The organism is Streptomyces bicolor, assembly GCF_000719285.1.
GTDB classification, from domain to species: domain Bacteria; phylum Actinomycetota; class Actinomycetes; order Streptomycetales; family Streptomycetaceae; genus Streptomyces; species Streptomyces bicolor.
The window spans coordinates 115,343-171,696 of sequence record NZ_JOFS01000019.1 but is presented as its reverse complement, the minus strand read 5'-3'; the positions used below and the strand labels follow the sequence as shown (position 1 = coordinate 171,696).

The window sequence follows — 56,354 nt, the reverse complement described above, 5'->3', positions numbered from 1 at the left end:
GACATCGACCAGGCCACCGTCTCCAAGAACGCGCAGATCGGCTGAACCTCACCATGGCTGACCAGTCCATCCCGGAGGCCCGTACTCCCAAGCCGCCGCTTGATGCGGCACGCAATGGCGAGACGGCACTTAATGGCGGCGTTTCCGAAAGCGCCGCCAAGGGCGCCCTCAAGGAGGGCGTTTCGCGGCGCCGGCTGCTAGGGACCGCCGGTGCCACGGGGCTGGTGCTCGGTGCGGCCGGCGGGGCCGTGGGATACGCCGCCCGGCCCGCCGAGGCGACACCGCTCAGCTCGCTGGGCGCCGACCAGGTGATGTTTCACGGGAAACATCAGCCCGGCATCCTCCAGGGGCTCCAGGCGCGCGGCCACGTCGTCGCCTTCGACCTGGCGGCGGGCGCCGGCCGCAAGGAGGCGGCTGCGTTGCTGCGCCGCTGGTCGGAGACGGCTCGGCGGCTGATGGCGGGCGAGGCGGCCAAGCAGGATGACACGGATGTCGCCCGCGACGCCGGTCCCTCCTCGCTGACGCTCACCTTCGGCTTCGGGCACAGCTTCTTCGCGCGGACCGGCCTGGAGAAGCAGCGCCCGGTCGCCCTGGACCCGCTGCCCGACTTCTCCTCCGACCAGCTCGACAAGGCACGCAGCAACGGCGACCTGTGGGTGCAGATCGGCGCCAACGACGCCCTGGTCGCCTTCCACGCCCTGCGCGCGATCCAGAAGGACGCGGGCAGCGCCGCCAGGGTGCGCTGGCAGATGAACGGCTTCAACCGGTCGCCGGGCGCCACCTCGCACCCCATGACTGCGCGCAACCTGATGGGCCAGATGGACGGCACGCGCAATCCGAAGCCGACGGACGGCGACTTCGACCAGCGGATCTTCGTGCCGGAGTCCGGCTCGAAGGACCCGGCCTGGATGGCGAACGGCTCCTACGCCGTCGTACGCCGCATCCGCATGCTCCTCGACGACTGGGAGCAGCTCTCGGTCAAGGAGCAGGAGGACGTCATCGGGCGCCGCAAGTCCGACGGGGCGCCGCTGTCCGGGGGCACCGAGACGACCGAGATGGACCTGGAGAAGACCGACAAGGCAGGAAACCTGGTCGTCCCCATCAACGCCCACGCCCGTATCACCCGGCCCGACCAGAACGGCGGGGCGGCGATGCTGCGGCGCCCCTTCTCCTACCACGACGGCATCGACGCCAACGGGGTGCCCGACGCGGGCCTCCTCTTCATCTGCTGGCAGGCCGACCCACTGCGCGGCTTCGTCACCGTCCAGCGCAAGCTCGACCGGGGCGACGCGCTGTCGAAGTACATCCGCCACGAGGCGAGCGGGCTCTTCGCCGTGCCGGGCGGGGCGGCGGAGGGGGAGTATGTGGGGCAGGGGTTGCTGGAGGGGTGACGCTGGGGGCCGCGACGAGCTGGGCGGGGCCGGGAGTGCTGGGCTGGGGGATCGGCTGAGCTGGGGTGTATGCCTGAGCCAAGGGATCGGCCGAGCTGGGCCTATGCGTGACCCACGGGATCGGCCGAGCTGGAGCGTATGCGCGAGCCTGGGCCGGAGAGCGGGGGCTGGGCCGGCGCGCCTGCCCGAGCCCGGACCGGAGTGCCCCTTGGGGCAGCCGGGTGAGATGTGCACACCGTGTTTCGCAAGGCCCATTAGGGTGAGGTCATGCCAGCGAGCTATGCCTATCTCGGCCCCGAGGGCACCTTCACCGAAGTCGCCCTGCGCACCCTTCCCGAGGCCGCGACCCGGGAACTGATCCCCTACGTGTCCGTGCAGTCCGCGCTCGACGCGGTGCGTGTCGGCGAGGCCGAGGCCGCGTTCGTGCCGATCGAGAACTCCGTCGAGGGCGGCATCACGACGACGCTCGACGAACTGGTCGCGGGCGCGCCGCTGATGATCTACCGCGAGGTGCTGCTGTCGATCACCTTCGCGCTGCTGGTCAGGCCGGGCACCAAACTGTCGGACATCAAGACGGTCTCCGCCCACCCGGCCGCCCAGCCGCAGGTGCGCAACTGGCTGAAGAAGAACCTCCCGGACGCCCACTGGGAGTCGGCCGCCTCGAACGCGGACGCCGCGCGCCTGGTCCAGGAAGGCCAGTACGACGCCGCCTTCGCCGGCGAGTTCGCGGCCGCCCGGTACGGCCTCGAGGCCCTGGAGACCGGCATCCACGACGCGGAGAACGCCCAGACCCGGTTCGTGCTGGTGGGCCGGCCCGCCCGGCCCGCGGCGCCGACCGGCGCGGACAAGACGTCCGTCGTGCTGTGGCAGCGCGACGACCATCCCGGCGGGCTGCGCGACCTCCTGGGCGAGTTCGCCACGCGCGGCATCAACCTGATGCTGCTGCAGTCCCGGCCGACCGGCGCGGGCATCGGCAACTACTGCTTCTGCATCGACGCCGAGGGCCACATCTCCGACCGCCGGGTGGCCGAGGCGCTGACGGGGCTGAAGCGGATCTGCCTGGAGGTGCGCTTCCTGGGCTCGTATCCGCGCGCGGACATGAAGCCCGGGGATGTGCAGCCGCCGCGCCTCGGGACGTCGGACGACGAGTTCGTGTCGGCGGCTGACTGGGTGGCCCGGTGCCAGGACGGGCGGTTCTGAGTGCGGTTCTGAGCCGCCTCGGTCGTCGTCCCGGACGCTGGATTTCCGCCAGTCCTATCAGCCGATTGTCGTTATCCACAGGAGTTATCCACAGGTCCTCATCTCGACCTGGGGACAAGTCGACAAGCAAGCATGACACTGTCGACAAATCACTCCTCAGGGCCCGTCGGCGTCCACCATTGCGCAAGTCACCCTTCGTCCACTCTTTTCCTTTGGATAATCCTTTGGGGCGACCCCTTTCCACTCGAACGTGGGGATGCGCAAGGTTTGTCCTGGGAATCCTCGACTCGCGCGACGCGTTACGGAGTGATCAATTCCGGCGTCCACAACCCATCCACACAGCCTGTGGATAACTCTTGACGGGCTGGGGGCAGCTGTGGACAACGGAGACCCAAGTCCCGTTCCCCACAAGGAAATCGAGTCAACCGGCCGCCACAGCCCTGCCCCGTTCCAGGGAGTGAGACACTTTTTATTGACACGTTTCGCAATTCCCCCATAACGGAACGTAAGCCGCAGTTCGGAATAGCGAGTCGTGGGCTGTCACCCCGCCCCGGTAGCCTTGAGCGCGTGATTGACCTTCGCCTGCTCCGTGAGGACCCCGACCGAGTGCGCGCCTCGCAGCGCGCCCGTGGAGAGGACGTCGCGCTCGTCGACTCCCTCCTGTCTGCCGACGAGCGGCGCAGGTCGTCCGGCGTCCGCTTCGACGAGCTGCGTGCCGAGCAGAAGCAGCTCGGCAAGCTCATCCCCAAGGCCTCCGGAGACGAGAAGGCCGAGCTTCTGAAGAAGGCGAGCCAGCTGGCCGCCGACGTCAAGGCGGCCGACGCCGAGCGCGACGCGGCCGACGCCGAGACCCAGGAGCTCCTCCTCCAGCTCGGCAACCTCGTCCACCCCGACGTCCCCGTGGGCGGCGAGGAGGACTTCGTCACGCTGGAGACGCACGGCGAGATCCGCGACTTCACGGCCGAGGGCTTCGAGCCGAAGGACCACCTGGAGCTCGGCACCATCCTCGGCGCCATCGACGTCGAGCGCGGCGCCAAGGTCTCCGGCTCCCGCTTCTACTTCCTCACCGGCGTCGGCGCCTTGCTGGAGCTGGCCCTGGTCAACGCCGCGATGGCCCAGGCGACGGCGGCCGGCTTCACGCCGATGCTGACCCCGGCGCTGGTCCGCCCCCAGTCGATGGCCGGCACCGGCTTCCTCGGCCAGGCCGCGCAGGACGTCTACCACCTCGACAAGGACGACCTCTACCTGGTCGGCACCTCCGAGGTCCCGCTCGCGGCGTACCACATGGACGAGATCCTCGACGCCGACAAGCTCCCGCTGCGCTACGCCGGCTTCTCCCCCTGCTTCCGCCGCGAGGCCGGCTCGCACGGCAAGGACACGCGGGGCATCTTCCGCGTGCACCAGTTCGACAAGGTCGAGATGTTCTCGTACGTCGCTCCCGAGGATTCGCAGGCCGAGCACCAGCGCCTGCTGGAGTGGGAGAAGCAGTGGCTGACGTCGCTGGAGCTGCCGTTCCGCGTCATCGACGTGGCCTCGGCCGACCTCGGCTCCTCGGCGGCCCGCAAGTTCGACTGCGAGGCGTGGATCCCGACGCAGGGCAAGTATCGCGAGCTGACCTCGACCTCGGACTGCACCGAGTTCCAGTCCCGGCGCCTGTCGATCCGCGTCCGTGACGGCAAGCAGGTCAAGCCGCTGGCCACGCTCAACGGCACGCTGTGCGCCGTACCGCGCACCATCGTGGCGATCCTGGAGAACCACCAGCAGGCCGACGGCTCCGTCCGCGTCCCCGAGGTGCTGCGCCCGTACCTGGGCGGCCGGGAGGTCCTGGAGCCGGTCACCAAGTGAGCGCCGGCCTCCCGTACAAGCTGATCGCGACCGACCTCGACGGAACGCTCCTGCGCTCCGACGAGTCGGTGTCTCAGCGCACCCGTGACGCCCTCACCGCGGCCACCGAAGCGGGCGCCGCGCACATCGTCGTCACGGGCCGGGCGGTCCCGTGGACCCGGCACATCCTCGACGACCTCGGCTACCGGGGCCTCGCGGTGTGCGGCCAGGGCGCGCAGGTGTACGACGCCGGCGAGCACCGCCTGCTGACCTCGGTCACCCTGGACCGCCAACTGGCGGGCGTGGCACTGGCCAAGATCGAGGCGGAGGTCGGCCCTCTGTTCCTGGCGGCGAGCCGCGACGGCCTGGACGGCGACGTCCTCGTGGGCCCCGGTTACGCGGTCACGGGCTCCCTCCCGTCGACCCCGTTCACGGACGCGTCGGATCTGTGGACGGCCCCGCTGAACAAGATCTACATACAGCACCCGAACCTGTCGGACGACGAACTGGCAGAGACTGCCCGCCAGGCAGCGGGCGGCTTCGTCACGGTCGCGATGGCGGGCGAGGGCATCGTGGAACTCCTCCCCCTGGGCCTGTCCAAGGCGACCGGCCTGTCACTGGCGGCCCGACGCCTGGGCATCAAGGCAACGGACACGATCGCCTTCGGCGACATGCCCAACGACATCCCGATGTTCGCCTGGGCAGCGAGGGGCGTGGCAATGTCCAACGCCCACGAGGAACTCAAGGCGGTCGCGGACGAGGTGACGGCCTCCAATGAGGAGGACGGCATCGCGGTAGTGCTGGAGCGACTGCTCGGCTGACGCCGGCTGCGCACCTGGAGCAACTGCTCGCCTGACGCCCGCTGTTCGCCTGACCACTGTTCGGCTGGCGGCGGCTGGCGGCTGGCAGCGGCGATCTGCCCCAGCCGCGGGCAGTCGTGCCGCTGGGGCGGCACGGGTGGGCGCGGGCGGCAACCCGCAAGCGCCGGGCTGCGCACCCAACCTCTGAGCCACAGCACCGGCCTCCGCGGCCAACCTCTCAGCCACAGCACCGGGCCCTTATCAACGCCCCCCAACCCCTGCACATCGGCCAAGCCAAAGTGGCAACGTCTCGCGGAGGATGCACGAATCGAACGTGCGCGGGCTTTTCAGGCCCGACCACGGCTTAGCAAGCCGGTGCCTTACCACTCGGCCAATCCTCCGGGTGGGCGGCCCACGCGAGAGCGACATCGCGTGCTCGAAGCGGCCGCCCCGGGCAGCTCCCCGTGCGGTACGGACTCGACGGAGGGGTAGCGATTACTCCGGAGCCCGCCGCCGGCTGCCCTGACGGGAGCTGGACGTGCTGCCGTGCATGGACATCGTCCGGCTCCTCTCCCAGAACGTGGCGCCGAACTCACCGTCCGGCGATGTGGACACAACCACTGTGCCTGTACGTCGAGTTGGGCGCCACTGATTAAAAAGCCCGGGAATGACCGCGAACGCCCGCTACCGGCGCCGCCACCTGCGGCGGCGCCCCTTGCTGAAGAACCACCCGGCGGGCGGTTCGTCCGAGCGCCACGGCTGCGGCTCGGGCTCCTCACGGCGCCAGCGGGCGGCAAGCATCCGGGCCCGGGCGGAGGGTTCCGAGGTCTCGGCCCCACGTATGAAGTCGTCGTCCAGGACCAGGCTGTCCCAGGTGTCGTCCCCGGACCGTTCGCGATCCTCGTGCTGCGACGTGCCGCCTGCCATCCCCGTCCTCCAGTTCGTGCAGTGCCCCCGGTCGTCCAGTGTGCCCGGACAAGGGTGAAGCCTCCGTCAAGAGCGGGCCCGGTCAGGGGCCCGCTCTTTACTCCGCGCCTGCCTACTCCTCACCCGCCAGCGTCAGCGACCGCAGCTTCTGCCCCGCGTACCAGGTGGCGAGGACAGTGACCACCGCCAACAGCACTGTCGCCGTGGGCAGAGCGACATCCGACGTCACCATGTCTCCGCCGGCGACCTTCTGCGCCACCGCCAGCGACCACTGCTGGACGCTCAGCGTGCGCGCACCCTCGACCAGGGAGCCGAACAGGGCCTCCCAGACGAGCGCGTAGACGAGCCCGAAGACCACGGCGTGCCGGGACACCGTGCCGAGCAGCAGGAAGATCGCCGCGTACGCGATGGAGGCGACCAGCGCGGCGACCGTGTAGGCGACGGCGATCTGCTGGCCGTTGCCGTTGAGGATGAAGCCGGCGATGAAGGTGGGCAGTGCCGAGAACACCATGGTCACGGCGATCGCCACGATCAGCTTGGTGAAGATGATCGTCGGCCGTTTCACGGGCTTGGACAGCAGATACACCACCGAGCCGTCGTCGATCTCCGGCCCGATCGCGCCCGTGCCGGCGATGACGCCGATGATCGGCACCATGGTGGCGAGCGCGAGCCCGCCGAGCAGGTCCGACGCGGTCTGGTCGTCGGCGCCGGCGAGAAAGCGCACCAGCACGGAGATGATGATGAGCAGCAGCGGCAGCGCGCCCAGGATGAGGGCCCGGCGGCGGCCGAGCAGGGCCCGGTAGGTGAGTCGGGCGACTGTGGGGTCGTACATCTTCGGCCTCCTACGCCGCGACCAGATACGAGAAGACGGACTCGAGGGACTCGTCGGACGGCGAGACCGTGAGCAGGCGGATGCCGTGGTCGCGCGCCACCCTCGGCAGCAGGGCGGTGAAGCGGCCGAAGTCGACGGCCTGGATGTGCAGCGCGCCCTCGGCCAGGTCGACCTCGATGCCGGACGTCGACGGGTCGGCGATCAGCGCGGCCGCGAGGGCGCGGTCGTCGCTGGAGCGCACGAGGTAGCGGTGCGGGCGGTCGGTCATCAGGCGGCGGATCTTGCGGAAGTCACCGCTGGCCGCGTGCCGTCCGGCGACCACGACCTCGATGTGCCAGGCGAGTTGCTCGACCTCTTCGAGGATGTGGGACGAGAACAGCACCGTGCGGCCCTCGTCGCCCATCTTCCGCAGCAGGTCCATCAACTGCATGCGCTGACGCGGGTCCATGCCGTTGAAGGGCTCGTCGAGCAGGAGCAGCGAGGGGTTGTGGACCAGGGCGCTCGCCATCTTCACGCGCTGGCGCATGCCCTTGGAGTAGGTGGAGATCTTGCGGTCCTGCGCGTACTCCATCTCGACCGTGGCCAGGGCCTTCTGGGCGGCCTTGGCGCCCAGGCCGTGCAACTCGGCGTTGGCGACGACGAATTCACGGCCGGTGAGGAAGTCGTACATCGCCTCGCGCTCGGGGACGATGCCGATGTGCTTGTAGATCGCCTCGTTGCGCCACACCTGCCGGCCGTCGAGGGTGACGGTGCCGGTGGAGGGAGCGAGGAAGCCGGCCATCATGTTGATGAGGGTGGACTTTCCGGCGCCGTTCGGGCCGAGCAGGCCGGTGACGCCGGGGCCGATCGTCATGGTGATGTCGTTGACGGCGACCACGTTGCCGAACCAGCGGGAGACGTGGTCGATCTGGAGCGTGGTCACAGTCCCACCTTCTTGTAGCGGCGCATCAGGAGGCCGTAGCTGGCGGCGATCAGACCCAGGGTGACAAGGACGTAGACGACGCCTTCGCCGTTGCTCGGGCCCACCCCGCCGGGGAACGCCGAGCTAGCGCCCAGGAAGGCGGACTGCACGCCGTCGATGAGGGTGACGGGCGAGAAGAGGCCGATCCAGGCGATGGCGTCGGCGCTGCCGCCGCCGTTGATGGACTGCGCGTCGGCGATGGCCTGGAGCGTGGAGACCGCGCCGTAGGAGATGGTCATGACGGCGATCACGGCCGCGATGCCGAAGCCGCGGCGCGGCGTGAACGACGCGATGACCAGGCCGATGCCGGCGAAGAGCAGCGAGAGCAGTGCCACGGAGACGAGTCCCTGCGCGAATCCCTTGGTCTGGTCGGCGAAGTCCAGCTTGGCCAGCAGGGCGCCCACATAGAGCACGATCAGCGGGGCCGCTGTGAGGATGAACAGTGCGGAGGCGAGCGCCGCGAACTTCGCGCGGACGTAGTCGGCGGTCTCGATGGGCCGCGAGAAGTACAGCGGTACGGTCTTGAAACGCAGGTCGCGGGAGACCGACTGGGGTGCCTGCGAGGCGACGTAGAGACTGATCACGGCCTGCATGACGATCGCGTAGCGCGTGTAGTCGACGGGAAGGTCGTTGGCCTTGGTGGCGACCGCGACGGCGACCATGATGGCCGCGGGCACGCACATCACCACGAACAGCAGCATCGGCAGCACCTTGGACTTCACCGAGCGGCCGAGGCCGTAGGCGCCGCGCAGGGACTGCGAGTAGAGCGAGCGGGTGGCGTAGGAGCGGCCGAGGCGGGGGCCGTCGTAGGTGCGGTAGCCGATGTTGTGGATGCGGGTCTGGTCACCCGCCTGGGTTGCTACGGGGTGCTCAACCGCCATGGCCGACCGCCTCCTTCCGCTGTGTGTCGGTGCTGTGCTCGCTGCCCTGCTCGCTGTCCGTGAAGACCTCCGAGATGTGGTGCCGGCGCTGTTCCATGCGCACGAGGCCGAGGCCGAGGTCGGCGACCACGTCCCGTACGAGGTCGTAGGTCTCGTCACCCTGCGCGGTGAGCAGCAGGATGTGACCGGCGCCGGGCAGGCCGCCGCTGCCGTCGAGTACGTCCACCCCGCGCGCGTGGAGCGCGTCGCGCACCGCGCGGGTGCCGTCCGGGTGGTCGTCGGTGTCGGTGACCTCGATGGCGAGGGTCGTGGTGGTCTGGGTGAAGTCGGTGGTGGAGCTGGAGCGCAGGAGCTTGCCGCCGTCGATGACGACGACGTGGTCGCAGGTGCGCTCCAGTTCGCCCAGCAGGTGCGAGGTGACCAGGACCGAGATGCCGAAGTCCGTGTGGATGCGGCGGATGAGTCCGAGCATGTCGTCGCGACCGACCGGGTCGAGGCCGTTGGTCGGCTCGTCCAGGAAGACCAGCTGCGGGTCGTGCACCAGGGCCTGCGCCAGTTTCACGCGCTGCTTCATGCCGGTCGAGTAGCCGCCGATGGGGCGGTAGCGCTCCTCGTACAGACCGACGTGACGCAGGGTGTCCGCGGTGCGCTCGCGCGCGGCGGTGGGCGGCAGGCCCGACATGCGGGCCATGTGCACGACGAACTCGGTGGCCGAGACGTCGGGCGGCAGGCAGTCGTGCTCCGGCATGTACCCGACCCGCTCACGGATGGCGGCGCCCTTGGTGGCGACGTCGAGTCCGAGCACCTCGGCTCGGCCCTCGGTGGCGGGGGACAGACCCAGCAGGATCTTGATCAGTGTGGACTTGCCGGCTCCATTGGCTCCGACGAGTCCGGTCACACCGGGCCCGACGTCCACGGAGAGCCGGTCAAGCGCGGTCACCCTGGGGAACCGCTTGCTCAGGCTTTCGGTCGCGATCACAGTCACGCTTCGAAGGTAGTGACGCCGACCACGCTGGTCGTCACCCCGCAGAGCTGTCTTGAGGTCAGACTCCAGGAGTACGGGTCCCTAGGGGTCACCCTGAAGTCGAACAACGCGACCTAGGTTTTCCACATGCGCGAGGTTTTCCACAGCTCTCGGCACCCCTATTGACGCAGCCTCTAACAACTGTCACATTCGCCAGTGTCAAGTTACGGGCACGTACCGCAGTCAGCGTGGACAAAGTGGGGCGGTGGCATGACTACGGCGGTGGCAGGCGAACTCCGTGCGGATTCCGCGGAACTGCGTGGGTTCAGACGGGTCCAGCGGCTGGCGTACGAGTGCGCGGAGGCCGTCGCGGCGCAGCTGGAGCCGGGTATCACCGAGCGCGAGGCGGCGCGCATGCAGCGCGAGTGGCTGCGCGAGCGCGGGGTGCGGGACTGGTTCCATCTGCCCTTCGCCTGGTTCGGGGACCGCACGGCGTTCGTCGACTTCCGCATCCCCCTGCAGTTCTTCCCGACCAACCGCCGCCTCGAGCCCGGGATGCCGTTCATCCTGGACATGGCCCCTGTGTACGAGGGTTACACGGCTGACATCGGCTACTCCGGCTCGCTCGGCATCAACCCCGTGCAGGACAAGCTGATGGCCGACCTGGAGGCGCATCGCGAGCTGATCCTGCGCGAGGTGCGCGAGCGGCGGCCGCTGCGGGAGATCTACGAGGACGTGGACCGCCTCATGGTCCGCCAGGGCTATGCCAACCGGCACCGCGCCTATCCCTTCGGTGTGATCGCGCACAAGGTCGACAAGGTGAAGCAACGCCGCTGGTCAGCTCATGTCTTCGGGTTCGGCACCCAGTCCCTGAAGGGCCTGGCGAGCGACGCGCTGCACGGTCATCGCGAGGGCTGGTCCCCGCTGTGGTCGCCGTACCGCTTCTCCGACCATCCGCCGCAGCCGGGCCTGTGGGCGGTCGAACCGCATCTCGGCTTCCGGGGTACCGGCGCCAAGTTCGAGGAGATCCTGGTCGTCACCGACTCCGCGGACCCCGAGGAGAGCGCCTTCTGGCTGGACGACGATCTGCCGCATGTGCGGCGCTGGGCGGAGGAGAAGTGACGGTGCCGGTGACTCTTCAGGGTGCGCGCGAGCGCCGGGTACGGACCGGCGGTGTCGAGCTGTGCGTCGCCGAGCTGGGCGATGCCGGGCAGCCGACGGTGGTCCTCGTGCACGGCTATCCGGACAGCAAGGAGGTGTGGTCCGAGATCGCGCCGCGGCTGGCCGACCGCTTCCACGTCGTGCTGTACGACGTCCGGGGCCATGGCCGGTCGACGGCGCCCAAGCCGCTGCGGGGCGGCTTCACGCTGGAGAAGCTGACCGACGACTTCCTGGCCGTCGCGGACGCGGTCAGCCCGGACCGGCCCGTGCATCTGGTGGGGCACGACTGGGGCTCGGTGCAGGCCTGGGAGTTCACCACGGTCAAGCGCACGGAGGGCCGGATCGCCTCCTTCACCTCGATGTCCGGACCGTCCCTCGACCACTTCGGGCACTGGATCAACAGGCGCCTGAAGCGCCCCACCCCACGCCGGGTCGCCCAACTCCTGGGACAGGGCGCCAAGTCCTGGTACGTCTACGCGTTGCACACGCCCGTACTGCCCGAACTGGCCTGGCGCGGTCCCCTGGGCAAGCGCTGGCCGAGGCTGCTGGAGCGCTTCGAGAAGGTGCCCGGCAACGGCTACCCGACCTCGTCCCTGCCGACGGACGCGGCACACGGGGCATGGCTGTACCGCGACAACGTACGGTCCCGGCTGACCCGTCCACGCCCCGACGCGTACGCACACGCGCCCGTGCAGCTCATCACGCCCCTCGGGGACGCCTTTCTGTCCGAGCGGCTCTACGACGATCTGGAGCTGTGGGTACCGCAGTTGACCCGGCGCACGCTTCCCGCGAAGCACTGGATCCCGCGCAGCCGCCCGGACCAACTGGTGTCGTGGATCACGGAGTTCGTGACATCCGTTGAGGGCGGGCGGCCGGAAGGGGTGACGGCGACCGGGAAGTACGCCGATCGCTTCGGCGGTCAGTTCGTCCTGGTCACCGGCGCCGGCAGCGGCATCGGACGGGCGACGGCGTATGCGTTCGCCGAGGCCGGCGCGCGCGTGGTGGCCGTCGACCGGGATGCCGAGGCCGCGGTCCGCACCGCCGAGATGTCCCGTCTGATCGGCGCGCCCGAGGCCTGGGCGGAGACCGTCGACGTCTCCGACGAGCAGGCCATGGAGAAGCTCGCCGAGAAGGTCGCCGGCGAGTACGGCGTGGTGGACGTCCTGGTGAACAACGCCGGGATCGGGCTGTCGGGTTCCTTCTTCGACACCACTCCGGAGGACTGGAAGAAGGTCCTCGACGTCAACCTGTGGGGGGTCATCCACGGCTGCCGGCTCTTCGGCAGGCAGATGGCCGAGCGCGGGCAGGGCGGCCACATCGTCAACACCGCATCGGCGGCGGCGTATCAGCCCTCCAAGGCGCTGCCCGCCTACAGCACCTCCAAGGCGGCCGTCCTGATGCTCAGCGAGTGCCTGCGCGCCGAACTGGCGGGCCAGGGCATCGGTGTGACCGCGATATGCCCCGGCTTCGTCAACACCAACATCACCTCGACCGCGCACTTCGCCGGGGTCGACGCCGAGGAGGAGAAGCGGCGCCAGAAGAAGTCCGCGCAACTGTACGGGCTGCGGAACTACCCGCCGGAGAAGGTCGCCGACGCGATCCTGCGGGCGGTGGTGCGCGGGGAGGCCGTCGTTCCGGTGACACCGGAAGCGCGCGGGGCGTATCTCATGTCGCGGTTCACGCCGAAGACGCTGCGCCGGATCGCACGGCTGGAGCCACCGCTGTGATCAAGGACGACGCAGGTCACGAGGGGCACGCGGCGGTCGCACAGACGACACCGCGGGCGGCCTGGAACTAACGGCACGGCAGGCGGAGGGCACGACAGCGGACGGAGTGAGCGAGCGTGGACCAGGCGTACCGGATCGAGGACCTCGCGCACCTCAGCGGTGCCACCGTCCGCACCATCCGCGCCTACCAGGACCGCGGCCTGCTCCCCCGCCCCGAGCGCCGTGGCCGCGCCAACGTCTACTCGGACGCCCACCTCGTCCGCCTGCGCCAGATCGCCGACCTCCTCGACCGCGGCTACACCCTGGCCTCCATCAAGGAACTCCTGGAGGCCTGGGACGCCGGTCGCGGCCTGGGCGGAGTGCTCGGTCTGGCCGCCGAGGTGGACGGGCCGTGGACCGACGAGGAGGCGGTACGGATCTCGCGCGCCGAGCTGGACGAGCGCTTCGGCGGCACCCCGGACGACGCGGCGGTGGCTGAGGCCGTGGAACTCGGCGTACTGGAGCCGGTCCCGGGCGACCCGGACTCCTTCCTCGTGCCGAGCCCGCAAGAGCTCGCCGTGGCCGTCGAGTTGCACGCGGCGGGTGTTCCCCTGTCGGCGATCTCGGGTCACCTAAGGGAGTTGAGAGGTCAGGTCGAGCACATCGCCGCCCGTTTCCTGGAGTTCACCACCGAGCATGTCTTCGCCCGCTATCTCGACGGACCACACCGCCCGACGGATGCCGAAGCGGCCGAAGCGGCCTCACTCGTACGCCGGCTGCGCCCGCTCGCCCAGCAGACGGTGGACGCGGAACTCGCCCGCGCTATGCGCCTGTTGGCGGTGCGGCACCTGCGTCAGCACCTGGGAGCGGACGAGGAGCCGGATCCTCGCAAAAGCACTCGAAACGTGCCGATCCCGTTGGGGACAATGCAGGCTGTGGAAGGACTGGTTGGCCAGAAGCAGGCTGCGGAGTTCGTCGGTTTGGCCGTCGAACGGGAGTTGCGGGCACGAGCTTTGGACCGGCTCGCCACAAATCACAGTTCATCGGCTGATCTTGATGAAACCCCTTGAGGCGTCGGCTCGTTGTCCACAGAATCGCCAATTCCCCTGTGGATAACCTTACTTGGTTGTGGATCAAACATGGGGAGCGAAATCATTCGCGTGATTCATGCCGCTCGCGGCAGGCTGGAGACATGGACGAAAGACGCACCGTGAAGGTGTCGAAGTACCTCTCGAAGCACCTGCGCCACCAGCCCGAGCGCATCGGGCTGATCCTCGACGAGGGCGGCTGGGTCGAGATCGACACACTGATCGCCGCGGCGGCCGCGCACGGATTCCGCTTCAGCCGGGAAGAGCTGGACCACGTGGTCGCCGCCAACGACAAGAAGCGCTTCGCGATCGAGGGCAACCGGATCCGGGCCAGCCAGGGCCACAGCATCGACGTCGACCTCGGGCTGTCCCCGGCGACGCCCCCGCCGTACCTCTACCACGGCACCGTGGCTCCCCACCTGGACGCGATCCGCAGCGAGGGCCTCAGGCCCATGAACAGGCATGACGTGCACCTCTCGGCCGACCGCGAGACCGCGACCCGGGTCGGCGCCCGACGCGGCCGCCCCGTGGTGCTCCGCGTGGACGCCGGCGCCATGCACCGCGACGGCCATGTCTTCCATGTCAGCGCGAACGGGGTGTGGCTGACGAAGGCCGTGCCGCCGGAGTACCTGCGCTTTCCCGAGTCGCACTGAACCGCATTCCGGCGCGCCCTCGCCGCCGAGTACGGGCGCGAGATCGAGGTGAGCCATGACATCGGCGCTGACCAGACCTCCCGCCGCAGCTCCGCGGGCGTCGGCGTGATCACCGACCCGGACGGCTCACCGCCCCACGAGGCACGGGGCACTCGACGCCCTCGACGGTGATCAGCGCGTCGTTCTCCGGGTAGAGCCACACGTCCACCCGGGGCAGGCTGCCCAGCTCGACGTAGCCCACGTCAAGGCCCGCCGCTTCCCGCCGGGCTACTTCCTGATCGTGCCGCTTCCCGGCGACCGTACGCACCGGGAGTTCATGCCGATGATCAACCTCACTCCGTGGCTGAGCAGCCGCGTGCGGTGACCGTTTCACGTGAAACCCATCCGGCCGCTTAGGCTCGAAACATGAGTCTGCGCCTGAGCACCGTGATCCTCCCGTATCGTCGCTGGTCGGAGGGGGGACGCGAGGCATGGCAGCGCGCGGAGCAACTCGGCTTCCACAGCGCGTACACCTACGACCACCTCTCCTGGCGCAGCTTCCGGGACGGCCCGTGGTTCGGTGCCGTGCCGACGCTGACCGCCGCCGCGGCCGTCACTGACCGAATGCGGCTGGGCACGCTGGTGACCTCGCCGAACTTCCGGCACCCGGTGACCCTGGCCAAGGAGCTGATCTCCCTCGACGACATCTCGGGCGGGCGGATCACGCTCGGCATCGGCGCGGGCGGCACCGGCTTCGACGCCACCGCACTCGGGCAGGAACCCTGGTCACCGCGCGAGCGTGCCGACCGGTTCGCCGAATTCGTCGAGCTGCTGGACCGGCTGCTGACCGAGGACTCGGTGTCGTACGAGGGCGACTCCTACTCGGCGCACGAGGCTCGCAACATTCCTGGCTGTGTGCAGCGCCCCCGGCTGCCCTTCGCGGTCGCGGCGACCGGGCCACGCGGGCTGCGTCTCGCGGCGCGGTACGGGCAGGCCTGGGTGACCACCGGCGACCCCAAGCTGTACGAGAACGGCACTCCTGAACAGTCGGTTCAAGCCATTCGCGGACAGGCCGAGAAGCTGGCCGACGCGTGTGCCGAGATCGGCCGTGACGTGGCCGGGCTCGACAAGATCCTGCTCACCGGCTTCACGCCGGACCGCGGCCGCCCGCTGGAGTCCCTCGACGCGTTCGTGGACTTCGCGGGGCGCCACCAGGAGCTGGGAATCACCGAGATCGTGATCCACTGGCCGATCCCGGACTCGGACTTCGCGGCCGACGTGAAGGTCTTCGAGCAGATCGCCATGGACGCGGCCGCGCAGCTGCGGTGAGGCGGGCAGGCGCAACGGTGCTGGTGAAGGGGTTGTCGGCGGCGTCCTCAACGGCGGTTTCTCCTCAGACGCCGCCTCAGATGTGCGGACTGCCGCACGGCCGTGCAGGCATATGCGGGAGAATGACCCGGTGACCTCAGCGACTCGACGGCCCCAGACCCCGGCCTCCCCCGAGCCCTCCACTGCGCTCGAACAGGGCAAGACCCCCACGGTCCGCCCGCGGCTCATCGCCACCGACCTGGACGGCACCCTGCTGCGCGACGACAAGTCGGTCTCCCCCCGCACCGTCGCCGCCCTGGCCGCGGCCGAGGAGGTGGGCGTCGAGGTGTTCTTCGTCACCGGCCGCCCGGCCCGCTGGATGGATGTCGTCAGCGACCACGTCCACGGTCACGGTCTGGCGATCTGCGGCAACGGCGCCGCGGTGGTCGACCTGCACGGCGGCCCCGGCGCCCACCGCTTCGTGAAGGTGAGGGAGCTGGCGCGGGAGAACGCGCTGGACGCCGTACGGCTGCTGCGGGACGCGGCACCGGGCACGGTGTACGCCGTTGAGCAGACGTACGGCTTCTACCAGGAGCCGGACTACCCCAAGCTGCACATGGAGATACCGGACGAGCTCGCTCCGGCCGAGGACCTCCTGGCACCGGACGGCCCCGGTGCCGGCGAACCGGTGCTCAAGATCCTCGCCTACCACCCCACGCTCGACCCCGACGCGTTCCTGTCGCTCGCCCGTCTCGCCATCGGCGACCGCGCCAACGTCACCCGCTCCAGCCCCAGCGCCCTGCTGGAGATCAGCGGCCCCGGCGTCTCCAAGGCCAGCACGCTCGCGCTGTGCTGCGCCGAGCGGGGTATCTCGCACGAGGAGGTCGTCGCCTTCGGCGATATGCCGAACGACGTGGAGATGCTGACGTGGGCGGGCCAGTCGTACGCGATGGGCAACGCACACCCGGATGTCATCGCCGCCGCGTCGGGGCGAACGGTCGCCAACAACGACGATGGCGTGGCGGTCGTGATCGAAGAGCTGCTGGCGGAGCGGAACCAGACCTAGACCCAGACCTACCCGAGCCGCACTCCCCGCGCCGTCAGCCACGACACCGGATCCACCGCCGAGCCCATCTCCGCGGTGACCCGCACCTCGAAGTGCAGGTGCGGGCCGGTCGAGTTGCCGCTCGTGCCCGACTGGCCGATCCACTGCCCGGTGTCGACCCGTTCGCCCTGGTCGACGGCGACGGCGGCGAGGTGGGCGTACTGCGTGTAGTAACCGTCCGCGTGCCGCAGCACGACCTCCATCCCGAACGGGCCTCCACAGGACACCCTGGCCACGCTTCCGTCCCCGACCGCCCGCACCGGCGTGCCGATCGGCACCGCGAAGTCCTGCCCGGTGTGCAGGTTCGCCCACCGCTCCCCACCGCTGCCGAACGCCGCGGACAGCTCGTACGACTCCAGAGGCTCGACCCACTCGCTACTGAAGTCCGTCCGCGGCTGGTCCAGCCGGGCGGCGCCACGGCAGGAGCCCGCGGCCACGGAGGCGTCGGCCTGCCCCTGCAGCTGCCACCGAGCCTCTTCGAGCTTCTGCTCGATGTCCTTCTTCAGTTCGGCGAGTTCGGCGTTGCGCTTCTCCAGGTTCTTCCAGGCCGCCGCCGCCCTGGCCTCGTCCTTGGCGAGCCTTGCCTCGGCGCGGCGGCTCTTCTCGATGGCGGTGCCGACGGCCATGTTCGCCCGCGAGAAGACGCGTTGACCGCGCATCAGCTCGTCCGGGTTCTTCGCGAGGATGATCTGTGCGGTGATTGGCATGCCGCCGCCGCTGCGGTACTGGGCGCTCGCGATCCGGCCGAGGTCCTTGCGCAGGACGCCGATCTCCCGCCGCTCACGTTCGAGCAGCACCTCGATCCGCTGGGCCTTGGCCCGCTGCACCTCGACCTTCCGCCGGCCCGCCTCGTACCGCTGGGTCGCCCGGGCCGCGTCCGCGTACAGCCGCACCACCTGCGCGCTGAGAACGGAGTCGCCACCGGTTCCGGTGCCGTTGTGGCCCGGGGCGCTCTTACCGTCGCCGACGGCGCCGGCGGGCAGGGCCGCGAGGACGGCGAGCGCGCACAGCAGCGCCGGTACGAGCAGGAGACGACGACGGCGATGTGAGCGCATGTCAGCGATCGTGGCCCGCAAGGCGGGTCACGGTCCTGTTCAGGTCGTACGCCTGGGGGATGCGTTGCTGCGGACGGGTCAGTACTGGTGTTGACGCGAGCGGCCACTGGGCTGCGCCGGCGCCGCTCGTCCGCGCCCGGTCGTTCCCTTCCGACGAGGAGACCGGTCGCTACGGCGTCCCCACCAGCTGATCCGCCTGCTCCTCCCGCGCGAGCATCCCTCGCAAGGGCCCGTCCGCAGCGGCCAGCTCCGCGAACGCCCCCCGCTGCACCACACGCCCCTCGTCCAGGACGACCACCTCGTCCACGGCCTCCAGCCCGGCCAGTCGGTGGGTGATGAGCAGGGTCGTACGGCCCTCGGTGGCGGCCAGCAGGTCGGCGGTGAGGGCGTCCGCGGTGGGCAGGTCGAGGTGCTCGGCGGGTTCGTCGAGGACGAGGACGGGGAAGTCGGCGAGCAGTGCCCGGGCCAGCGCGAGCCGCTGCCGCTGCCCACCCGACAGCCGTGCCCCGTGCTCGCCCACGAGTGTGTCCAGCCCGTCGGGCAGACCGTCGGCCCAGTCCAGCAGCCGGGCTCGCTTGAGAGCGTCGCGCAGCTCGTCCTCGGTGGCGTCCTTCTTGGCGAGGAGCAGGTTCTCGCGTACGGAGCTGTCGAAGAGGTGCGCGTCCTGGGCGCACAGTCCGACGAGCCGCCTTACGTCGTCGCCGTCCAGCGCGTACGCGTCCACGCCACCCAGCGTGTACGAGCCCGACTCCGCGTCGAGGAACCGCAGCAGCGCCTGCGCCAGTGTCGTCTTGCCGGACCCGGACGGCCCGACGACGGCGATCCTGCGGCCCTTCTCCAGGGTCAGGTCGAGGCCGGCGAGCGCGTCGCGGTCCTGCCCCGCGTGGCGGGCGGTCAGGCCCCTGACGGCCACCGGGAAGGGCGACACAGGTGCCTGTCGCGGCCGCTCCGGTTCTCGTACGGGTTCGGGGGCGTCCAGCACCTCGTAGACGCGCTCGGCGCTCTTGCGCACCCGCTGCCGGTACTGCACGGCCAGCGGTAGGCCCAGGACGGCCTCGAAGGCGGCTAGCGGGGTGAGGACGACGACGGCCATCGTCACGCCGCCCAGCCGTCCGGCGCCTACCGCCTGGGCGCCCACGAGGGCGGTGACGGCGACGGTGAGCCCGGAGATCAGCGCGGTGAGTCCGTCGCCGAGCGCGGTTGCCGTGGCGGCCCGTGAGGCGATCCGGGTGAGCGTTCCGTCGGCCCGCCGCGCTTCGGCCGTACGGCCGCGCAGTGCACCGGCCACGGTCAGCTCCGCGGTGCCGGTGAGCAGATCCGTCACGCGCGTCGCGAGCACTCCCCTGGCGGGGGCCAACCTGCGCTCGGCGCGGCGGGCGACGGCGCCCGTGACGAGCGGGACTCCGGCGCCGGCCGCCAGTAGGCCGGCGGCGAGCACGGCTCCGGCCTCGGGCAGCAGCCAGGCGGTGAAGCCCACGGCTCCGGCGGACAGGACGGTCGCGGCGGCGGCGGGCAACAGCCACCGCAGCCAGTAGTCCTGCAGCGCGTCCACATCCGCGACGAGCCGCAACAGCAGGTCGCCCCGCCGGGTGCGGCGCAGCCCGGCGGGCGCCAGCCGCTCCAGCCGCCGGTACACGGCGACCCGGGTATCGGCCAGCATCCGCAGCACGGCGTCGTGGGACACCAGCCGCTCGGCGTACCGGAACACAGCCCGCCCGATACCGAAGGCCCGAGTAGCCGTGACGGCGACCATCAGATACAGCACCGGCGGCTGCTGCGAGGCCCGCGAGATGAGCCACCCTGAAGTGGCCATGAGTCCGACAGCGCTGCCGAGCGCGAGACTCCCGAGCAGCAGTGCGAGCGCGAGGCGGCCGCGCCGGGCACCGGACATGGCGCGGACGCGGGCGAGGACACCCTGTGCGTCTGTCGTGCGCGACTCGGCCTGGGCGTCATCCGAGGTGGAGCCGTCGTGTGCGTCCTGCTCGATCGGACGGTCAACGGACACCTTGGGCAAGCCTTCTGCCGGCGCAGCTGCCTCGGCCACCGGTGCTTCGGCTTCCACGAGCCGCACGACCCGGTCCGCCAGTCCCAGCAATGCCGGCCGGTGCACCACCAGCAGCACCGTGCGGCCCACCGCCAGCCTCCGCACGGCCTCCACGACCTCGGCCTCGGTGGCCCCGTCGAGCGCGGCCGTCGGCTCGTCGAGCAGTAGGACAGGCCGGTCCGCGAGGAACGCCCGGGCCAGCGCGAGCCGCTGCCGCTGCCCCGCCGACAGCCCGGTCCCGTCCTCACCCAGCATGGTCTGCACGCCCTGGGGGAGCGCGTCGACGAACTCCAGTGCCCCGGCGTCGTCCAGCGCCCGGCGTACGGCAGCCTCGTCCGCGTCCGGGCGCGCCAGGCGTACGTTCTCCGCGATCGTCCCGGCGTACAGGTGCGGCCTCTGCGGCACCCAGGCGATGCGCGAGCGCCACTCCTCCAGATCGAGCTCGGCGAGATCGGCTCCCCCGACCAGCACCCGTCCCTCGGTCGGCCGCACGAACCCCAACAGCATGTTCAGCAGCGTCGACTTGCCCGCGCCGCTCGGACCGACGAGCGCGACCGTCTCCCCGGGCTCGATGGCGAAGGACACGGCCGACACGGCGTCGGCGGACCGTCCGGGGTAGCGGACCGAGACGCCCTCGAACGCGAACGACGCCGTGCCCGTCGGTACCGCCGCGCTGCCCGACGTCGGCACCGGAGTCTCCAGCACCTCGAAGATCTCCTCGGCGGCCGACAGCCCCTCGGCCGCCGCGTGGTACTGCGCGCCCACCTGACGCAGTGGCAGATAGGCCTCCGGGGCCAGCACGAGGATGACCAGGCCGTCATACAGATGCATCTCGCCGTGGACCAGCCGCATGCCGATCGTCACGGCGACCAGCGCCACCGAGAGCGTCGAGAGCAGTTCCAGCGCGAAGGACGAGATGAAGGCGATCCGCAGCGTCCGCATGGTCGCCCTGCGGTACTCGCCGGTGATCTGCCGGATCGACTCGGCCTGCGCCTTGGCCCGCCCGAACACCTTCAACGTGGGCAGCCCGGCGACCACGTCCAGGAAGTGTCCGGACAGCCGGGACAGCAGCCGCCACTGACGGTCCATCCGGGACTGCGTGGCCCAGCCGATCAGCATCATGAAGATCGGGATGAGCGGCAGGGTGCCGACGATGATGGCTGCGGAGACCCAGTCCTCGGTCACGATCCGTGCCAGCACCGCCACCGGCACGACCACCGCGAGGCCCAGCTGCGGCAGATAGCGTGAGAAGTAGTCGTCGAGTGCGTCGACCCCTCGCGTGGCTAGGGCGACCAGCGATCCCGTCCGTTGGCCGGTCAGCCAGCCGGGCCCCAGCTCGGCCGCACGCTCCAGCAGACGCCCCCGAAGCTCCGACTTGACGGCAGCACCGGCGCGGTGGGCGGCGAGCTCGGTGAGCCACGCGACTATTGCGCGGCCTACCGCGACAGCCGCCAACAGCAGCAGGGGAGTGCTGAGTTCGGCTGCGGACATCCCATGTTGGAACGCCCCCACCACCGTCTCGGCGATGAGCATCGCCTGGGCGATGACCAGTCCCGCGCCGACGGCACCCAGGCCGACGACCGCGATCAGGAAGAGGCGCGTGGCGCGGGCGTATCGGAGAAGACGCGGATCGATCGGTTTCACGTGAAACATGCCCTTCGGTCCAGGGCGGGGTGTTTCACGTGAGACATCGTGAACCACCCCGCTTCAGCGGACTCAGTGCGCGGATCCCGCGGCGGCGCCCGCGGCAATGTGCTGCGTACCGATCCGCTTGCGGAACACCCAGTAGGTCCAACCCTGGTAGAGCATCACGATCGGGGTGGCGATGACCGCGCACCAGGTCATGATCTTCAGGGTGTACGGGCTCGACGAGGCGTTGGTGACCGTGAGACTCCACTCGTCATTGAGCGAGGACGGCATGACGTTCGGGAAGAGCGTCAGGAAGAGCATCGCCACGGCGGCCACGATGGTGACGCCGGAGAAGGCGAACGACCACCCCTCGCGCCCGGCCTGGTTAGCCACCAGCGCCGCCACCAGTGCGGCTACGGCCACCACAAGCGCGACCAGGCTCTGGCCATCGCCGTTCTCCATCTGCGTCCAGACCAGGAAGATCAGCGCCAGCCCGGCGGTGGCGAGGCCGACCGACAGGGCCAGCTTCCGCGCCCGCTCCCGGATCTCCCCGACGGTCTTGAGAGCGGTGAACACCGCCCCGTGGAAGGTGAACAGCGTCAGCGTCACCAGACCACCGAGGAGCGCGTACGGGTTGAGGAGGTCCAGGACGGTGCCGACGTACTCATGGCTCTGGTCGATCTTCACGCCCCGCACGATGTTGGCGAAGGCCACGCCCCACAGGAACGCCGGGATCAGCGAGCACCAGAAGATCGCGTGCTCCCAGTTGCGCTGCCAGTTCTCCTCGGGTCGCTTGGCCCGGTACTCGAAGGCGACACCCCGGACGATCAGGCAGACCAGGATGAGCAACAGTGGCAGATAGAAGCCGGAGAAGAGCGTGGCGTACCACTCGGGGAACGCGGCGAAGGTGGCGCCACCCGCCGAGAGCAGCCACACCTCGTTACCGTCCCAGACGGGACCGATGGTATTGATCAGTACCCGCCGCTCGGGCCGGTCACGGGCGAGCAGCTTGGTGAGGACGCCGACCCCGAAGTCGAAGCCCTCCAGGAAGAAGTAGCCGATCCACAGGACGGCGATCAGGACGAACCAGACGTCGTGAAGTTCCATGACTGTGCAGCTCCCTCGGCCTAGTACGAGAAGGCCATCGGCTTGTCGGCGTCACGGGAGTCGCCGCCGATCTTCGTGGGCGGGTTCAGGTCGGCCTCGGTGAGCTCGGGCGGGCCGGCCTTGACGTACTTGACCAGCAGCTTGACCTCCACGACCGCGAGGATCGCGTACAGCGTCGTGAAGACGATCATCGAGGTGAGGACCTCGGCCTGGGAGACACCGGGGGAGACCGCGTCGCGGGTCTGCAGGACGCCGTAGACAACCCACGGCTGACGGCCCATCTCGGTGAAGATCCAGCCCCAGGAGTTGGCGATCAACGGGAAGCCCAAGGTCAGGACGGCGATGCGCCAGTACCACGTGGTGAGCTTCGGACCGAGAGCCTTCTTGGCCTTCGGCAGCAGCACGAGATGCGGCACCTCGTCATCACCGACCCGCAGATGCTGCGGCAGCATGAACTTCTTGCGGGTCAGCCAGAGTCCGATCAGGCCGATGGTGAACGACGCCATGCCGAAGCCGATCATCCAGCGGAAGCCCCAGTAGGCGACGGGAATGTTGGGCCGGTAGTCGCCGGGACCGTACTTCTCCTGCTCGGCCTTGTTGACGTCGTTGATGCCGGGGACGTACGAGCTGAAGTCGTCCTTGGCCAGGAAGGACAGCAGGCCCGGGATCTCTATCGCGACCTTGTTGTGGCCCTTGTCGACATCGCCGACGGCGAAGACCGAGAAGGGCGCCGGCTCCTCGCCGTCCCACAGCGCTTCGGCTGCGGCCATCTTCATCGGCTGCTGCTCGTACATGATCTTGCCGAGGACGTCACCGCTGATCGCGGTGAGCATGCCGCCGATGACCACGGTGACCAGGCCGAGCCGCAGCGAGGTCTTCATGTCGCGGATGTGCCTCTTGCGGAGCAGGTGGAAGGCGGAGATGCCGACCATGAACGCCCCACCGGTGAGGAAGGCCGCCGAGAGGGTGTGGAAGGCCTGCGCGAGCGCGGTGTTCTGGGTCAGCACGAGCCAGATATCGGTCAGCTCGGCCCGTCCCTTCGCCTCGTTGATCCGGTAGCCGACGGGGTGCTGCATCCACGAGTTGGCCGCGAGGATGAAGTACGCCGACAGGATCGTGCCGATGGAGACCATCCATATACAGGCAAGGTGGATCTTCTTCGGCAGCTTGTCCCAGCCGAAGATCCACAGACCGATGAAGGTGGACTCGAAGAAGAAGGCGATCAGGGCCTCGAAGGCGAGCGGGGCACCGAAGACGTCACCGACGAAGCGGGAGTAGTCCGACCAGTTCATGCCGAACTGGAACTCCTGCACGATGCCGGTGACCACACCCATCGCGATGTTGATCAGGAAGAGCTTGCCCCAGAACTTCGTCGCTCTGAGGTACTTCTCCTTCTCCGTGCGTACCCAGGCGGTCTGCAGTCCGGCCGTGAGGGCGGCCAGGGAGATCGTCAGGGGGACGAACAGAAAGTGGTAGACGGTGGTGATACCGAACTGCCAGCGCGCCAGAGTCTCCGGCGCAAAAGCCAGGTCCACGTCGCCGCTCCTTACCTACGCTTGTGAAAGCGTTCACATTCACAAGCAATTATGCAGCACGGCCCTTTCGAGCCTCGGCGGGGGGTCCCTTGTTCAAGCCCAATCCCTTGGCGCGAGCTTCAACATATTGTTGAATCTGCTGTATGCAGACACAGTCGCCGCTACAAATGCGGATCTCCTGGCCCGCAGGGCACGTCACCGCGACCCTCGACGACACGCCCACCACGCAGGCTCTCGCCAAGGCCCTGCCCCTCGTCTCCACCGCCCGCACCTGGGGCGAGGAGGTGTACTTCGACACAGGAGTGTCCGTTTCACGTGAAACGGACGCCCGGCAGGTCGTCGACCCGGGCACGGTCGCCTTCTGGACGGACGGAGACGCCCTCGCCCTCCCCTACGGCCCCACGCCGATCTCGCGAGGCGACGAATGCCGCCTCGCGAGCCCGTGCAACGTCCTGGGCCGCCTTGACGGTGACCCCCGCCTGCTCGCGACGGTGCGCGACGGCGACCCTGTACGCGTGGAACTCGTAGACGCCTGAACTCATAGGCGCCTGAACTCGTCCGCAGCCTGACCGACCTCGTGGAGCCCTACAGCTCCCTCCGAAACCCTTCCGCCACCTTCAGGAAGATGTCGTTCGCCTCGGCCTCCCCGACCGTCACCCGCACACCCTCGCCCGGGAACGGTCGGACCACCACGCCGTGCTCCTCGCACGCCGCCGCGAAGTCGACCGTGCGCTCTCCCATTCGCAGCCACACGAAGTTGGCCTGCGTCTCGGGCACCGTCCAACCCTGAGCGCGCAGCCCGTCGACCACGCGGTTGCGCTCGCACACCAATGAGCCGACACGGCCGAGCAGTTCGTCCTCGGCGCGCAGCGAGGCGATGGCCGCGTCCTGAGCGAGCTGGCTCACCCCGAAGGGCACGGCCGTCTTGCGCAGCGCCGCCGCGACCGGCTCCTGGGCGATCGCGAAACCGACACGGAGACCGGCGAGGCCGTAGGCCTTGGAGAACGTCCGCAGAACACAGACGTTCGGCCGCTCGCGGTAGATCTCCACACCGTCCGGCACCTCGGGGTCCCGGATGAACTCGCGGTAGGCCTCGTCGAGCACGACCAGCACATCGCCGGGCACCCGGTCGAGGAACCGCTCCAGCTCGGCCCGCTTCACGACCGTGCCCGTCGGGTTGTTGGGATTGCAGACGAAAATCAGCCTGGTGCGGTCGGTGATGGCGGCGGCCATGGAGTCCAGGTCATGCACATCGCCCGGCGTCAGCGGTACCTGCACCGAGGTCGCGCCGCTGATCTGCGTGATGATCGGGTACGCCTCGAAGGACCGCCAGGCGTAGATGACCTCGTCGCCGGGCCCGGAGGTGGCCTGCAGCAGCTGCTGGGCGACGCCGACCGAGCCGGTGCCGGTGGCCAGGTGGGAGGCGGGGACGCCGAAGCGCTCGGACAGCTCGTTCATCAGCCCTGTGCACATCATGTCCGGGTAGCGGTTGAAGGACGAGGCGGCTGCCGTCACGGACTCCATCACGCCGGGCAACGGCGGATAGGGATTCTCGTTGGAGGACAGCTTGTAGGCCACCGGACCACCGGCCGCGGCAGGCTTGCCCGGCTTGTAGGTGGGGATACCCTCCAGCTCGGCGCGCAGCTTGGGGCTCGTCTCGCTCACCGCAGTCCTCCTCGCGACCACCGGCGGCCCGTCATCACCGCCGGCTCCAATACTGCTCACCTTAAGAGGATTCGGCGCCGATGCGTACAGGTGAGACGTCCCCGAGTGCGGACCCCTTCTGTCACACCTGCATCAGGGGCATCGGCGTACGAAGCTGTACGAATTGGGGGGCGCATCACACATATATCTACGCGCCGGTGGCTCACGCCGTGGCGCGCATCCCTCGTGAAGGTGAGTTGAGACCTCTTCGAAACATCGGGCACTTGGCAGGCTCATACGTGCCGACAAGTCACGTCCTACTATTGGATCGTTCAACTCCCTTGCTTTCCAAGGAGTTTGGCGTCCAATGACCATGCAGAAACGTGCCTGTCAACGAGTGCATATGCGTCCGCACTACCCCACCGCATGAGCCCTACTATCGGCTCGCCATGACAGCAGCAGGGAAGCACCAGGTGAGCCGCGCGGAAACCTCACGCCGAGGCAGTCGGCCCGGCCGGGCCGGGATCAGAGACGTGGCCGCCGCTGCCGGGGTCTCCATCACGACCGTTTCCGACGCCCTCAACGGTAAGGGTCGGCTCCCCGACGCCACCCGACGCCATGTCCGCGAGGTCGCCGACCGACTGGGCTACCGGCCCTCGGCCGCCGCTCGCACGCTCCGTACCGGCAAGTCGGGTCTGATCGGCCTGACCGTGACGACATACGGGGATGAACCTTTCACCTTCACGGAGTTCGCGTACTTCGCCGAGATGGCCCGCGCGGCCACCTCGGCCGCGCTCGCCCGCGGCTACGCCCTCGTGATCCTCCCCGCGACCTCGCGCCACGACGTCTGGTCGAACGTCGCCCTCGACGGCACGGTCGTCATCGACCCGTCCGACCAGGACCCGGTCGTCAGCGAACTGGTCAGACAGGGCCTGCCGGTCGTCTCCGACGGCCGCCCGGCCGGCTCGCTCCCGGTCACCGCCTGGGTCGACAACGACCACGAGGCCGCCGTTCTCGGCATCCTCGACCACCTGGCCGACGCGGGCGCCCGCCGGATCGGACTGCTGACGGGCACCACGACGGACACGTACACCCATCTGTCGACCACCGCGTACCTGCGCTGGTGCGAGCGGGTCGGCCAGGATCCGGTCTACGAGGCCTACCCCGCGCACGACCCGTGCGCCGGCGCCGTCGCCGCCGACCGGCTGCTCGCCCGCCCCGACCGCCCCGACGCCGTCTACGGCCTGTTCGACCCGAACGGCACCGACCTGCTCGCCGCCGCCCGCCGCTACGGTCTGCGCGTGCCGGACGACCTGCTGCTGGTGTGCTGCAGCGAGTCGACCGTCTACGCCAACACCGAGCCGCCCATCACCACGCTCTCCCTCAAACCGCGCCGCATCGGCACGGCCGTGGTCCAGCTCCTCATCGACGCCATCGAGGGCGTGGACTCGGACCAGCCGGTCGAGCAGGTGATACCGACCGAGCTGATCGTGCGTACCTCGTCCCAGCGACGGCCGCCGCGTACGACGGTCAGCCCGCCTCGGTCGCCCGAGGAGCGCTAGGAACTGCTCGGGGGAAGCGGCGGACGCTGTTCGGCGGTGGGTGAAGCGCAGGTCCCGGAGCGACGGAAACAGGTCAAGGAGCGACGGGGAGCGCGGCCGACAGACGGCCGAAGCCCTGCCCAATCGGGGCGAAAGCCGCGGTGAACAGGAGTCCTGCTCCGATTCACCACCCCTGGGTCATCACATGGCGCGATCGGCATTCCTATGATGGGCCCACGACACCGCGGGCCGCTGCGACCAGGCAGTCCGATGCGGTGCAGCTGCGGCGCGATGGTGGAGGGGTCTGATGACTCAGGGGGCCGGTCAGGGACCCGAGGTGGAGCGGACGGCGACGTTGCGCGACTTCCGCGTGCCCGCTTACGTCCACGAGACCGGTCCGTACGGCCACAGCACGCACCCCGGCGACGTCGTCCCGCTCCTCGACGAGGCGTATCCGGAGGGGTACACGCCGACGGAACGCGACCTGCCTGTCATCAACCGGGGTGACACGGTTCAGGTGCAGGTCGACCCCGCGTCCCTGCCGGCCCCGCAGTCGGCGAGCGGTCCCGGCCCGCTGTTCGTCGTAGGCGACGTGCACGGCTATCTCGACGAGTTGGTGGCCGCTCTGCAGGAGAAGGGCCTCGTCGACTCGGCGGGGAACTGGTGCGCTGGCACCGCCCGGCTGTGGTTCCTCGGCGACTTCACCGACCGCGGCCCGGACGGCATCGGCGTCATCGACCTCGTGATGCGGCTGTCCGCGGAGGCGGCCGCGGCCGGCGGCTACTGCAAGGCCCTCATGGGCAACCACGAGCTGCTGCTGATCGGCGCCAAGCGGTTCGGCGACACCCCCGTCAACTCCGGCGCGGGCACCGCCACCTTCCAGGCGGCCTGGCTGCTCAACGGCGGCCAGAAGACCGACATGGACCGCCTCCAGGACCACCATCTGCAGTGGATGGCGCGACTGGACGCCATGGAAGAGGTCGACGGCCATCTGCTCGTGCACTCGGACACCACCGCCTATCTCGACTACGGCGACTCGATCGAGGCGGTCAACGACACCGTCCGCGAGACCCTCACACGCAACGACGCCGACGAAGTCTGGGATCTCTTCCGCAAGTTCACCAAGCGCTTCTCCTTCCGCGACGAGGGCGGCGCCGACCATGTGCGCTCCCTGCTCGATACGTACGGCGGCACCCGCATCGTTCACGGCCACAGCCCCATTCCGTACCTGTTGGGCGAGGTCGGCTCCGAGGAGAGCGACGACGACAGCGGGCCCCTGGTCGAGGGACCGCACGTCTACGCCGACGGCCTCGCCATCGCGATGGACGGCGGCGTGACCATGGCCGGAAAGCTGCTGGTCCAGCAACTGCCCCTGGATATCTGAACGTTCACCGGGCAGGCGTCCCCCCGTCCCGCAGCGCCGGAGGACGGTGCAGGCCAGGGCCCAATTTTGGCAAACCCCCTGTCACCGTGTGCCGTCACCGCTCTACCATCGGCTTATCCGTAGCAGGCTCCCCTCCGTTTCTGCCCGACGGCTCGTTGCCATGCGAGCCCCAAGCCCTACGGAGCATCGGGGGATGCACATGAACAGCGTTCCGCAGCACCTGCACAGCGAGGACCGCCAGGACTACGAGCGGATCCTCGACGAGGCGCTGCGCTCCGCACCACACCGCCCGGAACTGACCGCTGTCGGACAGCGGCTCAACCCCGAACAGCTGCGCACCATGGCGCTCAACGCCTCCGCACTCATCACGGCGGCCGCGGCGACCGAGTACCAGCACTACGTGAAGGTCCGCGAGGAACTGCGCCAGCCGGCGCCGTCCACCCCGTCGTCCGCCCGCGAGTCCGGCTCCACCGAGTCGGGCACGGGTGCGATGGGGCTCGCCACCACCATGGGAGAGGTCGCCGAGACCGCCGGTCCCGGCGTCATCGCCGTCCTCGCCGTCCTCGCACCCGTCCTCGCCGGCACCGCGGCGGCGATCTTCCTGCTCGTCGGCTACATCCTGAAGATGTTCGACCCCGAGCCGGCGTTCGCCCAGACGATGCTCACCACGGGATGGGTGTTCGGCGCCGTGGCCGCGGCCGCGATCCTGGTCGCCGCCGTCGGTCTCCTGCTCACCGCGCTGCGCAACCGGCCCGCCTTCGACGGCGGACCGTACGGCGAGCTGGGCGAGGAGGTCGCCCGGGCCAGGGAAGCCTGGCGCGAGGCCCTGCTGGAGCGCGGCATCCTGCCCTTCCTTCGGGAGGCACTCGCCGACCCCGGCACGGCGACGGCCCTGCACCGTACGCCACCGTCGACGCCGGCCGGCCGCATCCCGAACCTCGGCTACGACCGCCCGGGTTTCAGCAGCCCGGGCGACGGCTCCTCCCCGGGACCGCGACCGAGCTTCACCAGCCCGGACTACACGAGCCCGGACTTCGGAGGGCCGGAACACCAGCCGGAGTAGCCCCTCGGCTTGCGCCCCCGCCGTAGGAGAGCCCCCGTCAGGGGACCCTCCTCCGCGACGGAGCCCCGGGGAGACCTCCTCGGGGAGGCGCAAGCCGAACAGCCGGGCAGCACGCCTGGCACCCGGCCACGCGCCGGACACCGGGGCATGGCGCCCTGGGTCAGGACGTCGACGTCAGTCCGCGATCGGCAGGTATACGCGGTTGCCCGCCGCCGCGAACTCCTTCGACTTCTGAGCCATGCCCTCCTCGATCTCCTCCCGGGACTCGCCGTGTTGGCGGCGGATGTCCTGGGAGATCTTCATCGAGCAGAACTTCGGCCCGCACATGGAGCAGAAGTGGGCCGTCTTGGCGGGCTCGGCCGGCAGGGTCTCGTCGTGGAACTCCCGCGCCGTGTCCGGGTCGAGGGCGAGGTTGAACTGGTCCTCCCACCGGAACTCGAAGCGGGCGTCGGAGAGCGCGTCGTCCCACTCCTGCGCACCGGGGTGCCCCTTGGCGAGATCGGCCGCGTGGGCGGCGATCTTGTAGGTGATGACGCCGGTCTTGACGTCGTCACGGTTGGGCAGGCCCAGGTGCTCCTTGGGCGTGACGTAGCAGAGCATGGCCGTGCCCCACCAGGCGATCATCGCGGCACCGATGCCGGAGGTGATGTGGTCGTACGCCGGCGCGACGTCGGTCGTCAGCGGGCCGAGCGTATAGAACGGAGCTTCATCACAGATCTCCTGCTGAAGGTCGATGTTCTCCTTGATCTTGTGCATCGGGACATGTCCCGGGCCCTCGATCATGGTCTGTACGTTGAAACGCTTCGCGATCCGGTTGAGTTCCCCGAGAGTTCGCAGTTCCGCGAACTGCGCCTCGTCGTTGGCGTCCGCGATCGAGCCGGGCCGAAGGCCGTCGCCCAGTGAGTACGTGACGTCGTACGCGGCGAGGATCTCGCACAGCTCCTCGAAGTTCTCGTACAGGAAGCTCTCCTTGTGGTGCGCCAGACACCACGCGGCCATGATCGAGCCGCCGCGCGAGACGATGCCGGTCTTGCGGTTGGCGGTGAGCGGTACGTACGGGAGGCGCACGCCCGCGTGGACCGTCATGTAGTCCACGCCCTGCTCGGCCTGTTCGATGACCGTGTCCTTGTAAATCTCCCAGGTCAGCTCCTCCGCGCGGCCGTCGACCTTCTCCAGCGCCTGATAGAGCGGCACCGTGCCGATGGGGACGGGGGAGTTGCGCAGCACCCACTCGCGGGTGGTGTGGATGTTGCGGCCGGTCGACAGGTCCATGACCGTGTCGGCGCCCCAGCGGGTCGCCCAGGTCATCTTCTCGACCTCCTCCTCGATGGAGGAGGTGACCGCGGAGTTGCCGATGTTGGCATTGACCTTCACCAGGAAACGCTTGCCGATGATCATCGGCTCGATCTCCGGGTGGTTGACGTTGGCGGGCAGCACCGCACGGCCCGCCGCGATCTCCTCGCGGACCACCTCGGGAGAAACGTTCTCCCGGATGCCCACGTACTCCATCTCGGGGGTGATCTCGCCGCGGCGCGCGTAGGCGAGCTGCGTGACCGCCTTGCCGTCACGGCTGCGACGCGGCTGACGCGGCCGTCCGGGGAAGACCGCGTCGAGGTTGCGCAGACCGCCCCGGGGCGAGGTGTGCTTGATCCCGTCGTCCTCGGGACGGACGGGACGGCCCGCGTACTCCTCGGTGTCGCCGCGGGCGATGATCCAGTTCTCCCGTAGCGGGGGCAGGCCCCTGCGGACGTCGGTGTCGGCGAGTGGATCGGTGTACGGGCCTGACGTGTCGTACAGCGTGACCGACTGCCCGTTGGTGAGGTGCACCTGGCGGACCGGCACCCGCAGATCGGGGCGTGAGCCCTCGACATACGCCTTGTGCCAGCCGATGGACTTCCCGGCCTCCTGGGACTTCTCGTCCTGGACGGAGGCAGGCGTGCGTGCGTCCTTGTTGGTCATGAGACCTACTCCCTACGCCGGCATTACCCGGTAACAGGTTCGGCGGTCGACGCAGCGGTTTCCGTCTGCCGACGTTTCGTGTGAAACATCACTCGCGATGGGTGATGTTTCATGTGAAACATCGCTGGGACGGAGGTCAGCGCCCTCTCAGCCCGGTGCTCCGAGCTCCCGCGTGTACAAAGGTGGCACCACGCTAGCGTCAATTCGGGCGCGCTGAACAGAGGGCCCCGGTCGTTCTTGCGATGATCGGTCGGTGACCACGACGCATGAACCTCCGTACCCACCGCCCGAGCGGCCCCGCGGATCCGGCGCCGGAAACGGCCCCGCGCGGGGCAACGGCCGTGCAGACGGCCGGGGTTCGGGGATTCCCGGAGCACGATACGACGGCGGATACGGCCGTGGCCTGGGAGACGCCCGCGACGATCACGCCGCTGGAAACGGCGGCTGGCACGAACACGGTCCCGGGGCCAGTGGGATGCACGAGCCCGGGAGCCGACCTGGCGGCGGGCACGGGCGGGATACGGGACCTGGTGGAGCGTACGAGCACCGTCCAGCTTCCGGTGACGCCCACGAGCACGGCTCCGAATCCGGTGGCTCACCGGGGCAGGAACCCGGCCCGGGTGGCGGGCATGGGCACAATTCCGGTGGTGGTCATGGACACGGGCCCGGATCCGGCGGATCGCACGGCGGCGGCGACGGTGGCGGGTACGGGCACTCGCACAGTCACGCCCACGGTCCTGCGGCGCCCGTCTCCCAGCACCTGCGCAAGGTCATCGCAGCGATCCTGATTCCGTTCGCGGCGGCTGTGGTGGTGGGGCTCGCGGTGCTGTGGCCGGGCGGTGCCCCGCCGCACGAGCGCACGGGCGTGGGCTTCGACCGGCAGACACAGCAGGCCACGGTCACCAAGGTGGTCGAGGTGAACTGCAAGGACGTGGGCGCCTCAGGGGTGCCCCCGACCGGTGACACTTCCACCGCCGAGGGTTCTTCCGCCGTGCAGCAGGAGAACGGCACCTGCAAGAAGGCGACAATCCGCGTCGACACCGGCACGGACAAGGGCCGTACGTTCACGGAGATCGTCCAGCCCGACCAGTCACGGCAGTTGCACGAGGGCCAAGAGGTCGTGGTCGCCTATGAGCCCTCGGCGCCCAAGGACCTGCAGTACTCGGTCACCGACGTGAACCGGCGCGTTCCGTTGGCGGTACTCGCCGGCATCTTCGCCCTCGCCGTCGTGCTCGTCGGGCGGATGCGGGGCGTGATGGCGCTGATCTCGCTGGCCATCAGCTTCCTGCTGCTCAACTTCTTCATCCTGCCCGCGATCCTGCAGGGCTCGAACCCGCTGGTCGTGGCGGTCGTGGGGTCGAGTGCCATCATGCTGATCGCCCTCTACCTGTGCCACGGCCTCTCGGCACGTACATCGGTGGCGGTGCTCGGCACACTGATCTCGCTGTTACTGATCGGCGTCCTCGGCTCGGTGTTCATCGACTGGGCCGCGCTCACCGGCAACATCGACGACAACACCGGCCTCATTCACGGGCTGTATCCGTCGATCGACATGAGCGGTCTGCTGCTCGCCGGCATCATCATCGGCTCGCTCGGCGTCCTCGACGACGTGACGGTCACCCAGACGTCCGCCGTCTGGGAACTGCACGAGGCCAACCCGACGATGGGCTGGCGCGGACTGTACCGCGCGGGCATCCGCATCGGCCGCGACCACATCGCGTCCGTCGTCAACACCCTCGTCCTCGCCTACGCGGGCGCCGCGCTGCCTCTGCTGCTGCTCTTCTCGATCGCGCAGAGCGGCGTGGGCACCGTCGCCAACAGTGAGCTGGTGGCGGAGGAGATCGTGCGCACCCTCGTGGGCTCCATCGGCCTGGTCGCCTCGGTACCGGTCACCACGGCTCTCGCGGCCCTGATGGTCGCGGCCGACAGGCCGGAGAAGGGGACGGCGTCTACGGGCACCCAGCCGGTCCCAGCGGGCGCACAGCCGGCTCCTGGGCGCGGAGGGCGGGGACGGCGGCGGAAGCGTTGAGACGGCGGCGGAGGCCGTGATACGGCGTTGTGGGCGGCAGTGAGGCGACGACGTGGGCCCTGAGGCGACGTTGGATCCGGCGAGATGGCGGCGGAAGCCGTGAGGGGAACATCCGCCGATCCGCCGTCGCCCGCCTGGCCCATCCGGTGCAACGCGAAGCACGCCCGCGAGGAAACACTCCCATGCACGCCGTTTGCGCCCGGCGAAGCGTTACGCCACCCCTCCTGGCCGCCGTGACACCTCAACCCGCGCTCTGCTCCTCCGCCAGGATGCGGTCCAGGGCCTCGTCGAGATGGGCGTCGAAGTCGGCGAGCGCGCCCTCCTGCCCGAGCGGCACCAGCTTGTCCGTGCGGTCGAGGAAGGCCACGAGCGGTGCCACCGAGGAGCGGAACAGCGCCTGGTCGGCGCCGACCTGAAGCCTGATCAGCACGTCTCCGAGCGTCTCGGAACCGGTCGGCGAGACCCGTACGTCCCCCTCCCCACACGGCCTGCCGACCCCGTCGACCAGCAGCTCGCGGCCGAAAGCCCAGGTCACCGGGGCGTCGCCGGGCAGGTGGAAGGTCAGCCGTACGGCATAGGGATCACAGGTCTCGTAGCGCAGCTCCACCGGGATGCGGAAGGAAAGCTCCTCGGATACGAGAAAGCTCATCATGACCTCTGCCTGTACGGACTCGCGCATCGCCTACCCCGTCGTTTGCCTTCGACTGGCCGGGAACGGACCCCGACACTGTGGAATCTTGCTGAACGTACACGAGAGATCACAAGGAGTGAGTTTTCACATACTGATAGAGATCGAGAGTGACCCCAGGAGCCGCCCGACCTCGTCCTGCAGCTGACGTGCCGCCGGCAGCAGCCGATCGGCCTGATGGACGGGCAGGGAAATGGCGATCGTCGCGGCCGTACTGCCCACCGTGATCGGGATCGCCGCACACACCGTGCCCAGCGCGTACTCCTGGCGCTCGGTAACCGGCTCCATCCGGCGAATGCGTTCGAGGCGGCGGAGCAGGGTGCGGCTGTCGCGGACGGTGTACGGGGTGATGGCCTGTACAGGGTGGCGGTCGAGATGGTCCAGGCGCGCGTCCTCGTCCATCTGGGAGAGCAGGCACTGGCCGATGGCATGCGCGTGGCCGGTCTCGCGGAAGTCGGCCCATTCCTCGACTGCCGGATTGCCCGGGGTGTCCGAGACGCCCATGACCTCGATCTCGCCGTCGCGGTACAGGGCGTAGTACACGGGTAGGCCCAGGGCGTCACGGCAGTGGGCGAGCGCGTCGGTGACCGTGCTGCGACGTTTCTGCTCGGCTCCGCTGCTGCTCAGCCGCACAGCGGCCTCGCCCAGGAAGAACAGCCCTCTGTCGCGGCACAGATAGCCCTCATGCACGAGGGTGCGCAGCAGGTGGTATGCGGTGGGCAGCGCCAGGCCCGTCTCGCGGGCGAGTTGCTTGGCGGGAGCGCCGTACTCGTGTCCGGCGACGCATTCCAGCAGGCGCATCGCACGTTGGACGGATCCGATGAGCGTCGCGGAGTGCGGCTGCTCGGGGGGTCTCGGGGACGCCTGCCGCGGGACCTGGGGACCGGAGGAAGGCGGCCGTCCGACAGGTGCGTGGGGTTCTGAGGGTGCGGTGTCAACCGTGGCCAAGGGTCACTCCCTGAGCGCGAGGGGGGAGCCCGTGCGGGGGAACACGGGAGGGGGTGCACGCCGCTCGCGGGGTCGTCCCCGCGTCGATTTCCGGACTCTATTCGTCCGCCACCGCTCACAGACGCCCTGCCCGGAAAACTTCCCTCGGCCGAGGGAAGCGGCGATTCCTGTTACCGCCTCCCTGTCCCCACGACCCTCACCAGTCGCTGCGCGACGAGGAGCTCGACGTGAACTTCCGTACGACGTAGATCAGTCCACCGACCAGGGCCACGAAGACCAGCACCTTGAAGAGCAGTCCGATGACGAACCCGACGACGTTGGCGATCAACCCGCCGAACACGACCAGGGCGATAACCGGCACCGCGATCCACTTCACCCACCACGGCAGTCCTGCGAAGATCTCACGCATCGCCCTCGTCCTCACCTCTCCGGCCGTCATGTGCCGGGTCCTGTTGCTTCGAATCTGCTGATTCCCTGCACTCGATGCTAGGACGGGCAGGTGCCCGCGCGGGGGCCTCGCAGCCCTTGTCCTCCCCTGATCGATCCCCTAGGGAACCCCGAGGCCAAAGGTCAGCTCTCGGGCGGAGAGAACACCACGAGCACCCGCAGATCCTCGCTGATGTGGTGGAACTTGTGGGCGACCCCGGCCGGCACGTACACCACGCTGCCGCGCGCCACCTGCGTGGTCTCCATGCCGACGGTGATCTGGGCACGTCCGCTCACAACGAAGTAGACCTCGTCCTGGTTGTGCGGCTTCTGTGGATCGTGCTCGCCGGCGTTGAGCGCGTAGAGGCCGACCGACATGTTCCGCTCCCGCAGAAACTGCAGGTAGGCGCCCTCGTTGGCGGCGCGCTCCGCCTCCAGTTCGTCAAGCCGGAATGCCTTCATCGCTGTCGTCCGCCCTTGTCCCGGTGCTCATGGCCGATGTCGTCTGCCACGATCAGACACATGAAGAATTTCGTAGTCAAGACGATCGCCAACGCGGGCGCCCTGGCGGTCGCCGTCTGGCTGCTCGACAAGATCACCCTCACCGGTGACAGCACGGGCAAGAAGATCGGCACCCTGCTCCTCGTCGCGCTGATCTTCGGTGTGGTGAACTTCCTGGTCAAGCCGATAGTCAAGCTGCTGAGCCTGCCGCTGCTCATCCTGACGCTCGGCCTGTTCACGCTGGTCGTCAACGCGCTGATGCTGCTGCTGACCTCGTGGTTCGCCGACAAGCTCGACCTGAGCTTCCATGTCGAGGGCTTCTGGACGGCCGTCCTCGGCGGCCTGATCATCTCGATCGTCTCCTGGGCGCTCAACGTCGTCCTGCCCGACGGGGACTGAGCATCCGATGACCTACCGCGTCTGCTTCGTCTGTACCGGCAACATCTGCCGCTCGCCGATGGCCGAGTCCGTCTTCCGCGCCCGCGTGGAGGAGGCCGGGCTCGGCTCTGTGGTCGAGGTCGACAGCGCCGGCACCGGCGGCTGGCACGAGGGCGACCCGGCCGACCCGCGCACCGTCTCCGTCCTCGAGGAGCACGGCTACGACAGCCGCCACACCGCCCGGCAGTTCCAGCGGTCCTGGTTCGCCCATCTCGACCTCGTCATCGCTCTCGACACCGGCCATCTCAAGGCCCTGCGCCGCCTCGCGCCCTCGCCGGAGGACGCGGCGAAGGTGCGGCTGCTGCGTTCCTACGCCCACCCGTCGGCGAGTTCTTCGCAGGCCCCTTCTGGTTCCGCGGGCGAGGACCTGGACGTGCCGGACCCGTACTACGGCGGCAGGGACGGCTTCGAGGAGTGCCTCGAGATGGTGGAGGCGGCAAGCACAGGCCTGCTCGCAGCGGTCCGCGAGCAGGTGGAAGGACACGCGGCATGAGCGGCCCACAGGCGCGGGGGACGGCTTCCGGCGACGGAGACGGCACACGCGCGGTCCGGGCCGGCCTGCCCGAGCCGGCCAAGTATGAGCCGACCCTTCCGGGCCCGGTCTTCGCCGCCCACTACCACCTGCCGGGCGAGCCCACGGGGCCGTACACCTACGGCCGTGACGAGAACCCCACCTGGGCCCACCTGGAGCGCGCCGTCGGCGAGTTGGAGGCGCCAGGGGAGGACGGCGTGGAGACGCTGGTCTTCGCCTCGGGCATGGCCGCCATCTCGTCGGTGCTCTTCTCCCAACTGCGGACCGGGGACGCGGTCGTCCTGCCCAGCGACGGCTACCAGGCGCTGCCCCTCGTGCGCGCACAGCTGGAGGCGTACGGCATCGAGGTGCGCACGGCGCCGACCGGCGGGGACGCCCAGCTCGGCGTCCTGGACGGCGCGAAGCTGCTGTGGCTCGAGACCCCGTCGAACCCCGGCCTGGACGTGTGCGACATCCGGCGGCTCGTTTCGGAGGCCCACGCGCGTGGCGCCCTCGTCGCCGTCGACAACACGCTCGCCACGCCGCTCGGGCAGCGGCCGCTGGAGCTCGGAGCCGACTTCTCGGTGGCCAGCGGCACCAAGCAACTGACGGGACATGGCGACGTGCTGTTGGGATACGTCACCGGCCGCGACACCGAGGCCATGGCCGCCGTACGGCGCTGGCGCAAGATCGCCGGGGCGATTCCGGGACCCATGGAGGCCTGGCTGGCGCACCGTTCCCTCGCCACGCTCCATCTGCGTGTCGAGCGGCAGAACGCCAGTGCCCTGGCGGTCGCCGAGGCGCTGCGGGACTGGCCGGAGGAGCTCGGGGTGCGCTATCCGGGGATGGCCGGCGACCCCTCGCACCCGATCGCCTCCCAGCAGATGCGGCGCTATGGCTGCGTGGTGTCCTTCACGCTGCCCACGCGCGCGCGTGCCGAGCGTTTCCTGGATGCCCTGCGACTCGTCGACGACGCGACCAGCTTCGGCGGCGTGCGCTCCACGGCCGAACGTCGGGGACGTTGGGGCGGCGACGCCGTACCGGAGGGATTCATTCGCATGTCGGTCGGCGCGGAGGATCCCGAGGATCTGGTGGCGGATGTGCTGAGTGCGCTGGAAGAGTCAGCGCGGTGAGCGGGGCTTTACCTGCATCAGTCGGTGTCCGCATACGTCGAACGGGCGGTCCGAGCCTCCCCCCTCGTGGCTCGGACCGCCCTCGGTTCCGCGCGCGAAGAACCGCGCGAACAAGGCTAGTTGACTCTCTGTCAGTGTCCAATCACAGTAGCGACAGCGACCTATCGACTTATTTATAGTTGGGCCCTGCCCTGGGGGTGGGGAGAAGGGCGGGGAAGGGGAGGGTGTCGCATGGATCTGGCCTTGTTGCGCACCTTTGTGACCGTGCACCGGGCCGGCTCCTTCACCCGTGCCGCCGCGCTGCTCGGGCTGTCGCAGCCGGCCGTGACCTCGCAGATACGCACCCTCGAACGGCAGCTGGGCCGCCCCCTGTTCCTGCGGCAGGCCCGCGGGGTGACGCCGACGACCATCGGCGATGAACTCGCGCACAAGGCCGCGCCGCATCTCGACGCCCTGGTGGAGATAGCCGAGACCGGCCTCGACGACGAGTCCTCGTTACGAACCCTGCACCTGGCCGGCCCTCCCGAGTTCACCGCCGAGCGAGCCCTGCCCGCGCTCACCGAACTGACCGGCGAGGACAGCCAGGGATTCGCCCTGCGCGCGTCCTTCGGCAACGCCGAGGAGACCCTGGAAGGGCTCGCCGCCGGGCATCATGATTTGGCCATCAGTACGGCCCGTCCACGCGGCGCGCTGCTCACCGCGACTCCGCTCTGCGACGAGGAGCACATGCTTGTCGCCGCTCCCCGCTGGGTCGACCGAATCGGAGCGGGGCAGCTGCGGCACAAGGGAGCGCACGCGCTGGAGGAGGTTCCGGTGGTGGAAGTGCACGAGTCCCTCCCGTTCGTCTCCCGTTACTGGGCTTCGGTCTACGACTCCCGTCCCGCCGCCCCGGGCACCGTGATCGTCCCTGACCTGCGCGCGGTCCTCGCCTGCGCGGTCGCGGGGGCCGGCCTCGCGGTGCTGCCCCGCTATCTGTGCGCGGCCGCGCTGAAGCGCGGTGACGTCGTCGCCCTGCACGATCCGCCGGTGCCGCCGCTGCGGACTTACTTCCTGGTGGTCCGCACCGGCACGCTGGCGATGCCGCATATCGCGCGGGCTCATGAGTGGCTGCTGCGGGCTGCTACGGAGTGGGCCTGATACGGCTTTCGATGGGCCCGGGCAGGGCGGTTCGACAGGGCCTGAGCTGGGCATTCGACAGGCTCTGAGCTAGGCATTGGGCAGGCTCTGAGCTAGGCATTGGGCAGGGTCTGAGCCAGGGATCCGCGACCATCACAGCGCGAGCTCGACCGGTGACGTTTCGCGATGTTTCACGTGGAACCAGCGGGGCCACATTTCTCCCATGACCGTCCGACCCGTGGTCAAGCGCACCGCCCGCGCCGTCCTCCTGGACGGCGATGACCTGATCCTGATCAAGCGCACCAAGCCCGGTGTGGATCCCTACTGGCTCACGCCCGGGGGCGGGGTCGAGCCGACGGACGCGACTGTCGTCGACGCCCTGCACCGCGAGGTGTACGAGGAGCTCGGCGCCAAGATCGTCGACGTGGTGCCCTGCTTCGTCGACACCGTCGAGCACATCGGCGACGACGGCGGCGCGACCGGTGTGAAGGTGCAGCACTTCTTCGTCTGCCGCCTGGAGTCCATGGACCCGTCCTTGCGGCACGGGCCCGAGGTGGACGAGCCCATAGGCGAGTACGAGATCGTGCGGGTGCCGTTCACTCGGGTCGGGATCGCCTCGGTTCATCTCGTACCGCTGTCGCTGCGGCACTACCTGGACGGGAACATCGAGGGCGTACGCGCGATGCACGCCCCCGACCTGGGCTGATCCAACCGAAGGTCAGCTACCGGTGGCGACGAGTTCCTCCACCGAGTCATGCCGTATGCGCTCGGACGGGATGCCGCTGTCTCTCAGCGCGTCCACACCGCTGCGGATCATGCCCGGCGGTCCGGAGACGTAGGCGTCGTACTCGGTCCAGGGTCCGTACTCCCGTATGGCATCGGGTAGCTGGAGAAGTCCGTCCCGGTCCACCACCGGGCGGACCTGAAGCCACGGGTGGGACTGTCGGAGTCGGAGCATCGTGTCGATGTCGTACAGGTCCGTATCGCTGCGGGCGCCGTAGAAGACCTCGACCGGTCGCCGTTCGCCGTGCTCGGCGACATCCTCGATCAGCGCCTTGATGGGCGCTATGCCGGTTCCTCCGCCCAGGCAGAGCAGACCACTGTCCGTGGTGTGGTCCACGGTCATCGAACCGGCCGGCGGGCCGAGCCGGATGATGTCCCCCGGCCGGGCTCGGTGCACCAGCGCGTTGGAGACCCAACCGGCGGGCACGGCCTTCACATGGAACGTCAGCAGGCCGTCGGAGCGGGGCGCGGAGGCGAAGGAGTAATGCCGCCAGATCCGCGGCCACCAGGGCGTCTCCACGCTCGTGTACTGCCCGGCGAGGAAGGGATAGGGCTGGTCGGGGCGGACGGTGACGACCGCGATGTCCCGGGTCCGGAGGTCGTGCGCCACGACCTCCGCGTACCACCAGGCGGGGGCGCGTAGTTCGTCCGCCGCCGCAGCGTCGATCATGACCTGCGAGATCGTCGTGTACGCCCGGACCCAGGCGGCCTCCATCTCCGCGTCCCAGACGCCGTCGGCGTACTTGCTCAGCGCGCCGATGAGGCACTCTCCGACGGCCGGGTAGTGCTCGGCCCGGGTGCCGTACTTGCGGTGGCCGCGACCGAGGTTCTGCAGGTACTCGATGAGGACGGGCTTGTTGTCGATGTGCTCCGCCGCTGTGAGAAGGGCCTTGAGCAGCCGGTCCCGCTGGGTGTCCATCGCGGCCGGAAACAGGGAGCGCAGATCGGGGTGGCGTACGAAGAGCAGCGCGTAGAAGTACGAGGTGACCTTGTCGGCGACGGGGCCGACCTCAGCCATCGTCCGGCGGATCAGGATGGCGTCCGGAGAAGCGGCTTGAGGCGGGGCGGGGCGCTGCGCCGGAACGTGCAGTGGCGGGGAGAGCGGGGAGATGGAAGTGAGGCCCGATATCGCCGAGTGGGTTGTGGTGGCCTGGGTTGGGGCGGGAGGCGCCTGGCCTGGAGTCTGAGTCGGGGCGAAGACTGAGGCCGGCGGCTCTTGGTCTGGTGCCGCGGCAGCAGCCGAGGACTGGCCCGGAGGCGGTGCAAGGGTGGAGGACCGCCCCGGAGCCGGGCCACGGGCTGACGTCGGCTGGCCTGTGGCCGAGGCGGACGCCGGCGTGAACAGCGGGGGCGGCGACATGTAGCTCGGGGCAGAGGTGGCGGGAGGCGGTGTCGCGGCCGGTGCGCCTCGTTCCGGTGCGGGGTGCGCGGCGGGGGCCGGTGTGCCGGGATCCGAGCCGGCGTCCGCGGGGGCCTGCTCGGCCGGGCCGTCCGTCGTGACGGGCTGTGTGCCGTCCTGGGTCGGCGAGGCCATGCCCGCGCCTGTGGCCGTCCTGCCGACCGGACGCATCGCGGCCAGGCGGCGACCCTCGGCCGTCTCCTGTTCAGCGCTCGGAGTCGTCGCCGGCTGCTTGCGCGGCGTGAACCAGCCGCCCCCGCCGCCGGAAGTGCCGTTGTCGGCCGACGTGGTGGTCGGAGCGTCCATGGTGTGCCTCGCCTCGAACATCTTTCGGTCGGTCTGCGCACTTCCTCGGTTGGAAGGTGCCTGCTTCCCCCGTGACGGCTTGCTTCTCCCCGTTCGTTGCCGTGACCAATACGGCCACATTCAACCCGTATTCACACTCAGTACGGACAAGTAAGATAAGAGTGTGACATTGGCCGCAGTGCTCTCACCGAAGCCTCCCACCGCGAGTGGGCGCCTTGGCCGCAATACCCGAGAATGCGGGTCTTCGATCTCTCCGTCCCGTTAGGCTGCGTTACCTTGCGGCCGGTCCGCGCTGGGAGTCTGGATCACAGCTCGGAAACGAACCGGAGTCGACCCTACCGGCCGACGCCCCGATCACAAGTCCCCCCTTCCTCTCTCACGAATTGGGGCAGGCGGCGAACGCGTAGATCCTTCAATTACCGGCTGATGCGCACCAATTCATAGGCTTCCCACAGATCCGTCCCTATGTAGGAGTGGGTCGCGAGTCCGGCCAGCCGGTCGGCGATACGGACCTTTGCCGCCGCGCTGAGCACGCCTGACGGTCCACAGGCTGGCTGAACGGCACGGCTGGAAAGCGGAAACCGTACGCCGCGTGCGCTCCCCAGTCCGTCAGCCGCTCCACGAAGAAGGAGGGTGAAAGGGATAGGACGGCGCAGTAGTCGCCCTCTCCCCTGATCTCCGCCCAGACATCACGGATCCGGGCCAACCAAGGAGCACTTTCGAAGGCGGCCACAACATGAGCCTCAGTGAGACCCGCCCAGAGTGCGTTGGAGGTCGAAGAGGTGAAGTCTCGCCAGGGGCCTTGAGGCTAATCGGATGGGCTGTCGCTCCCGCGTCTCGACGAACGCTCACCGTACGCACCTGATGGGCGCCTACTGATGGACGCTCGTCGTTCGTCCATGTTTCACGTGAAACACCCAGCGTCGGTCGCCACGCTGTGCGGTGGCTCATGAGATGGCCAAAAGCTCGTACGTCTCCCCGGAAACGGCTGGACGACCAGGGCAGTCGTCAGACAGCCTGACCTGCGTGCCGACTCCTTCCCTCGCCGCTCTGCCCATCCGCCGTCTGACGCATCGCGACCTCACCGCCTGCGCTGACTTGTCCGAGGATCGGGGTTGGCCCCGTGAGGAACACAAGTGGGGATTCCTCCTCACCGCCGGGAGGGGATACGGCATCGACGACCCCGACGGCGGGCTCGTCAGCGCCTGTGTGGTCACGGAGTACGGGCCTCAGGGCCGTCCGGACCTGGGGGCCATCGGCATGGTCCTGGTCGCCGAGCGGCACGCCCGACGGGGCATCGGACGCCGGCTGATGCGTCACGTCATCTCCGCGATGGGCACGACCCCGCTGACACTGCATGCGACGCCGAACGGCCGACCGCTCTACGAGGAACTCGGCTTCAAGGCCACCGGCCGGGCGGAGATGCTGCGCGGGCACTTCCGCCGTGGTCCCTCGGTACCTGACGTCGCCACACGCGCGGCGACCGCCGAGGACCTGGCCGCGATCGTGCGGCTCGACGAAGAGGTGTTCGGCGCCGACCGCACGCACATCATCACGCGGCTCCCCGCTTTCACCGACCAGTTGCGCGTCGCCGAGGCCAACGGCCGGATCGTCGGCTACGCGGGCGCCTGGCCCAACATGGACACACAGGTCGTAGGCCCGCTGATCGCCCACGACACTGCTACCGCGAAGGCACTCATCGCCTCCCTCGCCGCCCACACCGACCGCCCCTTGCGCACCGATATCGACGTGCGCCACGAGGAGTTGCTGGCCTGGGCTAAGGAGCATGGTCTGGCCTCCGTCGCCTTCAACGCGGTCATGACGTACGGCATCTCGGAACTGCCCGGTGACTGGACCCGGCGATTCGCTCCGCTGACGGTGGCGGCGGGCTGACGCAGGCAGCTGCGGGCTGAGTCACGCTGCTGGGGGCTAAACCCCACACGAAGCGCCGGTCCCATTTCGGGGAACCGGCGCTTCGTCCGCGATAGGGCGGTGCTGTCAGCCGAGTGCCTCGATCGCAGCCGTCGCGAAGCGGTGGTCCTGCTCGGGTGCGCCACCGCCGACCCCGATGGCGCCGATCAGTCGGCCGTCTCGACGGATCGGCACACCGCCCGCGATGAAGAGCAGGGGCCGATCGAGCGCGGTGGGCAGGGTGTGGAAGAGGCCACCGGGCTGTACTGCGTCGACGAGGTCTGCGGTGGGGGCGTCGAGCTGGAGTGCCGTGTAGGCCTTGCGAGTGCTGGTCTCACCGGAGATCAGCACGGCTCGGTCGTCCCTCCGGAAGGCGAGCAGATGGCCTCCGGCGTCCAGGACGGTGACACTGACGGTCACCCGGGAGGCCTCGGCAGCCTGGTGAGCGGCGGCGACGAGGACGTCGGCGTCCTGGGTGGTCAGGGGGACGGTGACGGTGGCAGTGCTCATCGGGAGTTCTCCTTGCAGGGTGGTGCTGAGGTGGACGGCAGAGGGGCCGTTCGTGAGGGGGCGGCCCTGTCCCCGCACAGGGCTCGGCTCAGTGGTGTACGACGGCTCGTTGTTCGGCGGGCGTGGTGCCCGTGACGACGGCGCTGGTGGATGCTCTGTCGCGGCGCTCCAGTGCGGCCGAGAGGAACGCGAGAAGCAGCGCGGCGGCGGCGAGGGCGGCGCCGACCCAGTTGGGGGACGTGTAGCCGAATCCGGCCCCGATGACGAGACCCCCTAGCCAGGCGGACAGGGCATTACCGAGGTTGAAGGCGCCGATGTTCACGGCCGAGGCCAGCGTGGGGGCGCCGTGCGCCTGGTCGAGGACGCGCTTCTGCAGCGGAGGGACGGTGGCGAAGCCCAGGGCTCCGATCAGCGCGATCGTGACCGCCGCGAGGATCTTGTTCTGCGCGGTGACCGTGAAGAGCGCGAGCACGACGGCGAGAGCGCCCAGCGAGACGTACAGCATGGGCATCAGCGCGCGGTCGGCGTACTTGCCGCCGACCAGGTTGCCGCCGACCATACCGAGCCCGAACAGGACCAGTAGCCAGGTGACGGAGCCGTCGGCGAAGTCGGCGACATGAGTCATCATCGGCGCGATGTAGGTGATGGCCGCGAAGACGCCGCCGAACCCCAGGACCGTCATCGCCATGGCGAGCAGGACCTGGGCGTTCTTGAAGGCGGCGAGCTCGTGGCGCAGGCGTACGCCCTGCTGCTTGGGCATGTCCGGGACGAGCTTGGCGATACCCGCCAGGCCGACCAAGCCGAGGGCGGCGACGATGCCGAAGGTGACGCGCCAGCCGACGGACTGCCCGACGAACGTGCCCAGCGGGACGCCGACGACATTGGCCACGGTCAGGCCGGTGAACATCATCGCGATGGCCCCGGCCTTCTTGTCCGGGGCGACCAAGTCGGCCGCCACGACCGAGCCGATGCCGAAGAAGGCACCGTGGGCGAGCGAGGCGACCACACGGCCGATCAGCATGACGGCGAAAGCGGGAGCGACAGCGGACAGCAGGTTGCCGACGATGAACAGCCCCATCAGCAGCATCAGCATCCGCTTGCGGGAGACCTTGGTGCCGAGCACGGTCATCAAAGGAGCGCCGAGCACCACGCCGAGCGCGTAGCCGGTCACCAGGAACCCGGCAGTGGGGATGGAGACCCCGAAGTCGCCCGCGACCTCGGGCAGCAGGCCCATGATCACGAACTCGGTCGTTCCGATTCCGAAGGCCCCGATCGCGAGGGCCAAAAGCGCGAGAGGCATGAAGGGGTACACCTTCCCAAGAGATTGCAGGAGCGCTTTACGCTTGGAGACAATACTTGCGTACGCGGCATATTTGCAAGCGCAGGCAATTGCAGTTCTGCTCTACCTTGACCACACCGGGACGGAGGACACCGGCGCCATGACCGCCACGGACCCCGCGCTCACCGCCGTCACCCAGGGCTGGTGCGCCCTCTCCCTGCTGCACAGGAGGATCGAGGCGCACATCGAGCGCGCCTCGAACTCCTCGAAGAGGCACGCCCCACCAACGAGGCCGCGTTGCGCGAGGCCCTCGACGAAGCCGCGAAGAATCCCGAACTGGCCCCGCTGGTACGGGTCGTCGAGTCGCTCCCGGCTCCCGGCTCCCGGCTCCCGGCTCCCGGCTCCCGCATAGGCTGCGGGCATGGGAGATCTTGAGATACGCCCCGCTGTGGCCGATGACATTCCCGCGATCGTCGCGATGCTCGCGGACGATCCACTGGGTGCCCAGCGTGAGTCACCGGACGACCTGAGCCCCTACATGGCCGCACTGGAGCGGCTCAGCAGTGACCCGAACCAGCACCTGGTCGTCGCCGTCCGCGAGAGCCGTGTCGTCGGCACACTCCAGCTCACGGTCATTCCCGGGCTGTCGCGGCGCGGCTCCACCAGGTCGATCATCGAAGCCGTACGCATCCACGCCGACGAGCGAGGCAGCGGCCTGGGCACACAGCTCATCGAGTGGGCGATCGAGGAATCCCGTCGGCAGAACTGCCAGCTGGTGCAGCTGACCTCCGACAAGAGCCGTACGGACGCCCACCGCTTCTATGAGCGGCTCGGTTTCACGGCCTCACACGTAGGCTTCAAGATCCAGTTGTGAAACGGTGAGTGCGCCTGTTTCACGTGAAACAGGCGCACTCGCCAGACCCTCAGAAGGAGCTGCTGCCCCGCCACCCGTCGGGATCCACACCTCCCGGTACCGCGGCCCCCTCGTCATACGGCTGACGCGTGAAGACGAACGACCCGAGGTCCAGATGGTCCAGCGCCCCGTCCGGCCGCCGTACGGCCTTCAGGAGCTCGCTGGCGTAGTAGCCCTCCAGGCCCGTCCATGTGCCGTCGCCGTTGGGACGGAAACGCGAGCGGCGCCCCTTGCCGGACAGCGGCTCCAGCGAGACGAGTCCGTCGGAGGTCAGCCGTAGGGCGAAGGGGTGTGTTCCCCAGTACCACTGGCCCGCCAACTCCAGGACCTCCGCATCGACCTCAGGCATCGGCCGCCACGACTCGGGAATACGCGGCTCGGCCTCGGCGACGATACGGACGAGGTCGGCGGCGACGAGGGAGACCAGTGGTCCGGAGGTGCAGTTGGCCAGCACGACGGCCGCGACGTCGTCTTCCACGCTGATGGTCAGACTCGCCAGGAAGCCCGGCAATGACCCGCCATGCCCCACGAGGAGCCGTCCGTCCCGGTACTGGATCTGCATCCCCAGGCCGTACGCCGCGCCCTCCACCACGTCGGCGGCTTCGGGCGGCGCCGCAGGGGTCCGCATCTCCCGCACGGACTCAGCGCTCAGCACCCGGTCGTCGCCGCCGGCCAGGAGGACGGCGAACCGTGCCAAGTCGTCGGTGGTGGACCACAGTTGACCAGCCGGTGCCATCCGTCCGAGATCTTCGATGGGCTCGGGAAGCATCACATCGGCCCAAGGATGCACGGCCCAGCCTCCCGCGTGGGGTGCCTGCGGTCGCGTACTCGTGCGCTTCAGGCCCAGGGGTTCGATCACTTCACGCCGGAGTACCTCCTCCCATGGAGCCCCACGCAGCTTCTCGACCAGCGCACCCAGCAGCGTGTAGCCGGGATTCGAGTAGTGGAACCGGCGCCCGGACGGATGCAGGAAGGGCTGCTCACCCAGAACGTCGGAGAGCTCGGGCCGCAGTGATCCGGAGGTCCGTTCCCACCACGGCGCCGGCGACTCGGCCGCCAACCCACTGGTGTGTGCGAGCAGTTCGGCAACGGTGGCCTCCCCCGCGTCCGTGCCCGGCAGATGTTTCTCCAGCGGGTCACCGAGGTCGAGCAGGCCCTCGTCACGCTGCCGCAGGACGAGAACGGCGGTGAAGGTCTTAGTGATCGAACCGATTCGGTACTGCACATTCTCATCCGGCGCGTGCCCCTCCATCGAGGTGCGCGAGCCATGCCACACGGCTCTGCCGTCCCGTACGACCGCGGCGACCAACGAGGGGGCACGCCCTTCGGCCTGGGCCACGGCGATGCGGTGCAGCAGTGCCCGACGCGTGGCGGGGAGCAACTCATCCTGGGAAATCGTCATGCCCCAGTCCACCACCTTTCCGTGGCGTCGGGCCTGTGCGGAATGTACGACCCCGCTGACAGCGGCGAACAGGGTCATTCCACCGGTCCCGAGGACACTGTCAGCGACCATGGCGAGGTCGAGGCGGCCTACCTTCAGGCGGTCGCTGCCTTCGCCGCGGACACCGGCGTCGATCACCTCGTCGTACGCGAACCGCAGATTCCGTCCCTCGCGCACTTCGGTGTCGAGCCTCCCGTAGACGGTTTCGGGCTGGAAGGGCTCTTCCCGTCCGGCCAGGCCGGCTTCCACGACGGGGCACAGGTGCCGCTCGATATCGCGCTGGAGTTGGTGCGGGTCATGCTGCGAGACAGCGGTGCCTGGTGCCGGCTGGAGGCGGAGGAAACGTTCACGGTCCATGTGGGGTGGGACCAGTGCCTCTACATCAGCAGCAGCCGACCTTGCGAGGAAGCAGTGGCCCGCACCCGCGAGCTCGGGCTGTTCCCAGAGCGCCTGGCCGTCTCCCCGTACGCCTTCGAGGCGGAGGAAGAACAAGACATCCAGAGGCCCGGAGATGACGGCTTCTGGGCAGACCTGCGCAGGGCAGTCGCCGCCGGCCATGCAGGAATCCTGGAAGAGACGTATCTGGAAGGCGCCTCACGATGGCACCGCCTCACCAGCGACACCATCGACCCGGTTCGCGCCGGACTGGCTCCCCGGGCCCATCTCGCTGTCTGGCCACCCCTGTCCACCGACATCGATGCCGTCCTGAGAGCCCTCCCCGCTGATGGTCTCATCGAAGGCGTGTGGCACGGCGACGACGGCCTCATAGTGCCGTCGCCGACGAGGACGAGTTCCCGGAACTGACCGCCCGGATATCCAGAGCCCGCGCTGCCGCGCTCCTGTCTGTAAATGCGGGGGAACGTATGCCTCTATGTACTGCGGTTATGCCCGACAGCGCCGGAGTCGTACGGGCTCGTTGGCGAACCAAGTCGACGCCAAGCGACCGAGACTGGGCCCGGACCTGAGACTGTGAAGTCAACCGCGAGGTATGACAGAGCTGGTATCAGGTCTGCGCCATGTCCACGAACCGCGAGTAGTGGCCCTGGAAGGCGACCGTGATCGTCGCCGTCGGACCGTTACGGTGCTTGCCCACGATGATGTCCGCCTCGCCCGCGCGGGGCGACTCCTTCTCGTAGGCGTCCTCGCGATGCAGCAGGATCACCATGTCGGCGTCCTGCTCGATGGAGCCGGACTCACGCAGGTCGGACACCATCGGTTTCTTGTCGGTGCGCTGCTCGGGTCCACGGTTGAGCTGCGAGAGCGCGATCACCGGGACCTCCAGCTCCTTGGCCAGGAGCTTGAGGTTACGGGACATGTCCGAGACCTCCTGCTGACGGCTCTCGGATCGTTTTGAACCACCGGACTGCATCAGCTGGAGATAGTCGATGATCACGAGCTTGATGTCGTTGCGCTGCTTCAGCCGACGGCACTTCGCGCGGATCTCCATCATCGACAGGTTCGGTGAGTCGTCGATGTAGAGCGGAGCCGCCGACACCTCCGGCATCCGGCGCGCCAGGCGTGTCCAGTCCTCGTCCGTCATGGTGCCGGAGCGCATGTGATGCAGGGCCACACGGGCCTCGGCCGACAGCAGACGCATCGCGATCTCGTTGCGTCCCATTTCGAGGGAGAAGATGACGCTCGCCAGGTTGTGCTTGATCGACGCCGCCCGGGCGAAGTCCAGCGCGAGCGTGGACTTACCCATGGCCGGACGTGCCGCGATGACGATCATCTGGCCCGGGTGCAGGCCGTTGGTGAGCGAGTCGAGGTCGGTGAACCCCGTGGGCACACCGGTCATCTCGCCACTGCGGGAGCCGATGGCCTCGATCTCGTCGAGCGCGCCCTCCATGATGTCGCCGAGCGGCAGATAGTCCTCGCTGGTGCGCTGCTCAGTGACCGCATAGATCTCGGCCTGGGCGCGGTTGACGATCTCGTCGACGTCGTCGTCGGCCGCGTATCCCATCTGCGTGATGCGGGTGCCGGCCTCGACCAGGCGGCGCAGCACGGCGCGCTCATGGACGATCTCCGCGTAGTACTCGGCATTCGCCGCCGTCGGCACCGTCTGGACCAGGGTGTGGAGATACGAGGCGCCGCCGACCTTGTTGATCTCTCCGCGTTTGGTGAGCTCGGCGGCGATGGTGATGGGGTCGGCCGGCTCGCCCTTGGCGTAGACGTCGAGGATCGCCTGGAAGATCGTCTCGTGCGCGGGCTTGTAGAAATCGTGGCCCTTGAGGACCTCGACCACGTCGGCGATGGCGTCCTTGGACAGGAGCATTCCGCCGAGGACGGACTGCTCGGCATCAAGATCCTGCGGCGGTACCCGCTCGAAGGCCGAGCCGCCGCCTTCCCACTCGCCGTTGTCCCGGCCACGGTCATGCTGCTCGTCGCGTGCTCGGCCACCGTCACCGCGTCGGCGGGAGGCGGGCAGACGATCGCTGGGACCGCTGTCGGCCCACGGATCGTCCAAGGGCTCGGAAATGCTCACCGAGCCACCTCCTCCCGTCCGCAGAGCGGACCCTCGCCGTGCCCCTCTGTTCTACGGCACGCCACTGACAAATAAGAGGCCCAACTCCGGTTCTGGCACGTCGGTTTTGTGACGCTTTCACGGCCGACAGACGGAGCGGGCGCCGGACTACGGTAGGCCCGCGGGCACCGTCAGCCAATCTGGTTATCCACAGGCCATGTGGACGACGGCCCGGATGCTGTGGAGAACTCCGTAAAACCTGTGCACGACACGGTGGACAGCCCTGTGAACAAGCTCCGCGCGATTCCCGGGGAGCTGCCTTGACCTGCGGGTTTGCCGTCCACCGGCTGTGCAGAAGAAAAACTTCCCCAGTCGGACCAAGATCGCTTCGTACGGTGCGAGGAAGCACACACGACGAGACGGTCTGTAAGGGTCACTATTCCATTGCATCTCTTACCTGTGGACGATTAGATTGGTGGCCATGACACAGGCTCCCGCGACTCCCAAGGCCGCCCGGCGACAGCACGACCGAGAGATCGTCGCACTGGCCGTCCCGGCCTTCGGCGCACTCGTCGCCGAGCCCCTCTTCGTCATGGTCGACAGCGCGATCGTCGGACATCTCGGCACCGCACAGCTCGCCGGGCTCGGGGTCGCCTCGGCCCTCCTCATGACAGCCGTCAGCGTCTTCGTCTTCCTCGCCTATGCCACCACGGCGGCCGTCGCCCGACGCGTAGGAGCCGGCGACCTACAAGCCGCCATCCGCCAGGGCATGGACGGCATCTGGCTGGCGCTCCTTCTCGGCGCGGCAGTCATAGCAGTCGTCCTCCCCACAGCTCCGTTCCTCGTGGAACTCTTCGGCGCCTCGGACACCGCAGCTCCTTACGCGACCACCTATCTACGGATCTCGGCACTCGGCATCCCGGCCATGCTCGTCGTGCTCGCCGCCACCGGCGTTCTGCGCGGCATGCAGGACACCAAGACGCCCCTCTACGTTGCCGTCGCAGGCTTCGTCGCCAACGCCGCGCTCAACGCGGGCCTCGTCTATGGCGCCGACCTCGGCATCGCAGGTTCCGCGTGGGGCACCGTCATCGCCCAATGCGGCATGGCTGCGGCTTACCTCGTGGTCGTCATCCGCGGCGCCCGTGAGCACGGCGCCTCCCTGCGCCCCGACGTGGCGGGGATAAGAGCCTCGGCACAAGCCGGAGTGCCCCTCCTGGTCCGCACCCTCTCGCTACGGGCAATTCTGATGATTGCCACGGCTGTCGCAGCCCGCCTCGGGGACGCCGACATCGCGGCGCACCAGATCATCCTGTCGCTCTGGAGCCTGCTCGCCTTCGCGCTGGACGCCATCGCCATCGCCGGGCAGGCCATCATCGGACGGTATCTCGGTGCCAACGACGCCGAGGGCGCCCGGGCCGCCTGCCGTCGGATGGTGGAGTGGGGCATCGCGGCCGGCGTAGCACTCGGACTGCTCGTGGTGATCTCACGCCCAGCCTTCCTGCCGTTGTTCACGAGCGACTCCTCGGTCACGGACACTGCCCTGCCCGCCCTGGTGATCGTGGCGCTCTCCCAGCCGATCTGCGGCGTCGTCTTCGTCCTGGACGGCGTGCTGATGGGAGCGGGCGATGGCCCCTACCTGGCCTGGGCCATGGTGGTCACCCTTGCGGTCTTCACTCCGATCGCGCTGCTCGTCCCCGTGCTCGGCGGCGGACTCACCGCGCTCTGGGGAGCGATGACGCTGATGATGGCGGTGCGCATGCTGACGCTCTGGCTACGCGCCCGTTCGGGCCGCTGGGTCGTCACGGGAGCGACCCACTGACCGTTTCACGTGAAACAGCGTGTTTCACGTGAAACGAACTCGACCGTGCCGACACGGAGAAGCCACAGCGAAGGGGCCGTACCCCAACGGGTACGGCCCCTTCGTTCAGCTGTTCAAGCCGAGCGCAGCTATCAGGCCGCGATGACCTCGATGTTGACCTTAGCGGCAACCTCGGGGTGCAGACGCACAGACGTCTCGTGGGCGCCCAGGGTCTTGATCGGCGCACCGAGCTCGATGCGGCGCTTGTCGACCTCGGGGCCACCAGCAGCCTTGATCGCGGAAGCGATGTCGGCCGGGGTCACAGAACCGAAGAGACGACCGGCGTCGCCGGAACGAACGGCCAGACGGACCTTGACCGCCTCGAGCTGGCCCTTGATCTGGTTGGCCTGCTCGATGGTCTGGATCTCGTGGATCTTGCGAGCACGACGGATCTGCTCGACGTCCTTCTCGCCACCCTTGGTCCAGCGGATAGCGAACTTCCGCGGGATCAGGTAGTTGCGAGCGTAACCGTCCTTGACGTCGACGACGTCGCCCGCAGCACCGAGGCCGGAGACCTCGTGGGTGAGGATGATCTTCATTAGTCGGTCACCCTTCCCTTAGCGCGCGGTGGACGTGTAGGGCAGCAGCGCCATCTCACGGCTGTTCTTGACGGCCGTGGCGACGTCACGCTGGTGCTGCGTGCAGTTGCCGGTCACGCGGCGGGCACGGATCTTGCCACGGTCGGAAATGAACTTCCGCAGCATGTTCGTGTCCTTGTAGTCCACGTACGTGACCTTGTCCTTGCAGAAAGCGCAGACCTTCTTCTTCGGCTTGCGCACAGGCGGCTTCGCCATGGTGATTCTCCTGTGTGATCAAGAAGTTTGGGTACGACCCGCCCTCTGACCCGGACCGACCCGGAGGCCGAGCCCAAAGGCCTAGAAGGGGGGCTCGTCCGAGTAGCCGCCGCCCTGGCCGCCGCCGGAGTTTCCACCCCAGCCGCCGCCACCGCCCTGCTGGCCACCGGCGGGAGCGCCGGTTGCCCACGGGTCGTCGGCGGGAGCGCCGCCGCCCTGCTGACCGCCGCCGGGGCCACCGCCCCAGCCGCCGCCACCCTGGCCGCCACCGCCGCCGTAACCACCCTGGCCACCGCGAGCGCCACCGGCGGTCTTGGTGACCTTGGCCGTGGCGTTGCGGAGGCTGGCGCCGACTTCCTCGACGTCCAGCTCGTAGACCGTGCGCTTGACGCCCTCACGGTCCTCGTAGGACCGCTGCTTCAGCCGGCCCTGCACGATGACGCGCATGCCTCGCTGGAGCGACTCGGCGACGTTCTCCGCCGCCTGACGCCAGACCGAGCAGGTCAGGAAGAGGCTTTCGCCGTCCTTCCACTCGTTCGTCTGGCGGTCGAAGGTGCGGGGGGTGGACGCGACACGGAACTTCGCGACCGCCGCACCGGACGGGGTGAAGCGCAGCTCGGGGTCATCGACAAGATTGCCGACGACCGTGATGACGGTCTCGCCTGCCATGGGGGAACCTCTCGGCGGGTTTGCTCTGGCTGCTTGCTACTCGAATCCCGGGATCAGCTGAGCGGAGCTCAGTGGGTCTCGGGGCGGAGGACCTTGGTCCGGAGGACCGACTCGTTCAGGTTCATCTGGCGGTCGAGCTCCTTGACGACCGCAGGCTCGGCCTGCAGGTCGATGACCGAGTAGATGCCCTCAGGCTTCTTCTTGATCTCGTACGAGAGACGACGACGGCCCCAGGTGTCGACCTTCTCGACCTTCCCGTTGCCCTCACGGACGACGGAGAGGAAGTTCTCGATCAGAGGGGCGACAGCGCGCTCCTCCAGATCGGGGTCGAGGATGACCATCACCTCGTAGTGACGCATGTGGAACCCACCTCCTTTGGACTCAGCGGCCACGGTCGTTCCGTGGCAGGAGGGTTGTGATGCGTACGCAACGGTATCGGCCGCCACTGACAATCGGGGGGCCGGTTGGCGGCTTCCCCTGCGTGGACTGGGCGGACTCCCTGGCATGGCCTGGGCAGACACCGGTGCAGACGGTACAGAGTACCCGCACACGTGCTTCCGGTTGAAATCAGCCCTGGGGGCCCGTCAATCTGTACACATCGGGTGTGTATGGCGCTACGATGCGCCGCCTTCCGCAGGAGGTGCCCTATGGCACAGGAATTGCGACCCAACACCGTCGGAGGCCTCTTCGCCACGGACGGAAAGCCCCACCCTCTCCAGGACACCCTGCTCGCGGTGACTCTGGTGCTGGGCCTCACGTCTTTCGTCACGGCGCAGTTCCACCACCTACACCTGCTCAGCTCCTGGACCGGCCTGGTGGGCATCCTCGTCGGTGCGTACGGCCAGTGGATCTCGGAGACGACCCGCGAGCGCTTCGCGCTGATCATCGGTCTCGGCGCCTCGGCGGTCGGCTTCTTCCTGGGCATGGCGCACGGCGGTCTCTTCTGACGCCAGGGGCACCGTCCTCCGCACGCCGCCCACGGAGACAGCTTTTCTCCGAACACCGGTAGAACACCGCATAGAACGGCATCGAACGTCTCGGCGGCCCGTAGGCCGGGGCGAAGCTGCCGTACGCCCAGTCGGGGCGCTCCCGAGGCGCAGTAGGCTTCGGCGCGAGAGCCGGAGCCCCTGTACCCATGGGGACACACCAGCCCGAGGAGCGCCCCGAATGAGCCTGACCCTGAGGACGATCAGTCGCGAGCAGCATCTGGCATACATCCAGAGCCTGCCGTCGGCGAGCCACATGCAGGTCCCGGCCTGGGCGGATGTCAAGGCGGAGTGGCGCTCGGAGAGCCTCGGCTGGTTCGACAAGAGCGGTGAACTGGTCGGCGCCGGCCTCGTCCTCTACCGTCAGCTGCCCAAGATCAAGCGCTACCTCGCCTACCTGCCCGAGGGCCCGGTCATCAACTGGTTCGCGCCAAACCTGAACGACTGGCTGGAACCGATGCTCGCGCATCTGAAGCACCAGGGCGCCTTCTCCGTGAAGATGGGCCCGCCGGTGATCATCCGGCGCTGGGAGGCCGGCTCCATCAAGCAGGGCATCCAGAACCCGGACGTGAAGCGGCTGCGCGACATCGAGGCCGACTTCATCGAGCCGCGCGCCTTCGAGGTCGCCGACAAGCTGCGCCGGATGGGCTGGCAGCAGGGTGAGGACGGCGGGGCCGGCTTCGGCGACGTGCAGCCCCGCTATGTCTTCCAGGTGCCGCTGGCCAACCGGTCCCTGGAGGAGGTCCACAAGAACTTCAACCAGCTGTGGCGCCGCAACATCAAGAAGGCCGAGAAGGCCGGCGTCGAGGTCGTCCAGGGTGGCTACCAGGACCTCGAGGAATGGCAGCGGCTGTACGAGATCACGGCCGTGCGCGACCACTTCCGCCCGCGCCCGCTCTCGTACTTCCAGCGCATGTGGACGGCTCTCAACACCGAGGACCCCAACCGCATGCGGTTGTACTTCGCCCGTCACGAGGGCGTGAACCTGTCGGCGGCGACGATGCTGATCGTCGGCGGGCACGTCTGGTACTCCTACGGGGCCTCCGACAACATCGGCCGTGAGGTCCGGCCCTCGAACGCGATGCAGTGGCGGATGCTGCGCGACGCCTACGCGCTCGGCGCCACCGTCTACGACCTGCGCGGCATCTCCGACTCGCTGGACGAGACCGACCATCTCTTCGGTCTGATCCAGTTCAAGGTGGGCACGGGCGGCCAGGCCGCCGAATACCTCGGCGAGTGGGACTTCCCGCTGAACAAGCTGCTCCACAAGGCTCTCGACATCTACATGTCGCGTCGCTGACCTCGCGCTCCCTGCTCCGATACCGTCAACTGCTGCACCGTCGATAGCTTCCATATCTCTGATACACCGCAGCCACGAGAAAGGTTCCAGGTCCGGCCATGGCGCTCACGCTCTACGTCGACACCGCGCGCTGGCGGGCGCACCACAAGCACGTGCAGGAGCAGTTCCCGGGGCTCGTCCCGGTCTGCAAGGGCAACGGCTACGGGTTCGGGC

At 68.9% G+C, this 56,354-nt stretch carries 52 protein-coding genes, 1 tRNA gene and 3 pseudogenes (2 of these 56 running past the window's edge); 30 read left to right on the top strand and 26 right to left on the bottom strand.

Features of this window, described 5'->3' with window-relative positions; all coding sequences use genetic code 11:
• The 5 genes from IF78_RS0125010 to IF78_RS0124990 form a co-directional block, all read left to right on the top strand.
• Window positions 1-45, top strand: partial view of a copper resistance CopC/CopD family protein gene (locus IF78_RS0125010; protein ID WP_425314628.1) — the 3' portion only. Its footprint begins 1,974 nt before the window's first position; the window shows 45 of its 2,019 coding nt (coding positions 1,975-2,019); the start codon falls outside the window, past its left edge; its stop codon occupies window positions 43-45.
• A gap of 8 nt (window positions 46-53) precedes the next feature.
• A complete protein-coding gene (gene efeB, locus IF78_RS0125005) occupies window positions 54-1,391 on the top strand; it encodes an iron uptake transporter deferrochelatase/peroxidase subunit (RefSeq protein ID WP_031484784.1) in 1,338 nt (445 codons plus the stop codon).
• 267 nt (window positions 1,392-1,658) lie between these two features.
• Window positions 1,659-2,591 (top strand): prephenate dehydratase, encoded by a 933-nt coding sequence (gene pheA, locus IF78_RS0125000; RefSeq protein ID WP_031484782.1) that lies wholly within the window; start codon window positions 1,659-1,661, stop codon window positions 2,589-2,591.
• Window positions 2,592-3,158: 567 nt separating this feature from the next.
• On the top strand, window positions 3,159-4,436 hold the full coding sequence (gene serS, locus IF78_RS0124995; protein ID WP_037641142.1) for a serine--tRNA ligase: 1,278 nt from the start codon (window positions 3,159-3,161) through the stop codon (window positions 4,434-4,436).
• Entirely contained in the window at window positions 4,433-5,236 is an 804-nt protein-coding gene (locus IF78_RS0124990; protein ID WP_031484778.1) for an HAD family hydrolase, read from the top strand. Before serS ends, IF78_RS0124990 begins: the two co-directional genes overlap by 4 nt.
• 292 nt (window positions 5,237-5,528) lie before the next feature.
• Here IF78_RS0124990 and IF78_RS0124985 read toward each other — a convergent pair.
• The 6 genes from IF78_RS0124985 to IF78_RS0124960 form a co-directional block, all read right to left on the bottom strand.
• Window positions 5,529-5,616: transfer RNA gene (locus tag IF78_RS0124985), tRNA-Ser, on the bottom strand.
• Window positions 5,617-5,899: 283 nt separating this feature from the next.
• Complete coding sequence (locus IF78_RS0124980; protein ID WP_031484776.1) at window positions 5,900-6,142, bottom strand: SGM_3592 family protein; 243 nt, start codon at window positions 6,140-6,142, stop codon at window positions 5,900-5,902.
• 112 nt (window positions 6,143-6,254) lie between these two features.
• On the bottom strand, window positions 6,255-6,974 hold the full coding sequence (locus IF78_RS0124975; RefSeq protein ID WP_031484773.1) for an ABC transporter permease subunit: 720 nt from the start codon (window positions 6,972-6,974) through the stop codon (window positions 6,255-6,257).
• Window positions 6,975-6,984: 10 nt separating this feature from the next.
• Window positions 6,985-7,896: an ABC transporter ATP-binding protein gene (locus IF78_RS0124970; protein ID WP_031484771.1), complete on the bottom strand. Its 912-nt coding sequence runs from the start codon at window positions 7,894-7,896 to the stop codon at window positions 6,985-6,987.
• Complete coding sequence (locus tag IF78_RS0124965) at window positions 7,893-8,816, bottom strand: membrane protein (RefSeq protein WP_031484768.1); 924 nt, start codon at window positions 8,814-8,816, stop codon at window positions 7,893-7,895. Before IF78_RS0124965 ends, IF78_RS0124970 begins: the two co-directional genes overlap by 4 nt.
• Complete coding sequence (locus IF78_RS0124960) at window positions 8,806-9,795, bottom strand: ABC transporter ATP-binding protein (RefSeq protein ID WP_031484766.1); 990 nt, start codon at window positions 9,793-9,795, stop codon at window positions 8,806-8,808. The genes IF78_RS0124965 and IF78_RS0124960 overlap by 11 nt, the downstream gene beginning before the upstream one ends.
• Window positions 9,796-10,050: 255 nt before the next feature.
• On the opposite strand from IF78_RS0124960, the gene IF78_RS0124950 reads away from it, so the two are divergent.
• From IF78_RS0124950 to IF78_RS0124920, 7 genes and pseudogenes are all read left to right on the top strand, one after another.
• Window positions 10,051-10,902 (top strand): M24 family metallopeptidase, encoded by an 852-nt coding sequence (locus tag IF78_RS0124950; protein WP_031484763.1) that lies wholly within the window; start codon window positions 10,051-10,053, stop codon window positions 10,900-10,902.
• An 8-nt stretch (window positions 10,903-10,910) separates the two neighbouring features.
• A complete protein-coding gene (locus IF78_RS0124945) occupies window positions 10,911-12,668 on the top strand; it encodes an SDR family oxidoreductase (RefSeq protein ID WP_031484761.1) in 1,758 nt (585 codons plus the stop codon).
• A 116-nt stretch (window positions 12,669-12,784) separates the two neighbouring features.
• Window positions 12,785-13,717, top strand: a complete 933-nt coding sequence (locus IF78_RS0124940; protein WP_031484758.1) for a MerR family transcriptional regulator — start codon at window positions 12,785-12,787, stop codon at window positions 13,715-13,717.
• 122 nt (window positions 13,718-13,839) lie between these two features.
• On the top strand, window positions 13,840-14,388 hold the full coding sequence (locus tag IF78_RS0124935) for an RNA 2'-phosphotransferase (protein ID WP_031484756.1): 549 nt from the start codon (window positions 13,840-13,842) through the stop codon (window positions 14,386-14,388).
• A gap of 12 nt (window positions 14,389-14,400) precedes the next feature.
• Window positions 14,401-14,752 (top strand): annotated as a pseudogene (locus IF78_RS50915) (hypothetical protein); the annotation flags it as partial.
• A gap of 41 nt (window positions 14,753-14,793) precedes the next feature.
• Window positions 14,794-15,696, top strand: a complete 903-nt coding sequence (locus IF78_RS0124925; protein WP_031484751.1) for an LLM class flavin-dependent oxidoreductase — start codon at window positions 14,794-14,796, stop codon at window positions 15,694-15,696.
• A gap of 130 nt (window positions 15,697-15,826) precedes the next feature.
• Window positions 15,827-16,741: an HAD hydrolase family protein gene (locus IF78_RS0124920; RefSeq protein WP_031484749.1), complete on the top strand. Its 915-nt coding sequence runs from the start codon at window positions 15,827-15,829 to the stop codon at window positions 16,739-16,741.
• 8 nt (window positions 16,742-16,749) lie between these two features.
• On the opposite strand, the gene IF78_RS0124915 is transcribed toward IF78_RS0124920, so the two are convergent.
• The 4 genes from IF78_RS0124915 to IF78_RS0124900 form a co-directional block, all read right to left on the bottom strand.
• The gene (locus tag IF78_RS0124915; protein WP_031484746.1) at window positions 16,750-17,835 is read right to left on the bottom strand and encodes a M23 family metallopeptidase; all 1,086 of its coding nucleotides are present in this window, start codon (window positions 17,833-17,835) and stop codon (window positions 16,750-16,752) included.
• Between the two features lie 169 nt (window positions 17,836-18,004).
• The gene (gene cydD / locus IF78_RS0124910; protein WP_031484745.1) at window positions 18,005-21,532 is read right to left on the bottom strand and encodes a thiol reductant ABC exporter subunit CydD; all 3,528 of its coding nucleotides are present in this window, start codon (window positions 21,530-21,532) and stop codon (window positions 18,005-18,007) included.
• A 63-nt stretch (window positions 21,533-21,595) separates the two neighbouring features.
• Window positions 21,596-22,615, bottom strand: coding sequence for a cytochrome d ubiquinol oxidase subunit II (cydB, locus tag IF78_RS0124905; protein WP_031484743.1), 1,020 nt, complete (start codon window positions 22,613-22,615; stop codon window positions 21,596-21,598).
• A 20-nt stretch (window positions 22,616-22,635) separates the two neighbouring features.
• Complete coding sequence (locus tag IF78_RS0124900; RefSeq protein WP_031484741.1) at window positions 22,636-24,150, bottom strand: cytochrome ubiquinol oxidase subunit I; 1,515 nt, start codon at window positions 24,148-24,150, stop codon at window positions 22,636-22,638.
• A gap of 143 nt (window positions 24,151-24,293) precedes the next feature.
• On the opposite strand from IF78_RS0124900, the gene IF78_RS0124895 reads away from it, so the two are divergent.
• A complete protein-coding gene (locus IF78_RS0124895; protein ID WP_031484739.1) occupies window positions 24,294-24,686 on the top strand; it encodes a cyclophilin-like fold protein in 393 nt (130 codons plus the stop codon).
• Window positions 24,687-24,735: 49 nt separating this feature from the next.
• Here IF78_RS0124895 and hisC read toward each other — a convergent pair whose 3' ends face one another.
• Window positions 24,736-25,815, bottom strand: a complete 1,080-nt coding sequence (gene hisC, locus IF78_RS0124890) for a histidinol-phosphate transaminase (protein ID WP_031484737.1) — start codon at window positions 25,813-25,815, stop codon at window positions 24,736-24,738.
• A 428-nt stretch (window positions 25,816-26,243) separates the two neighbouring features.
• On the opposite strand from hisC, the gene IF78_RS0124885 reads away from it, so the two are divergent.
• The 3 genes from IF78_RS0124885 (at window position 26,244) to IF78_RS0124875 (ending at window position 29,782) form a co-directional block, all read left to right on the top strand.
• Window positions 26,244-27,356 (top strand): LacI family DNA-binding transcriptional regulator, encoded by a 1,113-nt coding sequence (locus IF78_RS0124885; RefSeq protein WP_078662574.1) that lies wholly within the window; start codon window positions 26,244-26,246, stop codon window positions 27,354-27,356.
• Window positions 27,357-27,642: 286 nt separating this feature from the next.
• Window positions 27,643-28,719, top strand: a complete 1,077-nt coding sequence (locus IF78_RS0124880) for a metallophosphoesterase (protein ID WP_031484732.1) — start codon at window positions 27,643-27,645, stop codon at window positions 28,717-28,719.
• A 193-nt stretch (window positions 28,720-28,912) separates the two neighbouring features.
• Complete coding sequence (locus IF78_RS0124875) at window positions 28,913-29,782, top strand: membrane protein (RefSeq protein WP_031484730.1); 870 nt, start codon at window positions 28,913-28,915, stop codon at window positions 29,780-29,782.
• Between the two features lie 174 nt (window positions 29,783-29,956).
• On the opposite strand, the gene thiC is transcribed toward IF78_RS0124875, so the two are convergent.
• Window positions 29,957-31,741, bottom strand: coding sequence for a phosphomethylpyrimidine synthase ThiC (gene thiC / locus IF78_RS0124870; RefSeq protein ID WP_031484728.1), 1,785 nt, complete (start codon window positions 31,739-31,741; stop codon window positions 29,957-29,959).
• A gap of 475 nt (window positions 31,742-32,216) precedes the next feature.
• Between thiC and IF78_RS0124865 the strand changes: the two genes are divergently transcribed.
• Window positions 32,217-33,770, top strand: a complete 1,554-nt coding sequence (locus IF78_RS0124865; RefSeq protein WP_234439882.1) for a YibE/F family protein — start codon at window positions 32,217-32,219, stop codon at window positions 33,768-33,770.
• 241 nt (window positions 33,771-34,011) lie between these two features.
• Here IF78_RS0124865 and IF78_RS0124860 read toward each other — a convergent pair whose 3' ends face one another.
• The 4 genes from IF78_RS0124860 to IF78_RS0124845 form a co-directional block, all read right to left on the bottom strand.
• The gene (locus IF78_RS0124860; RefSeq protein WP_031484724.1) at window positions 34,012-34,449 is read right to left on the bottom strand and encodes an SsgA family sporulation/cell division regulator; all 438 of its coding nucleotides are present in this window, start codon (window positions 34,447-34,449) and stop codon (window positions 34,012-34,014) included.
• Window positions 34,450-34,545: 96 nt separating this feature from the next.
• Window positions 34,546-35,406: an IclR family transcriptional regulator gene (locus tag IF78_RS0124855; protein WP_199921425.1), complete on the bottom strand. Its 861-nt coding sequence runs from the start codon at window positions 35,404-35,406 to the stop codon at window positions 34,546-34,548.
• 196 nt (window positions 35,407-35,602) lie between these two features.
• Window positions 35,603-35,815: a DUF5326 family protein gene (locus tag IF78_RS0124850; RefSeq protein WP_031484720.1), complete on the bottom strand. Its 213-nt coding sequence runs from the start codon at window positions 35,813-35,815 to the stop codon at window positions 35,603-35,605.
• A 161-nt stretch (window positions 35,816-35,976) separates the two neighbouring features.
• A complete protein-coding gene (locus IF78_RS0124845) occupies window positions 35,977-36,294 on the bottom strand; it encodes a cupin domain-containing protein (protein ID WP_019755167.1) in 318 nt (105 codons plus the stop codon).
• A 60-nt stretch (window positions 36,295-36,354) separates the two neighbouring features.
• Here IF78_RS0124845 and IF78_RS0124840 point away from each other — a divergent pair, with 60 nt between their 5' ends.
• From IF78_RS0124840 to IF78_RS0124820, 5 genes are all read left to right on the top strand, one after another.
• Window positions 36,355-36,732, top strand: a complete 378-nt coding sequence (locus IF78_RS0124840) for a phage holin family protein (protein WP_031484718.1) — start codon at window positions 36,355-36,357, stop codon at window positions 36,730-36,732.
• Window positions 36,733-36,739: 7 nt separating this feature from the next.
• Complete coding sequence (locus IF78_RS0124835) at window positions 36,740-37,264, top strand: low molecular weight protein-tyrosine-phosphatase (protein WP_031484716.1); 525 nt, start codon at window positions 36,740-36,742, stop codon at window positions 37,262-37,264.
• The gene (locus tag IF78_RS0124830) at window positions 37,261-38,415 is read left to right on the top strand and encodes a cystathionine gamma-lyase (RefSeq protein ID WP_031484714.1); all 1,155 of its coding nucleotides are present in this window, start codon (window positions 37,261-37,263) and stop codon (window positions 38,413-38,415) included. The genes IF78_RS0124835 and IF78_RS0124830 overlap by 4 nt, the downstream gene beginning before the upstream one ends.
• Before the next feature lie 231 nt (window positions 38,416-38,646).
• Window positions 38,647-39,552: a LysR family transcriptional regulator gene (locus IF78_RS0124825; protein ID WP_031484713.1), complete on the top strand. Its 906-nt coding sequence runs from the start codon at window positions 38,647-38,649 to the stop codon at window positions 39,550-39,552.
• A 202-nt stretch (window positions 39,553-39,754) separates the two neighbouring features.
• Complete coding sequence (locus IF78_RS0124820) at window positions 39,755-40,237, top strand: NUDIX domain-containing protein (RefSeq protein WP_031484711.1); 483 nt, start codon at window positions 39,755-39,757, stop codon at window positions 40,235-40,237.
• Window positions 40,238-40,249: 12 nt separating this feature from the next.
• Here the strand turns inward: IF78_RS0124820 and IF78_RS46410 are convergent, their stop codons facing one another.
• Together IF78_RS46410 and IF78_RS49790 are read right to left on the bottom strand one after the other, a co-directional pair.
• Window positions 40,250-42,040 (bottom strand): globin domain-containing protein, encoded by a 1,791-nt coding sequence (locus IF78_RS46410; protein WP_078662573.1) that lies wholly within the window; start codon window positions 42,038-42,040, stop codon window positions 40,250-40,252.
• A gap of 395 nt (window positions 42,041-42,435) precedes the next feature.
• Window positions 42,436-42,785: pseudogene (locus tag IF78_RS49790) on the bottom strand (hydrolase); the annotation flags it as partial.
• 260 nt (window positions 42,786-43,045) lie between these two features.
• On the opposite strand from IF78_RS49790, the gene IF78_RS0124805 reads away from it, so the two are divergent.
• Window positions 43,046-43,912 carry a GNAT family N-acetyltransferase gene (locus IF78_RS0124805; RefSeq protein WP_031484706.1) on the top strand — a complete coding sequence of 289 codons (867 nt, stop codon included), beginning with the start codon at window positions 43,046-43,048 and terminating at the stop codon, window positions 43,910-43,912.
• Between the two features lie 105 nt (window positions 43,913-44,017).
• On the opposite strand, the gene IF78_RS0124800 is transcribed toward IF78_RS0124805, so the two are convergent.
• Both IF78_RS0124800 and IF78_RS0124795 read right to left on the bottom strand, forming a co-directional pair.
• Complete coding sequence (locus IF78_RS0124800; protein WP_031484705.1) at window positions 44,018-44,440, bottom strand: GlcG/HbpS family heme-binding protein; 423 nt, start codon at window positions 44,438-44,440, stop codon at window positions 44,018-44,020.
• A gap of 88 nt (window positions 44,441-44,528) precedes the next feature.
• Complete coding sequence (locus IF78_RS0124795) at window positions 44,529-45,740, bottom strand: MFS transporter (protein WP_031484703.1); 1,212 nt, start codon at window positions 45,738-45,740, stop codon at window positions 44,529-44,531.
• Between the two features lie 139 nt (window positions 45,741-45,879).
• On the opposite strand from IF78_RS0124795, the pseudogene IF78_RS46405 reads away from it, so the two are divergent.
• Together IF78_RS46405 and IF78_RS0124785 are read left to right on the top strand one after the other, a co-directional pair.
• Window positions 45,880-46,154, top strand: a pseudogene (locus tag IF78_RS46405) (hypothetical protein).
• Complete coding sequence (locus tag IF78_RS0124785; RefSeq protein WP_031484701.1) at window positions 46,141-46,593, top strand: GNAT family N-acetyltransferase; 453 nt, start codon at window positions 46,141-46,143, stop codon at window positions 46,591-46,593. Before IF78_RS46405 ends, IF78_RS0124785 begins: the two are co-directional and overlap by 14 nt.
• 49 nt (window positions 46,594-46,642) lie before the next feature.
• On the opposite strand, the gene IF78_RS0124780 is transcribed toward IF78_RS0124785, so the two are convergent.
• Window positions 46,643-48,034: a serine hydrolase domain-containing protein gene (locus IF78_RS0124780; protein WP_031484699.1), complete on the bottom strand. Its 1,392-nt coding sequence runs from the start codon at window positions 48,032-48,034 to the stop codon at window positions 46,643-46,645.
• A gap of 42 nt (window positions 48,035-48,076) precedes the next feature.
• Here IF78_RS0124780 and IF78_RS43880 point away from each other — a divergent pair, with 42 nt between their 5' ends.
• Window positions 48,077-48,877, top strand: coding sequence for an RNA-binding protein (locus IF78_RS43880; protein WP_234439881.1), 801 nt, complete (start codon window positions 48,077-48,079; stop codon window positions 48,875-48,877).
• 199 nt (window positions 48,878-49,076) lie between these two features.
• On the opposite strand, the gene dnaB is transcribed toward IF78_RS43880, so the two are convergent.
• Window positions 49,077-50,555, bottom strand: a complete 1,479-nt coding sequence (gene dnaB, locus IF78_RS0124770; protein WP_031484697.1) for a replicative DNA helicase — start codon at window positions 50,553-50,555, stop codon at window positions 49,077-49,079.
• 460 nt (window positions 50,556-51,015) lie between these two features.
• On the opposite strand from dnaB, the gene IF78_RS0124765 reads away from it, so the two are divergent.
• The gene (locus IF78_RS0124765) at window positions 51,016-52,353 is read left to right on the top strand and encodes an MATE family efflux transporter (protein WP_078662578.1); all 1,338 of its coding nucleotides are present in this window, start codon (window positions 51,016-51,018) and stop codon (window positions 52,351-52,353) included.
• Window positions 52,354-52,484: 131 nt separating this feature from the next.
• On the opposite strand, the gene rplI is transcribed toward IF78_RS0124765, so the two are convergent.
• The 4 genes from rplI to rpsF all read right to left on the bottom strand — a co-directional run bounded on the left by rplI (window position 52,485) and on the right by rpsF (window position 54,214).
• Window positions 52,485-52,931: a 50S ribosomal protein L9 gene (gene rplI, locus IF78_RS0124760; RefSeq protein WP_019760035.1), complete on the bottom strand. Its 447-nt coding sequence runs from the start codon at window positions 52,929-52,931 to the stop codon at window positions 52,485-52,487.
• A gap of 18 nt (window positions 52,932-52,949) precedes the next feature.
• Entirely contained in the window at window positions 52,950-53,186 is a 237-nt protein-coding gene (gene rpsR / locus IF78_RS0124755) for a 30S ribosomal protein S18 (protein WP_003949403.1), read from the bottom strand.
• A gap of 81 nt (window positions 53,187-53,267) precedes the next feature.
• On the bottom strand, window positions 53,268-53,855 hold the full coding sequence (locus IF78_RS0124750) for a single-stranded DNA-binding protein (protein WP_031484690.1): 588 nt from the start codon (window positions 53,853-53,855) through the stop codon (window positions 53,268-53,270).
• Window positions 53,856-53,923: 68 nt separating this feature from the next.
• Window positions 53,924-54,214, bottom strand: a complete 291-nt coding sequence (gene rpsF / locus IF78_RS0124745) for a 30S ribosomal protein S6 (protein ID WP_005482942.1) — start codon at window positions 54,212-54,214, stop codon at window positions 53,924-53,926.
• A gap of 288 nt (window positions 54,215-54,502) precedes the next feature.
• Between rpsF and IF78_RS0124740 the strand changes: the two genes are divergently transcribed.
• From IF78_RS0124740 to IF78_RS0124730, 3 genes are all read left to right on the top strand, one after another.
• Window positions 54,503-54,802: a hypothetical protein gene (locus IF78_RS0124740; protein ID WP_031484686.1), complete on the top strand. Its 300-nt coding sequence runs from the start codon at window positions 54,503-54,505 to the stop codon at window positions 54,800-54,802.
• 220 nt (window positions 54,803-55,022) lie between these two features.
• Window positions 55,023-56,141 (top strand): peptidoglycan bridge formation glycyltransferase FemX, encoded by a 1,119-nt coding sequence (gene femX / locus IF78_RS0124735; RefSeq protein ID WP_031484683.1) that lies wholly within the window; start codon window positions 55,023-55,025, stop codon window positions 56,139-56,141.
• Between the two features lie 98 nt (window positions 56,142-56,239).
• Window positions 56,240-56,354 carry the start of an alanine racemase gene (locus IF78_RS0124730; RefSeq protein ID WP_031484681.1) on the top strand. It continues 917 nt past the right edge of the window, so 115 of the gene's 1,032 nt are visible here — the first part of the coding sequence; its start codon is at window positions 56,240-56,242; its stop codon lies off the right edge, out of view.

What these genes read in the sequence shown, in the direction of transcription:
- IF78_RS0124845 (WP_019755167.1), bottom strand. Translation starts at nt 36,294, where the DNA reads ATGAAGGCATTCCGGCTTGACGAACTGGAGGCGGAGCGCGCCGCCAAC.
- rpsR (WP_003949403.1), bottom strand. Translation starts at nt 53,186, where the DNA reads ATGGCGAAGCCGCCTGTGCGCAAGCCGAAGAAGAAGGTCTGCGCTTTC.
- IF78_RS0124865 (WP_234439882.1), top strand. Translation starts at nt 32,217, where the DNA reads ATGCACGAGCCCGGGAGCCGACCTGGCGGCGGGCACGGGCGGGATACG.
- IF78_RS0124860 (WP_031484724.1), bottom strand. Translation starts at nt 34,449, where the DNA reads ATGCGCGAGTCCGTACAGGCAGAGGTCATGATGAGCTTTCTCGTATCC.
- IF78_RS0124780 (WP_031484699.1), bottom strand. Translation starts at nt 48,034, where the DNA reads ATGACGATTTCCCAGGATGAGTTGCTCCCCGCCACGCGTCGGGCACTG.
- thiC (WP_031484728.1), bottom strand. Translation starts at nt 31,741, where the DNA reads ATGACCAACAAGGACGCACGCACGCCTGCCTCCGTCCAGGACGAGAAG.
- IF78_RS0124830 (WP_031484714.1), top strand. Translation starts at nt 37,261, where the DNA reads ATGAGCGGCCCACAGGCGCGGGGGACGGCTTCCGGCGACGGAGACGGC.
- IF78_RS0124740 (WP_031484686.1), top strand. Translation starts at nt 54,503, where the DNA reads ATGGCACAGGAATTGCGACCCAACACCGTCGGAGGCCTCTTCGCCACG.
- IF78_RS0124835 (WP_031484716.1), top strand. Translation starts at nt 36,740, where the DNA reads ATGACCTACCGCGTCTGCTTCGTCTGTACCGGCAACATCTGCCGCTCG.
- IF78_RS0124975 (WP_031484773.1), bottom strand. Translation starts at nt 6,974, where the DNA reads ATGTACGACCCCACAGTCGCCCGACTCACCTACCGGGCCCTGCTCGGC.
- IF78_RS0124795 (WP_031484703.1), bottom strand. Translation starts at nt 45,740, where the DNA reads ATGCCTCTCGCGCTTTTGGCCCTCGCGATCGGGGCCTTCGGAATCGGA.
- IF78_RS0124765 (WP_078662578.1), top strand. Translation starts at nt 51,016, where the DNA reads ATGACACAGGCTCCCGCGACTCCCAAGGCCGCCCGGCGACAGCACGAC.
- IF78_RS0124840 (WP_031484718.1), top strand. Translation starts at nt 36,355, where the DNA reads ATGAAGAATTTCGTAGTCAAGACGATCGCCAACGCGGGCGCCCTGGCG.
- IF78_RS0124750 (WP_031484690.1), bottom strand. Translation starts at nt 53,855, where the DNA reads ATGGCAGGCGAGACCGTCATCACGGTCGTCGGCAATCTTGTCGATGAC.
- cydB (WP_031484743.1), bottom strand. Translation starts at nt 22,615, where the DNA reads ATGGAACTTCACGACGTCTGGTTCGTCCTGATCGCCGTCCTGTGGATC.
- IF78_RS0124935 (WP_031484756.1), top strand. Translation starts at nt 13,840, where the DNA reads ATGGACGAAAGACGCACCGTGAAGGTGTCGAAGTACCTCTCGAAGCAC.
- IF78_RS0124880 (WP_031484732.1), top strand. Translation starts at nt 27,643, where the DNA reads ATGACTCAGGGGGCCGGTCAGGGACCCGAGGTGGAGCGGACGGCGACG.
- IF78_RS0124785 (WP_031484701.1), top strand. Translation starts at nt 46,141, where the DNA reads ATGGGAGATCTTGAGATACGCCCCGCTGTGGCCGATGACATTCCCGCG.
- IF78_RS0124800 (WP_031484705.1), bottom strand. Translation starts at nt 44,440, where the DNA reads ATGAGCACTGCCACCGTCACCGTCCCCCTGACCACCCAGGACGCCGAC.
- IF78_RS0124980 (WP_031484776.1), bottom strand. Translation starts at nt 6,142, where the DNA reads ATGGCAGGCGGCACGTCGCAGCACGAGGATCGCGAACGGTCCGGGGAC.
- femX (WP_031484683.1), top strand. Translation starts at nt 55,023, where the DNA reads ATGAGCCTGACCCTGAGGACGATCAGTCGCGAGCAGCATCTGGCATAC.
- efeB (WP_031484784.1), top strand. Translation starts at nt 54, where the DNA reads ATGGCTGACCAGTCCATCCCGGAGGCCCGTACTCCCAAGCCGCCGCTT.
- IF78_RS46410 (WP_078662573.1), bottom strand. Translation starts at nt 42,040, where the DNA reads ATGTTCGAGGCGAGGCACACCATGGACGCTCCGACCACCACGTCGGCC.
- IF78_RS0124950 (WP_031484763.1), top strand. Translation starts at nt 10,051, where the DNA reads ATGACTACGGCGGTGGCAGGCGAACTCCGTGCGGATTCCGCGGAACTG.
- IF78_RS0124820 (WP_031484711.1), top strand. Translation starts at nt 39,755, where the DNA reads ATGACCGTCCGACCCGTGGTCAAGCGCACCGCCCGCGCCGTCCTCCTG.
- IF78_RS0124850 (WP_031484720.1), bottom strand. Translation starts at nt 35,815, where the DNA reads ATGCGTGAGATCTTCGCAGGACTGCCGTGGTGGGTGAAGTGGATCGCG.
- IF78_RS0124915 (WP_031484746.1), bottom strand. Translation starts at nt 17,835, where the DNA reads ATGCGCTCACATCGCCGTCGTCGTCTCCTGCTCGTACCGGCGCTGCTG.
- IF78_RS43880 (WP_234439881.1), top strand. Translation starts at nt 48,077, where the DNA reads ATGTACGACCCCGCTGACAGCGGCGAACAGGGTCATTCCACCGGTCCC.
- rplI (WP_019760035.1), bottom strand. Translation starts at nt 52,931, where the DNA reads ATGAAGATCATCCTCACCCACGAGGTCTCCGGCCTCGGTGCTGCGGGC.
- rpsF (WP_005482942.1), bottom strand. Translation starts at nt 54,214, where the DNA reads ATGCGTCACTACGAGGTGATGGTCATCCTCGACCCCGATCTGGAGGAG.
- IF78_RS0124925 (WP_031484751.1), top strand. Translation starts at nt 14,794, where the DNA reads ATGAGTCTGCGCCTGAGCACCGTGATCCTCCCGTATCGTCGCTGGTCG.
- IF78_RS0124875 (WP_031484730.1), top strand. Translation starts at nt 28,913, where the DNA reads ATGCACATGAACAGCGTTCCGCAGCACCTGCACAGCGAGGACCGCCAG.
- IF78_RS0124885 (WP_078662574.1), top strand. Translation starts at nt 26,244, where the DNA reads ATGACAGCAGCAGGGAAGCACCAGGTGAGCCGCGCGGAAACCTCACGC.
- pheA (WP_031484782.1), top strand. Translation starts at nt 1,659, where the DNA reads ATGCCAGCGAGCTATGCCTATCTCGGCCCCGAGGGCACCTTCACCGAA.
- IF78_RS0124825 (WP_031484713.1), top strand. Translation starts at nt 38,647, where the DNA reads ATGGATCTGGCCTTGTTGCGCACCTTTGTGACCGTGCACCGGGCCGGC.
- IF78_RS0124895 (WP_031484739.1), top strand. Translation starts at nt 24,294, where the DNA reads ATGCAGACACAGTCGCCGCTACAAATGCGGATCTCCTGGCCCGCAGGG.
- IF78_RS0124965 (WP_031484768.1), bottom strand. Translation starts at nt 8,816, where the DNA reads ATGGCGGTTGAGCACCCCGTAGCAACCCAGGCGGGTGACCAGACCCGC.
- cydD (WP_031484745.1), bottom strand. Translation starts at nt 21,532, where the DNA reads ATGTTTCACGTGAAACCGATCGATCCGCGTCTTCTCCGATACGCCCGC.